A 55,059-nucleotide genomic window follows, 5' to 3' on the forward strand; every position below is an offset into this window, starting at 1 on the left:
TTCGCGGTGGTGGCCGACGAAGTGCGCAAGCTGGCCGACCGCAGCGGCGAGGCCACGCGCCAGATCGCCGCCACCATCCAGGCGATACAGACCGACACCGATTCCGTGGTGGCCAGCATGGGCGAGGTGGGGCCGCGAGTGGACAGCGGCGTGAGCATGGCGCGGCAGGCGGCGGACGCGCTGAGCCGCATCCGCGGCGGCGCTCAGTCCGCGCGCGACAATATCCGCGCGGTGGCCGGCGCGGCGGCGGAGCAGGCCGAGGCCAACCGCGACGTGGCCGGCAATATGGAACAGGTGGCGGGCCTGGCCGGGCAGACCCGGGCCACGGCGCTGGAGGCCGAGGCCGAGGTCAAGGCGCTGGAGACGCTGGCGACCGGGCTGCGTCAGGCCGCGGCCAGCTTCAGGCTCTAGCGCCGCCGCCGGCCGCAGATGGTAAACTGCCGGCCATCGCGACTGAATGAAACAGGATGGATACCTTGTCGGCAAACATTATGGATACCCGCTCCACGGCGCCTCAAGAACCGCTGGATCCCACGCCGGCATTGGCGCGGCTCTTGGCCGCCCATGGCCTGCCTTGCCAGGAGGCCAAGGGCTGGCTGCTGCCGCACGCTCAGCTGCCGGCGATAGGCGCGCACTGGACGCCGGGCGAGAACAATGGCCGGCTGGATGTCCATGTGTTGCTGGACAACGATGTCCGCATGATGGAAAGCTTCGCCGGTCTGGGCGCGGGCCAGCAGGGGCTGGACGACGCGCTGGAGAATTTCAGCGCCAATGTGCTGCACGTGCTGCTGGCGGGCCTGTGGGGCATTGCCGACGAGGCCCAGGTCACCGAGCGGCGCTGGGAAATCGCCGGCCGCGATTATATGGCTTACATCGGCAACTTCGGCCTGCGCGGCGCGGCCGAGCATCTGGAACAGCCCTTGTTCGAAGCCTTGTTCCGCCAGGCCACCGCCGCGCTGCGCGCGGAAAAGCTGGACCAGGACACGCATTGGTCGCGGCTGTTCTTCTGCAATCTGAACGGCGAGTTCGTCACGGAAGCACTGCTGGACAATCAGCGCTGGGAGGCGGGGCTGAGCATGCTGGGCGCCTTGCCGTGGCCGGCGGCGCAGGGTTATTACAGTCTGCGCCATTTCATGCTGCTGCGCGCGGTGTGAGAACCTGTTTACGATCTGCTGCGCGTCGCGAAGCGTTGCACGGTGAGTGCGAGCTCAGTGCTCATGTACCACGGGTACATTCCGCTTTTTCGCTCGTTTTCGCCTTGTCTCGCCCTAGCTCGCGAGCTCGTAAACCGGCTCTTCAGGCGCGGTAGCCGTCCGGGTCTATGCCATGCTTGGCGAACTTGTTGTACAGCGTCTTGCGCGGAATGCCCAGCAGCTCCGCCGCCTGCATTACCTGGCCCTGGGTGCGCAGCAGCGCCTGCTCGATCAATTGCTTCTCGTAAGCGTCCACGCGTGCGTCCAGCGCGCTGGGCGCATAGGCCTCCGGCTCGCCGCCGTCCGGCGCCACGCCCAGCACATAGCGTTCCGCCGCATTGCGCAGCTCGCGCACATTGCCCGGCCAGGTTTGCGCCTGCAAGCGGCCCAATAGCGCCGGTGGCGCGTCCGGTGCCGGGCGGTCGAAACGCGCCGCGGCCTGCTCCACGAACCACTGGAACAGGTCCGGGATATCCTCGCGCCGTTCCCGCAGCGGCGGTAGCCGCAGCGACACCACATTGAGGCGGTAGTACAGATCCTCGCGGAAGCGCCGCTGCTGGCTGGCCTGTGCCAGGTCGTCCTTGGTGGCGGCCACCACCCGGCAATCCACCGGCACCAGGCTGTTGGAACCCAGCCTTTCCACCACCCGCTGTTGCAGCACCCGCAACAGCTTGGCTTGCAAGGCCAGCGGCATGCCTTCGATCTCGTCCAGGAACAAGGTGCCGCCGCTGGCGTATTCGATCTTGCCGATGCGGCGCTTGAGCGCGCCGGTGAAGGCGCCGGCCTCGTGGCCGAAGATTTCGCTCTCGAAAATGGATTCCGGCAGTCCGGCGCAGTTCAGCGGCACGAAATGACGTTCGCGGCGGCGGCTCCAGGCGTGCAGCGCCTGCGCCACCATTTCCTTGCCGGTGCCGGTTTCGCCGTGGATCAGCACGTCGGCGTCGGTGTCGGCGATATTGGCCAACGTTTCGCGCAATGCCTGCATCGCCGGGCTGTGGCCGATCAGCACCGGTCCGTTGCTGCGCGCCAGGCTGGCGCGCAGTTGGCGGTTTTCCAGCGTCAGCCGCCGCTTGTCCAGCGCGCGCAGCACGGTTTCGCTCAGCCGGCCCGGCGCATAGGGTTTCTCGATGAAGTCGTAGGCGCCGGCGCGGGTGGCCGCCACCGCCATCGCGATGTCGCCATGGCCGGTGACCAGGATCACCGGCAGTTCCCGGTCCAGGTTCAGCGCCTGTTCCATCAGCTCCAGGCCGCTGAGGCCGGGCAGGCGCACATCGCTGAGCAGCACCGCGCGCTCGTCGCGCCGCAGCAGGGCGAGCGCGCTTTCGGCGTCGGCGCAGGCTTGCACCGGCAGGCCGGCCAGTTCCAGCGATTGCAGCGTGGCCATGCGGACCGCCGTATCGTCTTCGACATAGATCACGCCGATGCCGGCGCTGGCGGAGGAAGGAGGGGGGCTTGTCATGGCGTGGGCTCGCAGGGCCAGTTGATGATGAAGCAGGCGCCGCCGTCCGGATGGTTGCCGGCCTCGATGCGGCCGCCGGACTGCTCGACGATTTCCTGCACGATGGCCAGGCCCAGGCCCAGACCCTGGCCGCGCGGCTTGGTGCTGTAGAAGGGCTCGAACAGATGCGGCAGATCGGCGTCGGCGATGCCGGGGCCGTGGTCGCGCAGGCGGAATTCCAGCATGCCGGCCTTGTGCAGCAGGCTGATCTCCAGCTGGCCCTGTCCCTGCGGCCGCATCGCGTCTATGGCGTTGCTCAGCAGATTGGTGAACACCTGTTCCAGGCCGATGGCGTCGCAGGCGATGGCCGGGCATTGCTCAGGCAATTGCTGCGTCAGCGTGATGCGCGCCTCGGTCAGCGCCGGCTGCAGCAGGGTCAGCGTGTCGCGCAGCGCGGCGAGCGGGTGGGTCTGGCCCAGCGGGCCGCGGTGGCGGCGGGCGAAGGTTTTCAAATCCCGGGTGATGTGGGCGATGCGTTCCACCAATTGCGAGATCTGGCCCAGATTATCGCTGGCGGCGTCGGCGCGGCCGCGCTGCAGCAGGGTCACCGCGTTGTCGGCGAAGGCGCGCAGCGCCGCCAGCGGCTGGTTGATCTCATGCGCGACCCCGGCCGCCATCTGGCCCAGCGCCGCCAGCTTGCTGGCCTCGGCCAATTGGCCGCGGGTGATGCGCAGGCTGTTTTCGGTCTGGATGCGCTCGCGGATCTCCGCCGACAGCTGGGTATTGCTCAGCGCCAGGTCGCGGGTGCGCTCCGCCACCTTGCGTTCCAGCTGATCGTGCGCCTGCTGCAAGGCCTGCTGCGCCGCCAGCTGCTCGCGCAGCCGGCGCAGGCGCAGCCGCCAGTAATGCCACAGCGTCAGCAAACCCAGGCAACTGACCAGCAGCGTGCTCATGATGGCCAGCAGCGTGAGGTTGCGGCCGTGCATGTCCACCAGCAGCGTCAGCGTCCAGCCGGTTTGCGGCAGTTGCTGCCGGATCTGCAGATAGCGGCCGGCCAGCAGCTTGCGCTCGCTGTCCGGCGCCAGCCAGGCCTGCCGCCGCCAATCGGCATGCGGCTGCAGCAAGGCGAAGGGGTGCAGCTTGGCGCCCAGGTATTGGCGCGTGGCGTCGATCTGGCGGCGCACCTCGGGCGGCAGCGGCTGCCAGGTGGCGAATTTCCAGTCCGGGTTGGCGCTGAGGAAGGCCACGCCGTGGCGGTCGCTGACCAGCACCGGTTCCGCGCCCTTGCGCCAGGCTTCCTCCAGCGGCGCCAGGCTGACCTTGACCACCGCGACGCCGACGATGCGGCGGCCGGACAAGACCGGCCAGGACAGGAAGTAGCCGGGCTCGCGGCTGGTGCTGCCTATGCCGTAGAAGCTGCCGGACAGGCCGGCCAGCGCCTGCTGGAAATATGGGCGGAAAGCGTAGCTGTTGCCGACGAAGCTGTACGGCGACATCCAGTTGCTGGATGCCAGCGCGATGCCGTCCACGTTGACGATGAATAGCGCCGAAGTGCGCGACTGCCGGTTCACCTGTTCCAGATAGCGGTTCAGCGCCTCCACCCGCCGCGGGTTGCGCGGCTCCGCCAGCAGGTTGAGGATGTCCTGGTTCAGCGCCAGCACATAGGGCAGGTAGCGGTATTGCTCCAGCGTGGCGCTCAGGTTGGCGGCGTGCATCTCCGCCCGGTGCCGGCCCTCGCGTTCCGCCTCGGTCACCAGCATGCGGCTGGCCAGAATCCAGCCGCCGCCCAGCACCAGCGCCGGCAACAACAGGTAGGGCAGGCTTTTCAGCAGAAAACGCAATGCGCGGATGAGCATGGCAGCGGGCGGAAATCGGTGATGCCTCAGTCTACCGCAGCTTGCAGCTCCGCGGCCTCGTGGCGTGAATGTTCCTCCATCACCAGCCGGGTCAACTCCCGTTTCAGGTCGTTGAAGCCCGGCGCGCTGGGGTCGCGCGGCCGCGGCAGCTCCACCCGCACGTCGCGCTTGATGGTGCCGGGGCGGTAGGTCATCACCACCACCCGGTCCGCCAGGTAGATGGATTCTTCTATGCTGTGGGTGACGAAGATGATGGTCTTGCCGCTTTCCTGCCAGATGCGCAGCAGTTCGTCCTGCAAGGAGCGCCGCGTCAGCGCGTCCAGCGCGCCGAAGGGCTCGTCCATCAACATCACCGGCGAATCCAGCGCCAGCACCCGCGCGATCGCCACCCGCTGGCGCATGCCGCCGGACAGGTCCTTGGGGAAGCGGTGGCGGAAATCGCGCAGGTGCAGCTTGTCCAGCAGCGGTTCCACCGCGGCGCGGATCTCGGCCGGGGAGCGCTTCTGGATTTCCAGGCCGAAGCCAATGTTTTGCTCCACCGTCATCCATGGAAACAGCGCGTATTCCTGGAACACCATGCCGCGGTCCGGCCCGGGCGCGGCGACGCGCTGGCCGGCCACCAGGATCTGTCCGCCGCTGGGCGGCGCGAAGCCGGCGATGGCGTTGAGCAGGGTGGATTTGCCGCAGCCGGACGGACCCAGCAGGCAGACGAACTCGCCGGCCTGGATGTCCAGCTGGATATCGCGCAGGGCGATCACGTCGCCGCCCGGCGTCTTGAATACTTTTTGCACTTGTTGCACTTCGATTTGAGCGCTCATGCCTCATCCTTCCATGTCGCGCAGCAGTGGGGGCCGCTGTTGCGCGAATTCGTTCTTTGCGCCGCGCCCGTGTCGAGACGGGCCCGGCGGCGCGTTGTGATCAGCGTCTGTTCAATGTTTCGCGAGCTAGGGCGAGACAAGGCGAAAACTGCCGCGAAAGCGGAATGCACGCGTGGTACATGAGCATTTCGAGGCGGCGCTCACCTTGCGACGATCCACAACGCGCAGCAGACATTGAGCGGGTTCTTATTGGTCGATGCCGCGATGCCACTTCAGCAGGCGATTGTTCAGCCCCTGCATCAGCACATCGATCAACAGGCCGAGAATGCCGATGGTGACCATGCCGGCTATGACCTTGTCGGTCCAGAAATACTCGCGCGCCTCCATGATGCGGTAGCCGACGCCGCTGTTCACCGCGATCATTTCCGCCACGATCACCACGATGAAGGCGGTGCCCATGCCCACCCGCGCGCCGGTGAAGATGAAGGGCGTGGCCGCCGGCAGGATCACCCGGCGGAACAGGGTGGCGCGACTGGCGCCCAGGTTGCGCGCGGCGCGGATATAGATGCCATCCACATTGCGCACGCCGGAGATGGTGTTCATCAGAATGGGGAAGAACGCGCCTATGGTGATCAGGAACACCGCCGGCGGATTGCCCAGGCCGAACCACAGGATGGACAGCGGGGTCCAGGCGATAGGCGGAATCGGCCGCAGGAACTGGATCAAGGGATTGAACGCCCGGTACACCGGGTCGCTGACGCCCATGAACAGGCCCAGCAGCAGGCCCAGGCCGCCGCCCAGCGCGAAGCCCAGCACCACGCGCCACAGGCTGGCCGCCACGTCGTGGATCAGCTCGCCGGACAGCAGCCAGGCGAGATAGCCGCCCGCCGCCGGATCGTAGGCTTCCAGCGGCTGCCAGTAGGCCAGCCATTTCTGCAGCACCGCCAGCGGCGAGGGCAGGATTTGCGGATTGATCCAGCCCAGGCTGGAACTGGCCTGCCAGAACAAGAGGATGGCGATGGGCACCGCCAGGCTGGACAACAATGGTCTCAGCCGGGAAAACACAGTCTGCTGCATGAATACGCTCCCGCCGCCGTCAATTAACCTTGAGTTCCTGTTTGGCCTTGCCCAGCAAGTCCAGCTTCACCCAGTCCGCCGCCTTGGGCGGCTTGGCCATCTTGCCGATGCCGTACTGCTGCATCATGTCGGTGGTGGTCTGGATATGGGCCACGCTCAGATCGTAGCTATAGGGGGAGTTGGAGATCGCATCCTGGAAGTCGTCGGCGCTGATCTGATTCTTGAACATATTCTCGCGCACGTATTTTTCCGCCAGCTTGGGGTTCTTGATGAAGGTATTGGTGGCCTCCACGAAGCATTTGATCAAGCGTTCCGCCACGCCGCGGCGCTCCTTGTACATCTTCTCTGTCATCACCAGGGTGCGGATGGGCTCGCCCAGCGGGGTGTCGTAAGGCTTCAGCACTTCCACGCCGAAGCCCTTGTTGATGGCCTGGGACGATTGCGGCTCGGACTGGCTCATCGCGTCTATCTGCTTGCCCATCAGGGCCTGGTTCAAATCGGCGAAGGGCATGTAGATCACCTGCACATCCTTGCCCGGCTTGTCGGACCAAGTGAGCTTGTACTTGGCCAGTTCCGCCGCCAGCAGCAATTCCTGCGCGCCGCCGCGCGCCACGCCCACCTTCTTGCCCTTCAAGTCCTTGACGCTCTTGATGCCGCTGTCCTTGGCGGCGACGATGCGCGCGCCGCCCTTGGCGAAGCCGGCCACCGCGAAGATGGGCGCGCCGCCGGCGCGACCGGCCACCGCCGCGTCCGCCGCGCTGGCAGCGATGTCCACTTCGCCGGCGACGATGGCAGGCATGATGTCTATACCCTTGGCGAACATGCGCTCTTCGATCTTGAGATCGTACTTGGGCGCAATTTCCTTCATATAGCTGATGGCGCCGTAGTGGGCGAACTTGAGATTGCCCAGCCTGACCACGTCGGCGGCCTGGGCGGACAGTGAGATGCCGGCGCTGACGGCGGCGAGACAGAACCAGGTGCGGATGCCTTGCATGATGTTTCTCCTTTGTGAGTAGGGAGCCGGGCTATGCTCGGCAACCTTTTATTTATACGACGTTTGCATTTCAACGGCGCGGCCTTGCGCTGCGGTCTGACTTACTTATGCAAGGCGCGTGCCAGCGCGCCTGGGGCGCAAACGACTGATTTATATGGGTAGAAAGGGAGGCACGTGGCCGGATTCAGCCAGCGTCGCCGCGGACTGTGCCAAAACTGGCGCAGATGCGCGGCGACCTTGGTTATTATTAATTTATTTAATATTTCGCGGTCGTGAACCCATCATCTCGCGCAGCGCTTCCTCCCTGGTATTGACGCGGTCGATGTAGTCGAAGATGTCGATGGGGAAGACCAGCACCTGCTCGATCAAGGCGAAGAAGCCGGCCCAGTAGCCGCGGACCGCGCTTTGATCGCTGAAGTCGATGTCGCCGGCAATGCGCGCCAGCAAGGCATGGCCATGGCCGTTGGGATTGTCTTGCACATACTGGATGTAGTGGCCGGCGAACTCGCGGCCTATGCGGTAGGCCTGGTGGTAATTGTCGGCGGGCGGCACTTGCCAGCAATGCTGGCGCAAGTGGCCGGGCATGATGGCGACGAAGGGCAGCTCCTGGTGCGGCACCGGCTTGGTGCCGGGCCGATAGTGCCGACGGAGTGGGAGTTTGACTGACATGCGCTCTCTCCTGAAACAAGGTTTAGCCGCATCCGGGTCGGAGGGCTGGGCAGACTGGTGTGAAGATATTGGGGCTCGGGACTTGCCCGATGCCCCCCATGGTCTATCCGGTAAGAACCTGTTTACGCTCTGCTGCGCGGCGGCGATACCGCGTTGAAACCGAGCTCAGTGCTCATGTACCACGAGTACATTCCGCTTTTCGCTCGTTTCCGCCTTGTCTCGCCTTAGCTCGCGAGATCGTAAACACGTCCTAAGGAAGGACGGATGGTTCTGGGACGGGGACAAGACGCTGTTGGCGTCCGGTCCGCGGTGGCGAGGCCAGATTGATGATCTGGGCGCCGCGGGTTTGGCGGCACGCTGAAATAGTGCCGAGCGCTCTCGCGGGGGTCAAGGCGGCACGGAGCGGCGCGAGCGGGCGGCGCCGGCGGAGGCCGCAAAATGTATTCATTTCGTATGGCGGGATGTGGATAATGACGCGCTCGCGCTATTGGCTTATCGCTTCCGCGCGGCGGCGCGCCGCCACGCTTGACCAGGATATCTTTAGAATCATGTTGAACGACATCAAGACCCCGCAGCCCTTTCTGCAAGTGTTCCCGGAACCGGAGTCCGTGTTCGCCGAGCCGGTGCGGCAATACGCCAAGCATCTGCTGCCCTGCGTCTCCATAGAACTGGCCGCCGTCGATCCCGCCTGGTCCGGCTGGATTCACCTGGTGGCGCCGGTGGAGCCCTGCGATGGCTATGTCGGCGACGGCAGCGAGGCGTTTCATAATGACTATCTGGCCAGCAACTGGCTGGCTTTCCGCCTGGATGAGGCCAATCGCTACCATTTGCTGGGCGATTTCCGCTATTTCCTGGCGGAGGAGATGCCGGAGCCGCCACCGGCGGACGCGGCAGACGAGCATGGCTGGCTGCGCGAGCACTGCGCCGCGCAACATGCGTCCTACCAGGCGGCGAAAGCGCGTTATCGGCGTCTGGGCGCCTTGCACTACGTCGGCGGCCCTTTCATCAGCGAGGACAGCGATTTCAGCGCCGATGAACCATCCAATCTGATCGATCAGCTGGGCGGCGGCGTCTACGGCGGCAACTGGACCAGCCCCAGCGCCTTGCCGCTGGATGAGGAGGACGAAGAAAACGTGGTGCCGATAGGCCCGGATGGCAAGCGCTTCCGCTTTGTCGCCTGCGTGACCGGATACGATTACGTTGCCAATGGCGCGGACTCCATCCTGCTGTTCTACGAGCCGGACAACAAGGTGGCCTTGTTGACCTTTGACTGGTCTTGAAAGGCCGCAGCGGCCGGAGTGCCTTGGCTCGCGAGCTGATGAGCCAATGCTTGGTCAAGTTTGATCAGGAGGGAGCATGGAAGAACAATCGATGACGTTGCCGATCACGCGCGGTCTGCTGCGACAGGGCATAGACCCCGGTCTGCCCCTGGAGGCGATGTTGCGTATCGTTGAGGCGGTACAGGAGTTGCTGGCCTTGCCGGACAATGACTTCATGTGGACATCGTGGCGCGATGCGGAACAGGCGCTGGCCGAGGTGGTTCCGGAGCTGGCGCGGCTGCGCGCCGGCCAGTTGCCGGAGCGGTCGGCGCTGGTGCGCTGGTTCGCGCCCACCTGCTATTTGCAGGAAGTCAGCATCAGCAGCGGCTGGAGCGATGCCTATATCCAGTTGGCGGCCTGGTTCGACGAATTGGAGCCGCGATTGTGGCCGGCGGCCTAGCGTCCGCCGCTACAGGCATGAATCACCACCGCCGCTTGCGGCGGTTTTTTATTGCCCTTGGCATTGGTTTTTTTGTGTTTTATGCGCAATGAGCGATTTTTGCAATTTCCGGCGGAACCCCGGCTTTACGCTCATGTCCATTAGCAATTCATGTTTCTCTTATTTTTAGCTGGGCTTAGAACGTGTTCACGATCTCGCGAGCTAAGGCGAGACAAGGCGGAAACGAGCGAAAAGCGGAATGTACAGGTGGTACATGAGCACTGAGCTTGGCTTCAACGCGGTATCGCCGACGCGCAGCAAATCGTAAACAGGTTCTAAAACCGGCCTCCGAAAGCCGACCATGCCCACCTCCTGTTGATAATCACTTGGAGTCCGTGATGACCCAAAGCACTACTCGGCGTTCGCGCTGCTTGTGCGGCCTGGCAGCCGCCAGCTTGCTGCTGACGTCGCCGGCGATGGCCGCCAGCTTCGTGCCCGACACCTTGTTGAAGTCGGTGTTGTATTACAAGACCAAGAACCGCAGCCATGCCGATCTCGGCGGCGACAAGATCGCCGGTGAGTTTCTGAAAACCCCCGGCTCGGTCTATTCCGAGCTCAATCTCCAGCCGCCCATCATCAACTCCATAGAGTGGAATAACGCGCTCAGCGATTTCAACCGCTATCACCGCGTCAATCTGACGCTGGACGATTCGGTCAAATTGTTCGCCAGCGAGGCGGGCCTGAACAAGGCCTTGCCGGGCGTGGACGTGGACCTCAAGCGCGGCCGCGCCGGCTACCGCCAGGACGAGGACAAGCTGGTGTTGGCCAATGCCTTCAAGGCCGGGGTGGATGGCGACATCTTCTACAAGAGCCTGGACGTGTTCGGCTATGGCTATAGCACCATAGCCGCCAAGTTCGCGGTGGCGGCGCAGTTGCTGCGCGACGCGACGCAGCAAGTGCCGGCGGCCAAGCAGTTGCAGAACGGCATCCGCAAGGAAGTACTGGACCGTTATCTGAGCGGTGCCACCACCGGCGTGAACAGCCTGTCCGAGTACGACAAGCATTATCTGATGAACCTGCTGCACAACGAGGTGCGGCGCACTCGCTTTAACTCGGCCGGCTTCAAGAACGGCCAGTTCCAACCGGCCGCGCAGTTCCGCGTGGCGCGCCTGGCCGCGGCCTACCAGGACCGCAAGGGTTATCTGTTCGACTTCCCCTGCGCCAAGGATGGCAAGAATCTCTACCCGGAGAGCAGCGGCAAGCTGTGCTACGCCAATATGACCGACCAGAAGCTGAGCGACTGGTATCGCAAGCTTTATCAGCAGCAAATGAAGCCGCATCCGCCGTCCGAGCGGGAAAGCAGCGGTTTCCAGCGCCTGGCCAAGCTATTGCTGCCGATTGCGTTGCTGATGGAGGGCATGGCGGCGATGGAGTTCTTCTCCACCTTGGAAGCGTCCGAGCTGGGGGCCGAGGCGGCCTTGACCGAAGAAGAAGTGGCGGCCAGCGAGTCCGGCTATCTCAGCCGCTTCTGCCGGATTTGAGCTTGGCGATCAAGCGATGCGAACAGGATTGAAATCATGACGATGCATACATTCAAGCAAGCGCGCGCGGCGGCGGCCGCCGTTCTGATGCTGGCGCTGTCCCAGGTGGCGCTGGCCGGGGCGACGGTGGATATCAGCAAGGTGAGCGACAAGAACAGCCTGGTGCCGGGCGAATTGGTCAACGCGATGGAGTACCATGTCAATGGCGTCAGCGGCGCGGCCAAGGCCAACCCGCCGTCCTCGTCCAAGCTGAAGAACCTGGTGGCCAAATGGCGCGGGGCCACCGTGGCCCGCTTCGAGTACAACTATCCGGGCGGCACCCGCGTCTACAACGCGATGTCCGGCCAGGACACCGCCGATTTGCTGTACGAGGCCAATTCCGCCGGCCACAAGGCCTATCCCGGCTATCTGCGGCAGAGCAGCGTGGAAAAGGCCGCCACCAATGTGAACGTGCCCAACGGCAAGCTGTCCGCCACCATAGGCCAGCAGGCGACGGACGCGGAATTGAAGGCCTTGAAAACCTTCGAGAAGGATATTCTGGACGGCGCGGTGCCGCGCGGCGGCAGCATGGTCGGCTATATTTCGCAGGCGCCGTGCGCGTCTTGCGACAATGTGATCCGCCAGCAATTGGCGAATCAGACCGACTATGTGTCCGACATCAAGATATCCTATCTGCCCAAGGCGGCGGAGGAGGCGGAAGGCAGCGCGGCGCGCGAGTTGGCGCACGAGTTCAACGGCCGCCGGCTGCAATCCTTGAAGGATAATGTGATGTCCTTGCGCGGCAATGCGGCGGCCAGGCTGAATGTGGGCGGCGGCACCGCCGGCTGCTTGTAGATCGTCCGGCTTAAGCCCGGTTTGGCGCCTGTCGGCGCCGGCCGGGCTTTTTCGCGTCTGGAAGCGGGCCGTTCATTGCTGCCAGTGGTTGTAAATCGTTTGCAGTTTCCCGCTTTGCTGCAGCCGGGCCAGCGCGGCGTTGAACGCCGCGGCGCGGCTGTCGCCCTTGGCGAAGGCGACGAAGCGCGGCATTTCCACCAGCGGCTTGGGCAGGATGCGCACATGCGGCAGCGCGCGCAGCTGGCGCGCGTAGTAGAGCAGCTGGCCGCGATCGCCGACGATCAGATCGATGCGGCCGGCCAGCAGCATCAGCAATAGTTGCTCGGGATTGGTGGCGCTGGCGTCGCGCTTGAGCGGAGCCTTGTCGTAGGAGGATTCGTAGGCGTAGCCATGAACCTGGCCGACGGTGAAGGGGGCGAGGTCGCCCAGGGTGTTCCAGCTTTGCAGCGAGTGCTGCTTCAGCACCATGAAAACGGTGCGGCCGGTGCGTATCGGGCCAGCCAGCTCGTACTGGTTGCGCCGCTCGGCGGTGCCGGCGAACTGGAAGGCCATGTCCACGTCGCCGTTGCCCAGCATCTGTTTGACCCGCTCCCAGGGATAGAGGTGAAGCTGGTAGGGAATCCGAGTTTCCGCCATTACCGCCTGCACCAGCTCCACGTCCAGGCCCTGTGGCCTGGCATCGGCCTCGCCCTGATAGCTGTAGGGGGCGAACTGGATATCGCCGGCGATGCGCCAAGCTTCCGGCTGGGCCGCCCAGGCCGCCCCGCAAAACAACAGCATGCTCAACACACGCCTCATGGTTGCTCCCGCTGTCGTCGCCCTTCGTCGGTATAGCCGGGAGCGGGCGGGGCGGCAAGGAGGCGGGTGGCGGCGCGGAATGAAAAAGCCCATCCGTAGCCGGATGGGCCGGGCTTGGCGCGGCGGGGCCTAGGCTGTCGCCGCCGCCGTGGGCGCCGGCTTTTTCAGCGCGCGCAGCATCAGGGCGGTGATGGCGGTGCCAGCCAGCAGCGCCAGCAGATAGAAGCCCAGATGGCTGACGGCGTTGGGAATGGGCAGCACGAACACGCCGCCATGCGGCACTTTCAGTTCCACGCCGGCCAGCATGGAAATGGCGCCGGCCACGGCCGAGCCCAGCATCAGCGCCGGGATCACCCGTAGCGGGTCGCGCGCGGCGAAGGGAATGGCGCCTTCGCTGATGAAGGCCAGGCCCAGCACGCCGGCGGCCTTGCCGGCCTCGCGTTCGTCGGCGCTGAAGCGGTCGGCGAACAGCTTGGTGGCCAGCGCGATGCCCAGCGGCGGGGTCATGCCGGCGGCCATGGCCGCGGCCATCGGCGTATATACCTGGCTGGCGATCAGGCCGGTGGAGAAGGCGTAGGCGGCCTTGTTGACCGGGCCGCCCATGTCGAAGGCCATCATCGCGCCGATGATGGCGCCCAGCACCAGCGCGCTGCTGCCCTGCAGGCTTTTCAGCGCCTCGGTCAGCATGCCCAGCAAGGCGGCCACCGGGCCGCCGATCACGTAGATCATCAACAGGCCCACCAGCAGCGAGCCCAGCACCGGCAGGATCAGCACCGGCTTGAGGCCGTCCAGATTGCGGCCCAGCTGGATCTTGCGGTTCAGCCAGTCGGTGCCGTAGCCGGCGATGAAACCGGCGATGATGCCGCCGAGAAAGCCGGAGCCCAGGCTGGCGGCCAGCATGCCGCCCACCATGCCGGGCGCGATGCCCGGGCGGTTGGCGATGGAGTAGGCGATGTAGCCGGCGAGGATGGGCACCATCAGCGCGAAGGCGGATTTGGCGCCGATCTGGAACAGCGCCCAGGCCAGCGTGCCCTTGTGGGCGTCGTCGAAGGCGTAGATGCCGCCCAGCGCGAAGGCCAGCGCGATCATGATGCCGCCGGCGGTGACGAAGGGCAGCATGAAGGACACGCCGGTCATCAAATGCTTGTACGGGCCGCTGCGCTCGCTGGCCGGTTTTTCCGGCGTGGCGGTGGCGGCGTCCAGGTGGGGCGCGGCCTCGGCGAGGGCGCGCCGCAGCAGGCCCTGGCCGTCGCTGATGGCCGGCTTGGTGCCGCTTTGGAATAGGCGCTTGCCGTGGAAGCGGCTGAGCTCCACCTGGGTGTCGGCGGCGATGATCACCAGGTCGGCTTCGGCGATTTCGCCGGCGCTGAGCGTGCTCTGCGCGCCGACCGAGCCCTGGGTTTCCACGCGGATGCGGTGTCCCAGCGCCTGGGCCGCCTGGCTCAGGCCTTCGGCGGCCATGAAAGTGTGGGCGATGCCGGTGGGGCAGGAGGTGATGGCGACGATGAACAGCGGCGCGGCGTCCGCCGCCGGGTTCGGGGCGGCATCGGCGGCTTGGCGCAGCGCGGCGGCGGGATCGGCCAGCGCCAGATCCAGGCTGACGGCGCGGCTGGGCAGCGCGGCCAGCGCCGGGCGGGCGGCGGCGTCCACCAGCAGCAGGCCATGCGCGGCGGCGATGTCGGCGTCGCTCAGCTGCGGCGCGCCGTCCAGTTCCACGCTGAGCTGGTGTCCTTGTTGCAGGGCGGCCTGACGCAGCGCTTCCGCGGCCAGGAGGCCCTGGGTGCTGCGGTCGCCGGAGGCGATGATGGCGAGCAGGTTCATGTTGTCTTCCTCTGGTGTTGTTCGTTGCGGCCGATCGTAAACAGGCTCTCAGTCCAGCTGGAGGAGCTGGGCCTGGGCCGCCAGCGCGCGCACTTGCTCCGCGGGCGGAAGATGCGGGCCGACCCGCGCCAGCTTGGCGGCGGCGAAGGCCACCGCCAGCCGCGCGGCGGCGGGCAGCGCCAGCGCGTCGCGCCAGCCGGCGGCCAGGCCGGCCACCAGCGCGTCGCCGGCGCCCACCGTGCTCAACGGCCGCTGCGCCGGCAGCGTCGCCAGCAGCGCCTGGCCGTTTTCGACGAAGAGCGCGCCTTCGGCGCCCAGCGATATCACCACCCGTTCCACGCCGGCTTGCAGCAGCTCGCGCGCGCAGGCAAGCAGCGCGGCGCTGTCGGGCAGGCTGCGGCCGGCCCATTGCTCCAGTTCTTGGCGGTTGGGCTTGACGCAGTGCGGCGGAGCGGCGCCGTTCAGCGCCAGGCGCAGCGCCTCGCCGCTGCTGTCCAGCAGCAGCCGCGCGCCTAGCGGGCGCAGGCTGCGCAGCAGGCGGGCGTAGCCGTCGGCCGGCAGGCCGGGCGGCAGGCTGCCGCACAGGGCGACGATGTCGCCGGGTCGCAGCGCGGCTTCCAGGTCGGCGCTGACGCGATCCAACTCGGCGGCGTCGGCGGCGATGCCGGGTAGATTGATGTCGGTGGTGTCGCCGCTGGCGAGTTCGGCCAATTTGATATTGATCCGGGTGTCGCCGGGCAGGCGCAGCATGCGGTCGGCGATGCCCTTGGCCTGGAACAGTTGTTCGAAGGCTTCGCCGTTATTGCGGCCCAGCAGGCCGCAGGCGCTGACCGGCGCGCCCCAGTCGGCCAGGCAGCTGGCCACGTTGACGCCCTTGCCACCGGCATTGCTGCTGGCGTTTTGCGCCAGGTTGACCGCGCCGGGCATCAGCCGCTCCAGGGTCACGGTCTGGTCCAGCGCCGGGTTGAGCGTGACGGTATAGACGCGCGCGCTCATGACAGCTCCCGCGCCAGCATGCGCACTTCGTCGGCGCTGTCGCAGGCCAGCGCCTGTTCCGCCAACTCGCGCAGTGTCTGCAGGCTGTTGGCGCACAGCTTGGCCTTGACCGCGGCGGCGTCGCGCGGGCTCATTGATAGCTCGGACACGCCCAGGCCGGTCAGCAGCGCCGCGCCGAACGGGTCGCCGGCGATGCCGCCGCAGACGCCGACCCAGCGCTGGCGGCGGGCGGCGCCGGCCACGGTCTGGCGGATCAGCCGCAGCACCGCCGGGTGCAGGCTGTCGGCCTCGGCGGCCAGTTCCGGGTGCTGGCGGTCTATCGCCAGCGTGTACTGGGTCAGGTCATTGGTGCCGATGGAGAAGAAGTCCACGTAGTCGGCCAGCTGATCGGCCAGCAGGGCCGCGGCCGGCACTTCCACCATGATGCCCAGCGGCACTTCCGGCGCGTCCAGTTCGCGGCGTATGCCTTCGCACCAGCCCTTGAGGCGGGTGATTTCCTTCAGCGAGGTGATCATGGGGAACATGATGGCCAGCGGCTTGCCGCCGCGGGCGGCGCGGTAGAGCGCGCGCAACTGTGGTTCCAGCAGATCGCGGCGGCGCAGCAGCAGGCGCGAGCCGCGCATGCCGAGGAAGGGGTTCTCCTCGGCGGGCAACTGCAGGTAATCCACCTGCTTGTCGCCGCCTATGTCCATCGCGCGCACGATTAGCGGGCGGCCGTCCAGCGCCGCCATCATCGCGCTGTAAGTTTGGAATTGCTCGTCCTCGCTGGGCGCCTGCTCGCGTTCCAGGAACAGGAATTCGGTGCGCATCAGGCCCACGCCCTCGGCGCCGGCGTCCAGCGCGGCCGCCACCTGATCCGGACGGTTGATATTGGCGGCGATTTCCACGCGGTGGCCGTCGGTGGTCTGCGCCGGACGCTGCCTTTGCTCGGCTTGCTGCTGCAAGGTCAGCTGCTGGGCGTCCTGCCAGGCGCGGGCGGAGGCCAGGTCCGCGGCGCCCGGGTTCAGGTAGAGCCTGCCGCCGATGCCGTCCAGGATGGCCGGGGTGCCGTCGGCGATGTCCAGCAGCGCCGGGCCGCCGGCCACCAGCGCCGGCAGGCCCAGGGTGCGCGCCAGGATGGCTGTGTGCGAAGTGGGGCCGCCCTGGGCTGTGGCCAGCGCGCGCACGCGGCTGGTGTCCAGGCTGGCGGTGTCGGACGGGGTGAGGTCGGCGGCCAGCAGAATGCAGTCGTCGCCGTCGATATCGGCCAGGGTGGCGCCGTTCAGCGCCGGGTCCAACTGGCGCAGCACGCGGCGGCCGACGTCGCGCAGATCGGCGGCGCGCGCCGCCAGCAGCGGATTGCCGAGCGCGGCCAGCCGTTCCGCCATGCGTTCCACCGCCTGGTGCCAGGCCCATTCCACGCCATGGCCGGCCACCATCAGTTGGCAGGCCAGGGTGATCAGATCGGTATCGCTCAGCAGCTCGGCCTGGGCGCGGAAAATGCCGGCCTCGGTCTGGCCCAGCTTGGCGGCGGTGGCGGACGAGAGTTCGGTCAGTTCGACGCGGGTGGCGTTCAGCGCCGCGTGCAGGCGGTCGCCGCCCTCGCCCAGCGCCACCGGGCGGTCCGGCACGTTCAGACGGCCGGCCTGCAGCACGCGCACGCGGCCGATGGCGAGGCCGGGGCTGGCGGCGACGCCGGCGATGGATAGCGGGCGGCCGGGCGGGGTCCAGCCCTGCTGCGCCGCCAGCAGCTGCGCTTTTTGCGCGGCCAGCGCGGCGTCGGTCTGTTCCTGGGCCGAGGCGTCGCGCATCGCGGCCAGCAGTCCGGCCAGCGCGGCGGCGGCATCCTGGCCCTGGGCGGACACGGTCACGGTGTCGCCGTGGCGCAGGCCAAGCTGTAGCAGGCTGATCAGGTTCTTGGCGTCGGCGGCGTCCTGGCCGTGGCGCACTTGCAGTTGGGCGGCGTGGCGGCGCGCCGCTTCCACCCATTGCGCGGCCGGGCGCGCGTGCAGGCCGTTGGGGTAATCGACTATCCATTGCGCGCGCTCGGCCAGGTCGGCCACCGCGGCGTCGGCGTCTGGCGCCGGCGCCGGGCTTTCCTCCAGCAGGGCCAGCATCCGGGCCGGGTCCGTGGTGGTGAACAACTGCTCCAGCCGTACCTGGTCTTGCAGCAGCCGGGTCAGCCGGCGCAGCAGGGTGATGTGTTCGTCGGACTGGGCGGCGATGGCGAAGACCAGGCGGGTGCGCTGGCCAGGGTTCCATTCCAGCCCGTCCGGGATCTGCACGATGGCGATGCCGGTGCGGCGGATCAGCTGACGGTCTTCCACCATGCCGTGTGGGATGGCCAGGCCATTGCCCAGGAAGGTGTTGGCCACCGCTTCTCGCCGCAGCAGGCTGTCGATATAGGCCGGTTCTATGCAGCCGGCGTCGGCCAGCAATTGGCCGGCCAGGCGGATGGCGGCTTCCTTGTCTGCGGGCTGGCAAGCCAGCCGGATCAGTTCCGGCTGGATCAGGGAGGAGGGCGATCCGGTGTCGTGCATGGCGGTCTCTATCTATCTGTTCAGGGGGCGATGCGGTTCTGGTCCAGTGTGCGTGATGGCCGCAAACAGGCTCTTAGAACCTGTTCAAAGTCTGCTGCGCTTCGGCGATACGGCGTTGAAAACCGCTTCGAAATGCTCATGTACCGAATGTACACTCCGCTTTCTCAGCCGTTTTCGCCTTGTCTCGCTCTTGCTCGCGAGACTTTGAACAGGCTCTTAGCGGCTCTATAGCGAATTGGCCGGATTCTCGCCATCGTTCTTTGCGGCGGCACGCGTCGGCGCATCAGCTGAGTTGCATTGAAAACGATTACATTTTGACTGTCAATATGGCGCTGTCGCCGCCGGCATGGATTTGCGATACCGCAAGCATCTGTGTTGTAAAATATGACTTTAAGGGTATGCTTGCTGGTATTGAATCCAGCTCATGGCAAAGAGAACGATTCCATATGACGGTCAGCATCAAGGATGTGGCGAGGGCGGCGGGCGTGTCGGTGGCCACGGTGTCGCGGGCCTTGGCCGACGGCCCGGTGAGCGAGGCGCTGAAAGCCAAGGTGGCGGCGGCCATCGCCGCCACCGGTTATCGCCCCAATCTGTCGGCCAGGCGGTTGCGCTCGCAGCATAGCGACACGATAGGCCTGATTGTGTCCGATATCCGCAATCCCTTCTTCACCGCGGTCAGCCGCGCGGTGGAGGATGTGGCCTATCAGGCCGGCATGCGGGTGATTCTGTGCAATACCGATGAGAATCCGGACAAGGAAGCGATGTATCTCCGGCTGATGCAGGAGGAGCGTGTGACCGGGGTGATCTTCGCCGCCACCCGCGCGACGGCGGAAACGCTGGATGCGCAGGCGCTGGGTTTCCCGGTGGTGTTGGTAGACCGCGCCGCGCCCGGCGGGGCTGCCGACGCGGTGGTGCTGGACAATGCCGCCGCCGCCGGTTTGTTGGTGGACCATCTGCGCGAGCAGGGCCATGAGCGCATCGGCGGGCTGTTTGGCAATACCAGCAGCACCGGTGCCGAGCGCCATGCCGGTTTCGCCGCGGCGCTGACGGCGGCCGGGCTGGAGGCGCCGGCGCGTTTCGTCGCGCCCACGGCCGAGGCTGCGCAGCAGGCGGTGTCCGCCTGGCTGGCAGAGGCGGAGGCGCCGCGGGCGCTGGTGATCAGCAACGGCTTGCTGCTCTTGGGGGCGATGCGCGCGGTGCGTGAGCTGAGGCTGGAACTGCCGCGGCAATTGGCGTTGGCCGGTTTCGACAACGACAGCTGGACCGAGCTGGCCGGGCCGGGGCTGACGGTGATAGAGCAGCCGGTGGACGAGATCGGCCGCGCGGCGATGGCGATGTTGCTGGAACGGTTGGAACAGCCGCAGCGGCCCACGCGCAAGGTGGTGTTGAGCGGGCGGCTGGTGGTGCGGGGTTCCAGTCTGGCCGCCGGCTAGCCACCGCGGTAGCGAGTTGATGTGGGGGCAAACACGGCCGGGCGCTTGCGCCCGGCTTTTTCTTGGCGGAGCCACGCTCCAGCGCTTACTCGTCTTCTTTCTTCTTTCTTCTTCACCGCGCCGTCATCGAGATTCCGCATGATTGGGATTTCTGTGCAATCCAGCTGCGTCTCCCGCTCCGAGATGAAGTCCGGGTGACCGCAAGCCGCCACGAACCTAGTGGTCCTAACTTTCGCCATGGGGAGCAAGTTGATAGCCTATTGCGAATCTCTTCCACACATTGTCGCTTAGTCGGAAAGAAAAACCCATGAGTAAGCTTGATCCATGCAATCACAGGCAAGGATGGGAAGCCGCGCTGATTTTAGTCACCGCCTTATGGGGGTGGTCGTTTGTTGCCATTCATGATGCGCTACGCTATCTAAGCGACTCAGCGTTTAATGCCTATCGGTTTCTCATCGCTGCGCTGGTGATGCTGATGGTGGTGTTGCTAAAAGGGGGGCGCTTCTCGCGGCAGGATGTGCTCGGGGGTGTTGCCGCTGGGCTTGCGTTATATTTGGCCTTCTTTTTTCAAACCAAAGGATTGGCTTACACCACCGCTTCCAATGCTAGCTTTATTACTGGATTAGCCGTTGTCTTCACTCCGCTGTTTGCTTATTGGCTGCTAAAGACCCGTCCGGAAAAACGTCAGCTACTCGGCGCAGCCACGGCGACGATTGGGCTTGCCTTGCTGACCTTGAAAAATCTGGCCATGCATTGGGGAGATGTGCTGGTTGTGCTCTGCGCGGCTTCCTTTGCTTTGCATATTGTTATTTTGTCCAAGGCCAGCAAAACAGCGAGGGTATTAAATATCACCTTTGTCCAGGTCGCGGTTGTGGGAGGCTTGTCCTTGCTGCAATCATTGGCATTGAATGAATTTGCGCTTCCCTCTCGAAGCGAGACGATTAATGCGATTCTTATTATCGCCCTATTGGGGACGGCAATCGGTTTTTATGTGCAGACCCAGGCCCAGGTTGCCTCGTCACCCAATCGAATCGCATTGATCATTGTGTTGGAACCGCTTTTTGGTGGTGTTTTTGCTTATTTTCTGGCGGGTGACCGGTTGTCGCCTTTGAATTTGCTGGGGGCAGGGCTGATTGTTCTGGGCATGCTGATCACGGAGTTTAATTTTAAGGCAAGCCGCGCTGAAATTGATTAGAGCGGCTAATATTGTCGGTTTCACGGCAGAGGCAAGTCGGCGCAACGCAGTATCAGGGGTTTGTTAGCCGATATTACCTTCATTGCGCGCCTAGACATCGCCGCACCCCAAGGACCAGGTCGCGCGGCTGTTGACCACGCTGTCGCAGGGTTTTGGAAAGAATGTGAGCGGCGCCCGCTGCTCGTCACCTTGATAAAGGATGAAGACGGCCGGTATGTGGATTTAAGAACCTGTTCAAAGTCTGCCGCGCTTCGTGAAGCGTTGAACGGTGAATACAAGCTCAAAATGCTCATGTACCACTTGTACATTCCGCTTTTTCGCTCGTTTTCGCCTTGTCTCGCTCTTGCTCGCGAGACTTTGAACAGGCTCTAAGGGGCTGTCGTCCGGCGGGCCGCGCGCGGCGGTCTCGACCCGGCGCGCCTCGGGCCTTGACCGCCGCGGACGCGGCGATGGGAGGGGGACTCAGCCTTGTTGGATCAACGCGCGCAGCACGCGCTTGCAGGCGGCCAGGTCCTGCTCGTCCAGCCCGGACTGGATATCTTGCTGCTGTTGTCTGGCGATGCGCCACAGCGTGGCGGCTTGTTCACGGCCGAGCGCCGTCAGTTCATGGCCGGTGTCGCCGCGCGCGAGTAGCCCTTTGCGCAGCAATACCATTTCGGCCAGTTCTATTTCCGTCGCCGGCATCGCCACCTCGCGCTGCAACGCGCAGGCATCCAGGCCGGAATGCTGCTCCAGTACCAGCAACATGCGCGCCTCGCCGCTGCTGAGCCCGGTGGCGAGCTGGCGCGGCTGATAGCTGGCCTGGTAGGCCTGCAGCGCCTGGGTCAGCAGGTAGAGCAGATTGTCGCCCAGCCAACCCGGCAGCGGTTCCGCTGCGGTGGCCGGCCGGCTGCGCGGCAGCGCGGCGGCGTACATGCCCTGGTGGTAGAGCAGCGGCGCGGCGCCGAAGTCGTCGAAGGCTTCGACCAGGCCCAACAGAATCCAGTGATCGCCGCCGTCCAACTGCTGGTGCAGCCGGCAATGGAAGCGGGCGGCGCAGCCGTCCAGCAGCGGCGCGCCGCCGCGCCCGGCCTCCGGTTCCAGGCCGGCGAACTTGTCGGCGGCGGCGCGGGCGAAGCGGTTGGACAGTTCGATCTGGTCGGCGGCCAGCACGTGGACGACGAAGTGGCTGGCCTGCGCGAACACCGGATGGCTGGCCGAGCGCTTGTCCAGGCTCCACAGCACCAGCGGCGGGTCCAGCGAGACGGAGTTGAAGCTGTTGGCGGTGACGCCGGCGCGTTCGCCGTCCGGCGCGGTGGCGGTGACGACGGTGACGCCGGTGGCGAAGTTGCCGAGCGCGCGGCGCAGCGCGCGCGCGTCGTGGGCAGTGGCGGGTGCGTTCATGGCGTGTCCTCGGGGCCGCCCGGCGCAAGGCCGGCGCGGCGCGGGTGGGGAGCGGATAGGACGGTTTGGAGCCTGTTCACGATCTCGCGAGCAAGAGCGAGACAAGGCGAAAACAAGCGAAAAAGCGGAATGTACAGCTGGTACATGAGCATTTTGAGCTTGTACTCACCGTGCGACGCTTCACGAAGCGCAGCAGACTTTGAACAGGTTCTTAGACCATGGCCGGGTCCGGCTCCAATCCCAGCAGCGAACGGCCGAGGATCTGCGCGCAGACGTCGTAGTCGGTATAGGCGTGGGCGCCGGTCATGTGCGCGTCGCGGAACAGCCGCTGCGCCTCGTTCTCCAGCCGCCAGCAGTTGCCGCCCATGGATTCGAACAAGCGGTCCACCGCCTGGATGCACATTTTCACCGCATAGGCCTGGTTGGTGCGCCAGAACGCCAGCGTCTCAGCGTTGGGGTAGCGCTTGGCTACGCCGTGTTCGGCGTGTTCGCGCCAGGTGGCTTCCAGCAAGGCGCGCGCGGCCAGCACCTGGTGGGTGGATTCCGCCAGCCGCATATAGGCGGGCAGGGCGGCGCCGACCTGGACGCCGGTATAGGCGCGGATGCGATTGCGGCTGCGCTCCTTGAATACTTGCAGCATGCGTTCGGCCACGCCCAGGCTGACCGCGGAGAAGCCGCTGGCGAAATAGGGGCGGTAGGGCGCGTAGAAAATCTTGCTGTCCGGGTACAGACCGAAGCCGGCGGAGCGGCCTTCCATCATGTCCTTGGCGGCCTCGATGCGGTGTTCCGGCACGAAGACGTCGCGCACGATCAGGGTCTTGGTGCCGCTGCCCTGCATGCCGGCGGCGTGCCAGTCGTCGCGGATCTGATAATCCGCGCGAGGCACCACCGCGAAGCAGTACTGCGGGCTGCCGTCGGCGGCTGGGCGGCGGAAGCCCAGTATCGCCCATTCGGCGTGATCGCAGCCGCTGCTCCAACCCATTTCGCCGCTGAGCAGCACGCCGCCGTCCGCGGCTTCGGCGCGGCCCAGCGGCGCGATGCTGCTGCTGGCGGTGGCGTCCGGATTGCTGCCCCAGACCTCCTCTTGCAGCTGGGCGGAAAACAGCGCGATCTGGTGGCTGTGGGTGGCCAGCAGGCTGACCGCCCAGGCGGTGCTGGCGCAGGCGCCCGCCAGCGTCGCCACGCAGTCGGCGAACTCGGGCAGGCTGATTTCCAGGCCGCCGTATTGCTTGGGTTGGAAGGCGCGGTGAAAGCCTATGCCTTTCAGCAGGGCGACGTTTTCCGCCGGCACGGTGCGTTCTTCTTCCGCCCGGCGCGCGTTGGCGGCGATGGCGGGCAGGATGGGACTCAGGGTTTCCAGCAGGGGATTGGGATGGCGCATGGTGGTCTCCTTTGTGCTTGATGGCGCTGAAGCGGCCCGCTATCCATGGCGGGCGGCATAATAATGAATACCTTCAGCGAATTTGCATTATGGGTAGCCTTATGGCGCAGTGGAATGCACCTTACGAGCCATTGCTGGTACTTTTCATGAGATTCCGGCGCCACGGATATCGGTGGCCGGCGCGCGCGGCAGCCGTATCGGCGACGCGGCCTGCTCGGCTTCGTGCTCCGGTCCCAGCGGGATGTCGCGGCGGTCGCGCAGCAGCAGCACGGCGGCCAGGCCGATCAGCGTCATGCCGCTGAGGTAGGCGGCCACAGCGGCGGTGGAGCCGGTCTGGGCGATCAGCGCCTTGGCTATCATCGGCGCGAAGGCGCCGCCCAGGATCGCGCCCAGCGCGTAGGAGATGGATACGCCGGAGAAGCGCACCGAGGCGGGAAACAGCTCGGCGTAGAACGCCGATTGCGCGCCATAGGTCAGGCCGGTGCCCACCGACAACAGACATAGCGCCAGCAGCACCGCCGGCAGGCTGGCGCTGTTCACCAACGGGAACAACAGCAGCACGCCGGCCAACTGCACGCCGAAGCCGATGATGTAGACGCGGCGGCGGCCGATGCGATCCGACCAGACGCCGGCCAGCCAGGTGAAGGCCATCCAGCAGGCGGAGGCGAAGGCGACGGCGAGCAACACCGGGGTGCGCTCCAGGCGCAGCGCGCCGGCCGGGTCGGTGGTGTAGTTCTGGATGAAGCCGCCGGTGGTCATGTAACCGACGGCGCTATTGCCGGCGAACACCAGCGCGGCCAGCAGCACCAGCGGCGCGTGATGGCGGAACAGATCCAGCACCGGGGTGCGCGAACCGGCCTTGCGCGCCTTGATTTCCTCGAATACCGGGCTTTCCTCCACCGAGCGGCGCACCCATTGGCCGATGAACAGCAGCACCACGCTGAACAGGAAGGGCACGCGCCAACCCCATTCCAGGAAGGCGTCGCCGGGGGACACCACTCCGCTCATCAGCGCGAACACGCCCGAGGCCAGCAACAGGCCCAGCGGCACGCCTATCTGCGGAAAGGCGCCGTAGCGACCGCGCTGGCCGGGCGGCGCGTGTTCCACCGCCATCAGCACCGCGCCGCCCCATTCGCCGCCGGCGGAGATGCCTTGCAGCACGCGCAACAGGATCAGCGCCAGCGGCGCCAGCAGGCCGGCGCTGTCATAGGTGGGCAGCAGTCCGATCAGAGCGGTGGAGGCGCCCATCAGCACCAGGGTCAGCACCAGCATCGCGCGCCGGCCCAGCCGGTCGCCGTAATGGCCGGCGAGAAAGGCGCCCAGCGGGCGGAACAGAAAGCTGACGCCGACGGAGGCGAAGGCGATCAGAGTGGCGAACTGCTCTCCGGCCGGGGCGAAGAACAGTTTGTTGAACACCAGCCCGGCGGCGCTGGCGTAAATGAAGAAGTCGTACCACTCGATGGCGGTGCCGATCACGGTAGCGTAGGCGACTTTGCGCGCATTGGCGGGCGCGCCGGCGTGGGGGTGCTTCATCTTGCGTTCTCCTCGGGGTGGTGCCGACTGGCGGCGGAGCGCGGCGCCTTGTTATTGTGTGGTCGCCGCGCCGTGGTTCAGTAGCTGGAACCGTCCGGCGGGGCCGCCGCCGGTGTGAAGGCGGCGGCCAGCGCTTCGGCGCGGCGCGCCAGCAGAGTGGTGTCGACGCCGACGGCGACGAAGCGGGCGCCCAGTTCGAGCAGGCGGCGCGCCTGGGCCTCATCGGCCATCAGGATGCCGGCGGCCTTGCCGTGGCGCTGGATGCGGACTATGGCGTCGTCTATCGCCGCGCGCACGTCCGGGTGGTCGGGCCGGCCGGGATGGCCCATGTCGGCGGCCAGGTCGGCCGGGCCGATGAACACGCCGTCCACGCCGTCGGTGGCGGCGATGGCGTCCAGCTCGGCCAGGCCGCGCCGGGTTTCCACCTGGACCAGCACGCAGATTTCGCTGTCGGCCCGCGTCAGGTAGTCCGGCACGCGGTTCCAGCGCGAGGCGCGCGCCAGCGCGCTGCCCACGCCGCGGATGCCACGCGGCGGATAACGGGTGGCCGCCACCGCCTGCGCGGCGTCCGCCGCGCTTTGCACCATGGGCAGCATCAGCGTTTGCGCGCCGATATCCAGCAATTGCTTGATGCGCACCGGGTCGTTGCTGGCGGCGCGCACCACCGGGTGGCTGGGATAGGGAGCGATGGCCTGCAGTTGCAGCAGCACATCGTTCAGCTCATTGGGCGCGTGTTCGCCGTCTATCAGCAGCCAGTCGAAGCCGGCGCCGGCCAGCAGCTCGGCGCTGTAGGGGCTGGCCAGGCCCAGCCACAGGCCGATCTGGCGGCGGCCGTCGCGCAGCGCGGCCTTGAAGGGGTTGGCGGGGAGTTGCATGGCGGTTCCTCGAGCGGGTTCAGACGAAGCGGCAACTGATCGCGCCCAGCGGGCCGTAGTCGACGTGGAAGGTGTCGCCGGCGCGCGCCGGCACCGGCCGGGTGAAGGAGCCGGCCAGGATCACCTGGCCGGCCTTGAGTTCGACGTCGAAGGGCGCGAGCTTGTTGGCCAGCCAGGCCACGCCGTTGGCCGGGTGGTTCAGCACCGCGGCGGCGACGCCGGATTCCTCGATCACGCCGTTGCGGTACATCAATGCGGCCACCCAGCGCAGGTCCAGCTCGCGCGGGCGGATAGGGCGGCCGCCCAGCACCACGCCGGCGTTGGCGGCGTTGTCCGCTATGGTGTCGAACACCTTGCGCGGGCGCTGGCTGTCCGGGTCTATGGACTGGCTGCGCGCGTCTATGATTTCCAGCGCCGGAATCACGTATTCGGCGGCGTCGTAGACGTCGAACAGCGTGGCGCCGGGGCCGGACAGCGGCCGACCCAGGATGAAGGCCAGTTCCACTTCCACCCGCGGCACGATGAAGCGCGACACCGGAATGTCGGCGCCGTCGTGGAAGAACATATCGTCCAGCAGCGCGCCGTAGTCGGGTTCGTCTATCTGCGAGGACATCTGCATCGCGCGCGAGGTCAGGCCTATCTTGTGGCCCTTGAGCTTGCGGCCCTCCGCCAGCTTGAGGTCCACCCAGCAGCGTTGGATGGCGTAGGCGTCCTCGATGGTGATGTCGGGGTGGTCCAGCGAGATCTGGCGGATCTGCCGGCGCTCGCGCTCGGCGTCGTGTAGGCGGCAGGCGATGCCGCGGATCTGGTCTTGGCTCAGCATGCGGGGTCCTCAGGAGGGCTGGCGGAAGCGTTGATGCACATTGTTGTGCTTGAAGTTGAGCGTGGCGGACAGCTCGGTCAGTTCGAAGCTGAGCGCCAGGTAGCGCTGGGCGAACAGCGGCTCGAAGTGGCGCTGGATCAGCGCGAATACCTGTTCGGCGGTGGCGCGGCGCTGCGTCTCGCTGCGGCCGCTGCCGATCTGCAGCCGACAGTGGACGAAGGCGTAGTCGGCTTCGCCGTCGGCCATGCGCCAGGTGTCCAGCCAGTGGGCGCGGCTGCGGATGCCGGCCAGCGGATACAGGCCGCTGGCGGCCAGGCAGTCGTGCACTTGGCGGAACAGGCCGGGCAGGTCGGCCAGCTCGCGCAGATTGTCGGTGCATTCAACGGTGAAGTGCGGCATGGCGCTCTCCTTGCGGCTCCACCGGCAGCACCACATTGATCTGGCCGGTGCCGGAGCTGCCGAAATAGGGGGTGATGATTTCGGCGCGGCCGCGGTAGCCGTCCCAGCCCAGCGCGCCCAGCAGCATCGCGGTGTCGTGCATGAAGCCCTCGCCGTGGCACTTTTCGGCGTACTCCGGCAGCATGCCGCAGAAGGTCTGCCAGTCGCCGCGTCGCCACATTTCCACCACTTCCTGGTCCATGCTTTCCAGGAAGGGGCTCCAGGGCTTGTGCAGGTATTGGTCGGCGGTGCCGTTCTGGGCGAAGCGGTGCGATAGCGAGCCGCTGGCGAAAAAGGCGACGCGGCCGTCGTAGTCGTTCTCCACCGCCGCGCGCATCGCCGCGCCCAGCCGCGCGCTGTCGGCCAGGTCGTGCACCGTGCACAGCGCGGCCACCGACACCACCTTGAAGTGCTGGTCGGCGTTCATATAGCGCATCGGCACCAGGGTGCCGTATTCCAGCGCCAGCGTGGTGGCGTCGTGGGCGCGGGTGTGCACGCCGGCGGCGGTGGCCGCCTCGGCCAGCAGCTTGCCCAGCGCGGGGTTGCCCGGGTAGGCGTAGGGCATGTTCTTGATGAAGTGCGGCAGCTCGTTGCTGGTGTATACGCCTTCGAAAGCCGGCGCGCAGTTGACGTGGTAGCCGGAATTGACCAGCCAGTGGGTGTCGAACACCACGATGGTGTCCACGCCCAGTTCGCGGCAGCGGCGGCTGATCTCCTTGTGGCCGTCTATCGCCGCCTGGCGGCAGCCTTGATGCGGGCCGGGCAGTTCCGACAAATACATGGACGGCACGTGAGTGATCTTGGCCGCCAGGGCTAGGGTTCCCATTGCATTCTCCTCGGTGCGACTGGCCGCGGGCCGGCGCAGTCTCGCTGCTGGGTTTGGTGTCGCGCCGGGCCGGCCGTCTGGGCGGCCTTGGCTCCGGCGCCGCGTCAGGCTTGCTCCGCGCCCCAGCGCGGAATGAAGTGGCCGCCCATGGAGACGCAGACGTTCTTCACCTCGGCAAAGGCCTCGAAGCTGTATTCGCCGCCTTCGCGGCCGACGCCGGAGGCCTTGACGCCGCCGAAGGGCTGGCGCAGATCGCGCACGTTCTGGCTGTTGATGAAGACCATGCCGGCCTCGATGCCGCGCGCCAGCCGGTGCGCCTTGCCGATGTCCTGGGTCCAGACATAGGACGCCAGGCCGTAGTCGATGTCGTTGGCCAGGCGCAGCGCGTCGGCCTCGTCGTCAAAGCGCAGCAGGCAGGCCACCGGGCCGAAGATTTCCTCCTGGGCGATGCGCATGCGGTTGTCGACGTCGGCGAACACGGTGGGGCGGATGAAGTTGCCGGCGGCCAGCGTGTCCGCCAGGCCGGCCGGGCGTTCCAGGCCACCGGCCACCAGCCGCGCGCCTTCTTCCAGGCCCACGCGGATATAGCCGGTGACCTTGTCGTAGTGCTGGCGGGAGATCATGGCGCCCACCTGGGTGTCGGGGTTTTGCGGATCGCCGACTAGCAGCCGCTGGGCGCGGGCGGCGAATTCCGCGACGAAGCGGTCGTAGATGCCGTTCTGCACGAAGATGCGGCTGCCGGCGGTGCAGCGCTCGCCATTGAGGGAGAAGATGGTGAACAGCGCCGCGTCCAGCGCGCGCTCGAAGTCGGCGTCGTCGAACACCAGCACCGGCGATTTGCCGCCCAGCTCCATCGAGTATTTCTTCAGCCCGGCGTTCTGCATGATGCGCTGTCCGGTGGCGGTGCCGCCGGTGAAGGACACCGCGCGCACGTCCGGGTGACGCACCAGCGCCTCGCCGGCATCGGCGCCATAGCCCTGCACCACGTTGAACACGCCGGGCGGAATGCCGGCTTCCAGCGCCAGCCGGCCCAGTTCATTGGCGGTCAGCGGCGACAGTTCGGACATCTTCAGCACCGCGGTATTGCCCAGCGCCAGGCAGGGCGCGGTCTTCCAGGTGGCGGTCATGAAGGGCACGTTCCACGGCGATACCAGCGCGCACACGCCCACCGGCTGGTACAGCGTGTAGTTCAGCATCTGCTCGTCCACCGGATAGCTGTGGCCGTTCATGCGGGTGCAGACTTCGGCGAAGAAGTCGAAATTGTGCGAGGCGCGCGGGATCAGCACATTGCGGGTCTGGTGGATGGGCAGGCCGGTGTCCAGGGTTTCCAGTTCCGCCAGCAGCGGCACTTCGCGCTGGATCAGCTCGCCCAGCTTGCGCATCAGCCGCGCGCGTTCCTTGGCCGGGGTGGCCGCCCACTTGGGAAAGGCGGCCTTGGCGGCGGCCACCGCCAGGTTCACTTCCGCGGCGCCGCCTGCGGCCACTTCGCAAATGGCGGCGCCGGTGGCCGGATTGTAATTGGTGAAGCTGTGCTGACTGGCCACTTCGCGGCCGTCTATCCAGTGCTTGATCATGCGGGCTCCTTGATTGCGGCCTGGCGGGCAAGCCAGTCCGCTTCGCTGACGATGTGATTGAGCAGCCGCCCGACGCCCTCGACTTCCACGACGACTTCGTCGCCGGGGCGCACGTCGGACAGGCCTTGGGGCGTGCCGGTGGCGATCATGTCGCCCGGCTGCAGCGTCATGAAGGCGGACAGGTATTCGATCAGGTGGGGGATGTCGAACACCATGTCGCGGGTATTGCCGCTCTGGACCCGGCGGCCGTTGACATGGGTGGCCAGCTCCAGGCTGTGCGGATCGGGCACCTCGTCGCGGTCCACCAGCCAGGGGCCGATGGGGGTCAGGCCGTCGCGGTTCTTCACCCGCAGATTCGGCCGGTAGTAGTTTTCCAGATAGTCGCGTACCGCGTAGTCGTTGCACACGGTGTAGCCGGCCACATAATCCATCGCCTGGGCGCGGCCCACCTTGCGCGCGGTCTTGCCTATCACCGCCACCAATTCGCACTCGTAGTGCATATATTCAACATTGTCTGGGCGCATCGAATATTGGCGATGACCGGTCAGCGTGGCGGGCGTCTTCAGGAACACCAGCGGCTCGCTGGGCGGCTTGAAGTCCAGTTCTGCGGCGTGATCGGCGTAGTTGAGGCCCAGCGCGAACAGGGTGCCGTGGCAGGGCGGCAGCCATTCCACCTCGGTCTCGCCCAGGCGGCGGCCGTCCGGCAGCAAGAGCGCGCCGTCGGCGTCGGCTTGCGCGCGCCAGATCTGGCCCTGGTAACGGATGCGGGCGTGTTTCATCGCGGCTCCTCCTCGGCGGTGACGATGTTTTCCAGGCGGCCTATGCCGTCTATCTCCACCGCCACGGTGTCGCCGGGACGCAGCCGCGCGCCGCGCGGAGGCGTGGCCACGATCAGCAGATCGCCGGCGTAGAGGGTGAGGAACTGGCTGACGTCGGCGATCAGTTGGGCGACGCCGCGCAGCCAGTCGGCGCTGTCATTGGTTTCCACCAGCGCGCCGTTGACATAGGTGCGCACCTGCACCCGCTGCGGATCGATCACGTCGGGGCCGGCCTCGGGGCCAATCGGGCAGAAGCCGTCGCGGCACTTGGCCTGGATCGCCGGCCGGTAGAAGCTGGTTTCCGCCAGGCTGACCTCGTTGACCACCGCGTAGCCGCCGACATGGGACAGCGCGTCGGCCGCGTTCACACGGCAGGCGTCGCGGGCGATGCGTACCGCCAGCGCGCCGCCGGCATAGACGGCGTCGCTTGCGGGGCAGGGAATGGGCGCGCCGGCGGCGCTGAGGGTGTTGCGCGGCTTGACGAACAATACCGGCGCCCGCGGCGGACCTTGGTAGGGCGGCTGTTCAAAATCCGCCGCCAGCGCCTGTTGCAAGCGCCGGTGGTTAAGCGCCGCGCCATATACGGCGGCGGGGCGTTGCTCCATGGCAAGGCTGGCCAATGGCATGTTTTAACTCCTTGTTATTGAAGTGGAAGCACGCTGATTAAAATATTCATTAATATGTTAAAGTTTATAGCGGCGATGACAGCGGCCTGTCAATGCTTATCGATGTTGCACTGCGGATAACACCCGGACGGAAACCTGGAGCGCGCGGCGCGGTCAAGGGCCAAAGGGCATGCGAGGCCATGCCGCCAGCCCGATTCGGCGCGATTGGCGCCCGCGGCTGGGACTATGGCGAAAAAGTCACAAGGAGACATGAGATGGGCAAAAGCCAGCGCGATGCCGGCGCGCGGATACCGAATATCGACATCGGCAAGGCTTACGACAGCCCGTGCGAATCCGTCGACATCCATTGCGAGTCCTTTGGCCGGCTGGCGGCTTTCTTCGGCCGCAATATGCCGGTGCACCGCCACGATCGCTGCCTCCAGCTGCACTATCTGGCCAGTGGCGATATCCGGCTCTACCTGGAGGAGGAGCACTACCAGGCGGGGGCGCCGCTATTGTTCCTGACGCCGCCGACGGTGCCGCACGCCTTCATCACCGGCGCCGATGCCGACGGCCATGTGCTGACCCTGCGCCAGGAACTGGCACATGACTGGCTGGCGGAGGCGGGGCTGCCGGCGCTGGACGCGCCGTTCTGCGTGGAGCTGGCCGCTGTGCCGGCGGCGGCGGAGATAGGCGGGCGGCTGCCGCAACGGCTGGCCCAGCTGCAACAGGAGGGCGTGGCGCGGCGTCCGGGCGGTGGGCTGGCGCAGCGGGCGCTGGCGCAATTGATCCTGATTGATGTGCAGAGGCTGGCTCAGCAGCCGCGGCCGGACGGCGGACGCCGCCGCGCGCCGCGCGGCGATTTGCAGCTGTATCACCGTTTCAATGCCTTGATCGACGCGCGTTACCGCGAGCACTGGGGGCTGGAGCGCTACGCGGCGGAGCTGGGCGTCGGCGCGGCGCGACTGAACGATATCTGCCGCCGGCTGGCGGACCTGTCATCCAAGCAGCTGGTCTATGAGCGGCTGCTGCGGGAGGCCAAGCGCCTGCTGATCTTCTCCAATGCCTCGGTGCATGCGATCGCCTACGAACTGGGCTTCAAGGACCCGGCGTATTTCTCGCGTTTCTTCCTGCGGCAGACCGGGCAGACGCCCAGTGGCTACCGGACCGGCCATGCGTGAGCGGCGCGCGGCGCCGCCTGGTGGGCCTGGCCGCGTTCCAGCGTATGGGAGGGCAATTCGCCGAACAGCTTGCGATAGTCACTGGCGAAATGGCCCAGATGGTAAAAGCCGCAGTTGCCGGCCGCTTCGCGCACGCTGCGGCCGGGACCGGCCTGCAGCAATTGGCGGCGCACCGCGTTGAGGCGGATCGAGCGCAGATAATCCACCGGCGTGGTGGCGGCCACCCGCTGGAAGCTGTTTTGCAGCGTGCGGCGGCTGACGCGCAGGCGGCTGCACAGCTCCAGCACCGTCACCGGCTCGTCCGGCTTGGCCAGCGCCAGCGCCTGGCTGCGCCGCACGATGTCGCAATGCGTGGCGTAAGTGAGGTCGTCGCGGCGCTCGCGCAGCCCGCCGTCGGCCAGCGCCTCTTGCAGCAGGCCCAGCAACTGGTGTCGGATCACTTTCTGATTGCCGGCGAAGTCCAGCAATTCCGGCCGCCGCCGCGCTTGCTCGAACAGGCCGGTCAATAGCGCGCGCAGGGCCTGCAGCGCATCCGGGCGCGCGGTGAACACCGGCGTCTTGCCGCGCGCCTCGCGCACGACGGCGCACAATTCCGGCGTCAGCTCGGCCAAATCCTCATAAGGCAGGGATACCTGGATGGAGTCCGCGCCGGGCGGCAGGTGGAACACGAAGTCCTCGCCGCCGCGCAGCACCATCAGCGCGTCGCTGGGCACGGCCACGCCTTGCAGGCTCAGCGGCGACGGCGCTTGTATCGGTATCGCGAAATGCGCCATGCCGCCGGGCGCGCGCCCCTGCTGCACCACGCGCTGGTTGAAGCTTTCGCGGAACACGTCCAGGCGCGCCGCGCATAGGCGGCTCAGCGCGCTCTGGAAGCGGCCGCCGCTGATCTGGCTGTACAGCTGCTGCCAGCCGGGCAGGGCCTCGGCGTGCAGGTGGGCGTCGTCGAAACAACTGGCTGCGGCAATCATCTGTCTTCTCCGGTGGGTGAGACGGTTTTTGCTGTGGCGGCGGAATGGCCGCCGCTGGTTCCGTCTGTCGATTATCAGATGATTAATATGTTATTGAAATCGAAATGTCCAGTTGAGAATGGGTGCTTAATCATTGTTTTTGCTTGGTGTTTCCCATGCGCGACATGCTGCGCCGCAATGCGCGGAGCGGGCTTTGCGCTTTGCCGATTTGGGATCAGGCGCCGCCGCGGCCATGCGTATATTGGGCCATCGCCGTCCGGGATTGAGCGGCGGCAGGCTGGGTAAACCAAACGGAGACGAGCATGGATCAGCAACTGGTGCCGGTGCTGGCGGCGGTGCAGGACTTTCTGCAGCGCGAGCACGGCTTGTGGATTGACGGCGGGTCGCGGCCGGCGCTGTCGGGACGGCGCAGCGAGGTGCGCAACCCGGCCAGCGGCGCGGTGATCGCCAGCGTTGCGGCCGGCGACGCCGCCGACGCGGACGCGGCGGTGCAGAGCGCGCAGCGCGCTTTTGCCAGCGGCGCCTGGTCCGGGCTGCGGCCGGCCGAGCGCGAACGCATCCTGCTGCGGCTGGCGGACTTGCTGGAAGCACACGCCGAGGAACTGGCGCAGTTGGAAACCCTGAATCAGGGCAAGTCCATCCAGCTGGCGCGGGCGATCGAGGTCGGCGGTTCCATCGAGTTCGTCCGCTACATGGCCGGCTGGGCCACCAAGATCACCGGCGAAACCATGGAGGTGTCGATTCCGGCGCCGCCGGGCGCGCGCTTCACCGCGTATACCCGGCGTGAGCCGATAGGCGTGGCCGTCGGCATCGTGCCGTGGAATTTCCCTTTGATGATCGCGGTTTGGAAGCTGGTGCCGGCCTTGGCCGCTGGTTGCTCTGTGGTGCTGAAACCGGCCAGCGAAACGCCGTTGACCGCGCTGCGGCTGGCGGAGCTGGCGCAGCAGGCCGGGGTGCCGCCGGGGGTGGTGAATGTGGTGACCGGGCCTGGAGCCAGCGTCGGCCAGGCGCTGGCCGGTCATCCGCTGGTGGGCAAGGTCAGCTTCACCGGCTCCACCGAGGTGGGCAAGACCGTCGGCCACGCCGCGCTGGACAATATGACGCGCTTGGGGCTGGAGCTGGGCGGCAAGAATCCGATGCTGGTATTGGCCGACGCCGATATTGAGCGCGCGGCGGAGGGCGCCTTGCTCGGCGCCTTCCTGAATCAGGGCCAGGTATGCGCGGCCGCCTCGCGCTTGTATGTGCATCGCAGCAAGTTCCAGGCGCTGACCGAGGCGCTGGCGGAGGCCATCGCCGGCATGCGGCTGGGGCCGGGACTGGATTTGAACGCCCGCGTCAATCCGCTGGTGTCGCAGCGCCAGCAACAGGCGGTGTGCCGGCTGCTGGAGCGCAGCCGCGCCCAGGGCGCGAGGGCCTTGACCGGCGGCGGCGCGGCGGCGCTGCCCGGCTACTTCGTGCAGCCCACGCTGCTGGTGGATGTGGCGCCGGACAATGTGGCGGCGCGCGAGGAGATCTTCGGCCCGGTATTGGCGGCGGTGCCTTTCGACAGCGTGGACGAGGCGGTGGCGCTGGCCAATGACACGCGTTATGGACTGACCGCCAGCCTGTGGACCCAGGACCTGAGCGCGGCGCTGAACATCGTGCCGCGCATCCAGGCCGGCACGGTCTGGGTCAACAGCCACATCCCGCTGGACCCCGGCCTGCCTTTCGGCGGCTACAAGGAGTCCGGCATCGGCCGCGAGTTCGGCAAGGGCGCGGTGGAGAGCTTCACCGAGATCAAGTCGGTCTGCATCGCCCATTGAGCGCGGACGCGCTTCCACTTTCATTCAGGAGAAAGACATGTCTTACGACACTGCCCGTTTCTGGCACCCGATGCTGCACCCCAACGCGATGAAGCAGCGCCAGCCCATCCGCATCGTGCGCGGCGACGGCTGCCATGTGTACGACGATCAGGGCCGCCAACTGGTGGATGGCGTGGCCGGCTTGTGGAACGTCAATGTCGGCCACAACCGCGCCGAGATCAAGCAGGCCATCGTCCGCCAACTGGACGAGTTGGAGTATTTCCAGCTTTTCGATGGCATTTCCCACCCGCGCGCCGAGGAATTGTCCGCGCAATTGATGGAGATGCTGCGGCCGGAGGGCATGGCGCGGGTGGTGTTCGGCAGCGGCGGATCGGACGCGGTGGAAACCGCGCTGAAACTGGCGCGCCAGTATTGGCGCGTCAAGGGCCAGCCGGATCGAGTCAAATTCATCGCGCTGAAGCAGGGTTATCACGGCACTCACTTCGGTGGCGCCTCGGTCAACGGCAACACGGTGTTCCGCCGCAATTACGAGCCGCTGTTGCCCGGCTGCTTCCATGTGGAAACGCCGTGGCCCTATCGCAATCCCTTCACCGAGGACCCGGAGGAACTGGCGGAGATCTGCGCGCGGATGCTGGAGCGCGAAATCCTGTTCCAGAGCCCGGACACCGTGGCCGCCTTCATCGCCGAGCCCATCCAGGGCGCCGGCGGCGTCATCGTGCCGCCGGCCAGCTATTGGCCGCGGGTGCGCGAGGTGTGCGACAAATACGGCGTGCTGCTGATCGCCGACGAGATCGTCACCGGCTTCGGTCGCAGCGGTTCGATGTTCGGCAGCCGGCTGTGGGGGGTGAAGCCGGACCTGATGTGCCTGGCCAAGGGCATTTCCTCCGGCTATGTGCCGCTGGGCGCCACCGTGGTCAACCAGCGCGTGGCCGATGCCTTCGCCGCCAACCAGGACTTCGGCGGCGCCATCATGCACGGCTACACCTATTCCGGCCATCCGGTGGCCTGCGCCGCCGCCATCGCCAATCTGCGCATCGTGGAGCAAGAGAATCTGCCGGCCCGGGCGGCGGAAATGGGCGACTACCTGCTGGCCAGGCTGCTGCCGCTGGCGGAGCGTTATCCGGCGGTGGGCGAGGTGCGCGGCAAGGGACTGATGCTGGCGCTGGACCTGGTCAAGGACAAGGCCAGCCGCGAGCCGATAGACCCGCAAAGCGGCTATGCCGACAAGGTGGCCGAGATCGCGCGCCAGGCCGGGGTGCTGGTGCGGCCGGTGGGCAGCAAGATCATCTTGTCGCCGCCGCTGGTGTTGCAGCGCGAACACGCCGACGCCATCGCGCTGGCCTTGGAGGCCGGACTGGCCGAGGCCTGAGCCGGCAGGCCCGAACGGGGACGAGTTGACCGCGCCGGCACAGCGCCGGAGTCAGGGCCTGTTCAAAGCCTGGCGCGCAAGGTTTTACTGAGCGCGGTGGGTATTGAACAGGCTCTCGGAGAGCGAAGGCCGGAGCGGTGACAAGAGAGAGGGAGGAGACGCAATGTCGATGCAAGAATGCTTGAGCCGCTGCCTGAGCCGCGGCGTGGTGGGTTTCCCGGTGGCCTTGGCCAGCGCGGTGGGCGTGGTGATGGCCAGCCCGGTGATTCTGACCGCCACCAGCGGCTTCGGCATGGCCGGCGGCACGTTCGCGCTGGCGCTGCTGATCGCCTATCTGATGATGCTGGCCCAGACCACCACCTTCGCCGAGGCGGCGGCGATGCTGCCGACTTCCGGCGCGGTTTACGACTATATCAGCGCCGGCCTGGGCCGCGGCCTGGCCATTGCCGGCACCTTGTCCGCCTATCTGCTGGTGCATGTGTTCGCCGGCACCGCCGAGACCATTCTGTCCGGCATCATGGCGCTGGTGAATTTCGACCATCTGAACACCATGCTGGAAAAAAGCGGCAGCGCCTGGATGGTGGGCGTGGGCCTGGTGATCGCCTTCGGCGCGCTGAATGCCTTGGGCGTGACCGTGTTCGGCAAGGCCGAAGTGGTGTTGACCTTCGGCATGTGGGCGACGCTGACCGCCTTCGGCGTGGCCGGCCTGCTGCGCGCGCCGGCGGTGGACCTGGGCGGCTGGTTCGGCGCGCCGCTGCAATGGGGCGATCCCGGTCTGCTGCTCAGCCTGGTGGGCATGGCGATGTTCATGTTCGTCGGCGCCGAGCTGGTGACGCCGCTGGCGCCGGAGCTGCGCGATTCCGGCCGCGCCATTCCGCGGGCCTTGACGCTGGGGCTCAGCGGCGTGGCCGTCGCCATGCTGCTGTTCGGCGCGGCGATGACGCGGCAGGTGGCCAATCTGCCGCTGGACCCGGCCCAGCCGGCGGGCCCCAGGCTGCTGGACACGCCGATGGCGCTGCCGGCCTTCGCCGAGCGGGTGATGGGGCCGTTCGGCAAGATCTGGCTGGGCATAGGCCTGCTGCTGGCCGGCGCGGCGACGATCAACACCCTGATGGCGGCGCTGCCGCGCATTCTGTATGGCATGGCGCAGGACGGCGCGCTGCCGCGCTGCTTCGCCTATCTGCATCCGCGCTTCAAGACGCCGTGGTGCGGCATTGGGCTGGCGGTGCTGATTCCCTGCGTTCACGCCTGGCTGATCCGCGGCGATCTGGAGCGCATCATGCCCTTGGTGCTGGCCGCGGTCTGCTCCTGGGGCGTCGCCTACCTATTGGTGACGCTGTCCATCGTGCGGCTGCGGCTGACGCGGCCGGATTTCCCGCGCGCCTACCGCTCGCCATGGTTCCCGCTGCCGCAGATCGGTTCGGCGCTGGGCATCGTGCTGGCGATCTGCTTCATCACGCCGCCGGGCATGCAGGCGCGCGACATTTACGCGCCCTTCGGCCTGATGCTGGGGCTGACCCTGTTGTACGCGCTGCTCTGGACCGTGCTGGTGCAGAAGGTCAACCCTTTCCGGCCGGTGCCGCTGGAACAGATACTGCGCGCGGAACTGAGCGAGCCGGAGGACGAAGCGCTGCGCCGGGAGCTGGAACGTGTGGCGGCGGCTGGCTGAGGCCTGGTCGCGGCCGCGCGGCTACCGTCCCGGCGCGACGCTGGCGCGGCTGCGCAGCGACTGGCCCGGCTTGGAAGGCGAGGCGGCGTCCGCGGCGGAGCAAAGCTTCGCGTTTCCGCACGGCGTCTGGTCCTTCCTGGTGCGGGAGCGGGTGGAGGCCGGCTGGATGGCGCATCTGGTGGCTTGCGAGTTCTGCCTGAGCCTGCCGGTTTCCGATCCGGTTCCCGCGCGCATCCGCCTGCGCCATCGCGGCGCCTGGCGGCGGCAGGGCGTCGCCGTGGATTTGCTGGCCGGCGACGCGGTACGGCTGGCGCCGCTATTGCAGGCCTTGCGCGCCGACGCCGATGTGTGTGCCGCGCTGATGCCGCTGGATTTCCGCCGCTGCGAGCTGCGGGGCGGGGTCGATGGCTGGTCCTTGCTGATCGAGCCCTTCGGCGCCAGCGAAGTGGTGTGCCTGTTGCCGCCCTTGCGGCGTTATATCCGGCTGGGACCTATCCAGCGCCTGGCGTTGCTGGCCAGCATGGCGGCTTGCCGACGGGTGTTGCTGGCGTTGAATTGAGGTTCTAAGAACCTGTTTACGATCTGCTGCGCGTCGTAAAACGTGACGCGGTGAGCACGCCTTCGAAATGCTCATGTGCCACGTGTACATGCCGCTTTCTCAGCGGTGTTCTCCTTGCCTCAAGCGCTGAATATCCGGTTGCGGCGCGGGCAGCGGCAGGCGCTCAAGTTGCTCCAGCAGGCTGAGCAGCAAGTGCAGCTTGTCGGCGCTGAAATGGTTTTCGATCTGCTGGTAGCAGGCGTGGGTCAAGGGCAGGATGCGTTCGGTCAGCGTTCTGCCCATGCTGGTGGGCGTGACGATCAGACGGCGGTTGTCGTTGCAATCGCGGGCGCGATGTACCAGCTGAGCCTTTTCCATGCGCACCAGAATGCCGGTCAGGCTGGGCGCGTGGATGCAGGCGCGCAGGGCGATGACGCCGGCTTCCATCTCGCCGTTCTCGGCCAACAGCCGCAAGATCCGCCATTGTTGCTCGGTCAGGCCGAAGTGTTTGAGCACTGGGCGGAAATAGGACATCACCGCTTCGCGCGCCAGCAACAGGCGCTGCGGCAATTGCGGATGTTGGCTGTTCTGCGGACTTGGCATGGGCTGGCGTTCGGCAAAGTTAATAAGTTAACATTGTATAGCTTAATCAAAGCGGAGGCGACAGTGTCCGCCACGCATGAGATCAGGAGGGAATGCGATGTCCTTGCACAATAAAGTGATCGTGATTACCGGGGCGGGTTCCGGCATAGGCGCGGCTTGCGCGCGCGCGTTCGCCAGCCAGGGCGCCAGGGTGGCGCTGATCGGCCGGCGCGAGCCGCCGCTGCAGGCGCTGGCGCTGGAAACCGGCGGCCTGGCGCTGGCCGGGGACGCCGCCGACGGCGCGCACTGGACGGACGCGTTGGCGCGCATCCACGCGCGCTGGGGGCGAGTGGACGGGCTGTTGGCTTGCGCCGGCGGCCTGGGCATGGGCTCGGCGCTAGCGACCGACGACACGGCCTGGCGCGCGGCGCTGAGCGTAAATCTGGACACTGCCTTTGTGTCGGCGCGCGCCTGCCTGCCGGACCTGATCGCCCAGCGCGGCAGCATGGTGCTGATGGCCTCCATCGCGAGCCTGGCGGCCGTGCCGGAGGCCTGCGGCTATGTGACGGCCAAGCATGCGCTGCTGGGCTTGACCCGCTCGCTGGCCAAGGATTTCGGCCCGGCCGGCGTGCGCGTCAACGCGGTCTGTCCCGGCTGGGTGCGCACGCCGATGGCGGATCTGGAAATGCAGCCGCTAATGGCAGCGTATGGTGAGGACCTGAAGGCAGCTTACCGGCGCGTGAGCGCCGATGTGCCGCTGCGGCGGCCGGCGGAGCCGGAGGAGGTGGCCGCGGTGTGCCGGTTCTTGCTGTCCGATGAGGCCGCCATCGTGCATGGGGCTTGGCTGGCGGCGGACGGCGGCGCCACCGCGGTGGATGTGCCGACGCTGGCTTATTCGCGGCTGGCGGCGGAGACCGCGGGCTGAGCCGGGACGACATTGACGACGCTGGCCCGCGCGCCCACGCGGAAGCTGCGGCTGGCGCCGAAGTCCCGCCCCTGGTAGCCGAAGATCTTGCCATCGGTTTGCATCCGCTCCAGGTCGATCAGCAGCACGCCCAGCGTGGGAATGATTTTTTCGCGCCAGACAAACAGGTAAAGCCCTTGCGCCAGTTGGAAGCCGTGGCAGCGATCGACGTCGGCCAGCCCTTGCTCCACGCCTTCCAGGCAGTGCCAGGCGTAGAAATGGTCGTTCAGGTAAATATGCTCGTAGCACTCGGTGGGGCTGTAGCGGTAGCGGTTGCGCATGCCCACCAGTTCGCCGCAGCCTGGCGGCGGCGCTTCCGTCGCCGGACGGTTGATCGCGCCGTGGGCGAAGCTCACGGCGACGCCGCTTTGTTCCAGCTCGCGCTCGGCGCGTTCAAAGGCGGATAGCCTGACATCGGCGGCGTCGGGCAGGCTGCCGCTCACCAGGGTGCAGCGCTGCCGTCCGAGGTCCAGCGCCAGGCTGAGCGAGAGCCGGGCGTCGCCACCGTGGCGGAAGTCGATGAAGAAGACGCCGGGGCGCAGCGAATTGGACGCGTGATAACCGTCGACCTCGGCCAGCGCCGAGGCCAGGCCAGGGCGCACGATGTCGACGTGGGCGCGGCCCTCGCTGTCGAAGCGGCAGTCGGCGGCGCTGTTGTCGTCGAAGCACAGCAGCAGATTATTGCCGTCCAGTTCCTTGCTATGCGGCGGCGCCAGGCTGTCCGGCGCGAAGCCGTCGGCCAGCTCGCCGACCTGAATGAAGCTGGGGAGGATGTCTTGCATTGGGTGGCTCCTTTGGTTGGCGGATAATAGGCGCGGGGGTCTTGATGCCCGCGGCTTAAAGGCCGTGGCGTTCGGCCTGCGCCTGCAACTGCCGCGTTTGCAGGTCGCGCATTGCCGCGCCCGGCTGTTGCGCGACGACCAGCTCCAGTAGCGGATCCTCCACCGGGGTGCGGACGCCGGACAGCGCTTCCAGCGCGGCCAGGCCGCAGAAGGGCACATAGGCTTCGGAATAACCGCCCTCGTGCAGCATGGCCAGGCGGCCGCCGGCTGCGGCATCGGCGTATTCGACCAACTGCGTGGTCAGCGCGCGGAAGGTGTCGCTATGCGCCTGCATCCGCGCCAATGGATCCAGCGCATTGGCGTCATAGCCGCAGGCGACGATGATCAGCTCCGGCTGAAAGCGGCGCAGCGCCGGCAGGACCAATAGCCGCATCGCGTCCAGATAGGCCTGGTGGCCGCCTCCGGGCAGCAGCGGGATGTTGAGGTTGGCGCCCAGGCCTTCGCCCTCGCCGCGGTCGTCGGCGCCGCCATAGCCGGGTGGGTAACAGCCATCCTGATGCAGGGAGATGGTCAGCACATCGCCGCGGCGATAGAAAATGGATTGGCTGCCATTGCCGTGATGCACATCCCAGTCGACGATGGCGACGCGGCGCAGGCCGTGGCGGGCGATGGCCAATTCGGCGGCGAGGGCGGCGTTGGCCAGAAAGCAGAAACCCATTGCAGCGTCCGCCAGGCAATGGTGGCCGGGCGGACGCGACAAGGCATAGCTCTTGTCCGCCTCGCCGCTGAGCAGGGCGTCCACCGCCGCCCAACACAGGCCGGCGGACAGCTTGGCGATTTCATAACTGCCAGGGCCAATCGGCGCTTGCTGGCCCAGGATGCCGCCGCCGGCGTCGCTGAGCGCCTGGAAGCGTTGTAGATAGGCGGGTGTGTGCACGCGCAGCAGATCATCCTCATCCAGCGTCGGCGCGCTGCGCACTTGCAGCCGGGCGCTGAGACCGGACACGTCCATCAGACTTTTCAAGCGGCGCTTGCTGTCCGGCGATTCTGCGTGGCCGCCGCCGGAAGGCGGCTGCACCCAGCCGCCCACCGGCAGGATTTGCGCGTGTTGCCCGGCGCTGTGCCACAGGCAGAGTTCGTCGAAGAAAAAGGCGGTGCGCGGCGGCATGGCGGGCTCCGGTGAAGTGGCGGCGGTTTTGGTGTGCACGCGCTGGCCGCGCGAGGTCTTGGAGCAGGCTGGCAGCAGCCAGGGGGCGCGGCAAGCGCCGGCCTCGGGCTTTGCCGATTTGGGATAGGCCCGGCGCAACACCGCCGGCTTCAGCGCTTGAGTCGGCGCAGCGCGTCCTGCAGCGCCTTGCGGTAGTCGGGCGTTTCCCGGGTCTGGGCGATGGCGTCCCACAGCTGGCGCGTCAGTTGAGGCCTGCTGTCGGCGAAAGCATGGGAAAAAATCAGGTAATAAGGTTTGGAGACCAGGTCCGGGCCGACTTTCTCTATCTGGTCCCGGTAGGCATGGTTGCCAGCCAGCAGGCTGTCGCCAGCCAGGGTCGGCAAGGCCACGCCGCTGAGACGGCGCGCCAGCAGCTTGTTCAGGTTCTGCACGGGGTCGCGGGAGCTGTCGTCGACTTGCGCGCCCAGCGCCAGGAGCTGGGCAATCACCGAGAAGCCGGTTTGGGCGCCGATGGCAGCGTCGACATTGCTGAGGCGCTGGCCATCCCAGCCCAGTTTCGAACCTTTTAGCCGGTACAGGCTATAGCCGTCGGTATGCATGCGCAGCGCCGGGTCGGCGGCGTCGCCCTTCATCGGAAAGACGCCGATGACGAGCCGCTCCGGCTTGAAGCTGATTTCGAACAGCCCGTCGAGCTGATTGTTCTGCACCTCGCTCAGGCAGCGGGTCCAGGCCATCTGCTGGATTTCCAGTTTGACCTTGGCGGTGCGGGCCACGGCTTTGAGCATCAGCAGGCTCAGGCTGGGGCCATTCAGCCGCCGCCACGGCGGGGACTCCATGTCCTCGGTGCACAGGCGGACACTGTCCGGCGACGGCGCGGCGGCGGCAAAGGCGCAAAACAGCGCAAGCAAGAGGCAAAGACGAAAACGCGGCATGGTGGCGGGGCTTGAGGGTGGCGGCTCTTCAAGTTTTTTGCGGCGCGGGGGAAAAAGCAAGCAAGGAAAGGACAGGGATGAACGCAAAAAAGCCGATTCGCGTAGAATCGGCTGGTTTCGCCGCCAGTTGCATGGTCTGGCGCAATCGTGATTCGCAGTTTTTTGGTGGAGGTAAGCGGGATCGAACCGCTGACCTCTTGCATGCCATGCAAGCGCTCTCCCAACTGAGCTATACCCCCGCACCGGCTGCGTTTCACAGTGCTGCGCAGTATATGGCAGGCTCCGATTCTTGTAAATAGCCGGCGCCATTTTTTTTGGATAATTTTCCGGGGGCGGCGCAGCCGGCGGCATAGGAGCCCGCCGGGGGCTCGGTTATAATCATCAGTTCGCCAGCCATTCAACAGGAAGCAAGCCGATGTCGGTAGGGCATTACGAAAACTTTCCGGTGGGCTCCATTCTGCTGCCGCGCCGGATGCGCCGCGCGGTGCATGCGATCTACCGCTTCGCGCGCTATGCCGACGATGTGGCGGACGAGGGCGACAACACGCCGCAGCAGCGCCTGGCGGAGCTGGACTTCCTGGGCGCGGAACTGGCGCGCATAGGCGCCGGCCAGCCGCCGGAAATGCCGATGATGCGCGAGCTGGCGGCGGCGGTGGCCGAGCATGGCCTGGATTTGCAGCCGTTTCATGATCTGCTGTCGGCTTTCCGTCAGGACGTGGTCACCACCCGCTATCGCGATTTCGGCGAACTCGCCGATTATTGCCGCCGTTCGGCCAATCCGGTGGGGCGGCTGATGCTGGCCTTGTACGGCGAGGGCGATCGCCGCTCGCTGGCGATGTCGGACGGCATCTGCACGGCCTTGCAATTGATCAACTTTCTGCAGGATGTGGAGCTGGACTGGCGCAAGGGCCGGGTCTATCTGCCGGAGCAGGATTTGCAGCGCTTCGGCGTGAGCGAGGCGCAGATCGCCGCGCGCGACGCCGGCGGCTTGTGGCAGCCGATGATGCGCGCCCAGATCGAGCGCGCGCGCAAGATGTTGCAGGCCGGCGCGCCGCTGGGCAAAGTGCTGAAGGGCAGGATGGGGCTGGAACTGCGACTGATCATCCTGGGCGGCGAGCGCATCCTGAAGAAGCTGCACGACTCCGGCGGCGATGTGTTCCGCCGGCGCCCGGTGCTGAACTGGCGCGACTGGATCTATATGTCGTGGCGCGCGCTGCGCGCGAAATGAGCGCCGCGGCGCGATGATGAAGAATATTGACGGATGGCGGTCCGCCGGGACCGCCGCCGCTTGGACAGGAGTGGCGCGTGACGCCTGATCAGTATTGCGAAGACAAGGCCGCGGCCAGCGGTTCCAGCTTCTACTATAGCTTCCGCTTCCTGCCGGAGCCGCGACGCCGCGCGATTACCGCGCTGTACGCCTTCTGCCGCGAGGTGGACGACGTGGTGGACGAATGCCACGATCCCGGCGTGGCCCGCGCCAAGCTGGCCTGGTGGCGCGGCGAGGTGGCCAAGCTCTACCAGGGCGGGTCGGAACACCCGGTGATGCAGGCGCTGCAGCCGCATGTGCGGGCTTTTGGCCTGCCGCAGCGCGAGTTGGAGGAGATCATAGACGGCATGGAGATGGACCTGAGCATGGTGCGCTACCAGCGCTTCCAGGACTTGCTGCGCTATTGCCACCACGTTGCCGGCGTGGTGGGCCAGCTGGCGGCGCGCATCTTCGGCCACAGCGACGAGAAAACGCTGGAATACGCGCATGAGCTGGGCATCGCCTTCCAATTGACCAATATCATCCGCGACGTGGGCGAGGACGCGCGCCGCGACCGCATCTATCTGCCGATGGAGGAGCTGCAGCGCTTCAACTGCCCGGCGATGGACATCCTGCATTACGAAGAGAGCGCGGCGTTCAAGGCGCTGATGGAGTTCCAGATCGAGCGCGCGCAGCAATACTATCGCCAGGCCTGGGAGCTGCTGCCGGCGGCGGACCGCAAGGCGCAGCGCCCCGGCCTGCTGATGGCGGCGATCTACCGCGCGACGCTGGAGGAAATCAAGTTGGACGGGCCGGCCAAGGTACTTAATCAGCGCCTGTCGCTGACCCCCATCCGCAAGTTGTGGCTGGCATGGAAAACCTGGACCTTCGGCTACCGGCCGTGAGCCGCGCATGAGCGGGCCGCGCATCGCCGTGATCGGCGCCGGCTGGGCCGGCCTCGCCGCCGCGGTGGAACTGGCCGGACGGGCGCAGCTGACGGTGTTCGAGGCCGGCCGCGAGCCGGGCGGTCGCGCGCGCCGCATCGGCGTGCCCGGCAGCCGGCTGGACAACGGCCAGCACATCCTGATCGGCGCTTATCGTGAATGCCTGCGGCTGATGGCCGCGGTGGGCGTGGATGAGCGCCAGGCCTTGCTACGCCTGCCGATGCGCTGGCAACGCCAGGGCGGCATCAGCCTGAGCTGCCCGCGCTTGCCGGCGCCGCTGCATCTGGCAGTCGGTCTGTTGACGGCACGCGGCATAGGCTGGCGCGACAAGGGCCGGCTGGCGCTGGCCTTGCAGCGTTTGAAACGGCAAGCCTGGCGGGTGGAGCCGGATTGCGCGGTGGCGCAATGGCTGGCGGAGCAGGGGCAGTCGGAGACGCTGATCCGCGAGTTCTGGCGGCCGCTGGTGCTGTCCGGGCTGAATACGCCGCTGGAACTGGCATCGATGCGAGTGCTGGCCGCGGTGCTGCGCGACAGCCTGGGCGCGGACCGCGCCGCCAGCGACCTGTTGCTGCCGCGAGTGGACCTGTCGGCCTTGTTTCCCGATCCGGCCTGGCAATGGCTGGCGGCGCGCGGCGCGGATTTGCGCGCCGGTCGGCGCGTGCGCGGCGTCACGGCGGATTCAGCGGGGGTGAGCGTGGACGGCGAGCGTTTCGATGCCGCCATCCTGGCGGTGGCGCCGTATCACGCGGCGGAACTGACGGCGGAGCCAGCGCTGCGCCAGCTGACCGAGGCTTATCGTTACTGGCCTATCTATACCGTATACCTGCAGTTTGACGGACCGCTGCGCTTGCCGGCGCCGATGTGCGCCTGCAGCGGCGGGGTCGGCGACTGGCTGTTCGACCGCGGCGCGCTGATGGGCGAGACCGGCTGGGTGGCCGCGGTGATGAGCGCGCCGCAGCATCTGGACGCGCTTGCGCAGGAGGAACTGGCTGCTCTGGTGGAGGCCGAGGTGCGCCGGCTGGACCCGCGGGCCGGCCCAATGCTTGGTTTCCGGGTACTGACGGAGAAACGGGCCACTTTTGCCAGTTTGGTCGATATGAGGCGACCGCCGCAGCCAAGCCCGGTACAATCGCTTTATTTGGCGGGAGATTGGACGCATGCTGAATATCCTGCCACTTTGGAGGGGGCCGTGCGGAGCGGCGTGGCTGCCGCCCGCGCGGTGATTGCAAGACTGTGAACCGGCCGCGCCGCGTGAGCGCCGCCGCCGAGCCTGATTACAAGATAGCGAAAAAAATGACGACAGATATCGCCTCTAACGCATTCAAGGACCGTGTGGTGCTGGTCACCGGCGCCACTCAGGGCATAGGCCGCGAGGCCGCGCTGACGTTGGCGCGCCATGGCGCCACCGTGGTATTGCTGGCGCGCAGCGTCAAAGGCCTGGAGAAGGTCTACGATGAAATAGCGGCCGCCGGTGGGCCGGAGCCGGCGGCGGTGCCGCTGGACCTGCTGAAGGCGGCGGAGGGAGATTTCAACAATCTGGCGATGATGATCAAGCGCGAACTGGGGCGCCTGGACGGCATCCTGCACTGCGCTTCGCATTTTTACGCGCTGTCGCCGCTGTCCAATCAGACGGTGGAAGAGTGGATGGACCAGTACCGGATCAATACCGTGGCACCGTTCGCGCTGAGCCGCGCCTGCCTGCCGCTGTTGAAGGAATCTCCGGACGCCGCGGTCTTGTTCGTCGGCGAAACCCACGCGCTGCACCCGGCGCCGTACTGGGGCGGTTTCGGCGCGTCCAAGGCCGGGCTCAATTATCTGACCCAGGTGGCGGCCAATGAATGGGATGTTTATCCGCAGCTGCGCGTCAACCAGCTGATTCCGGGGCCGGTGAATTCGCCGCAGCGCAACCGCACCCATCCGGGCGAGGACAAGTCCGAGCGCGGCGCCTTGGCGGACCTGATGCCGCACCTGCTGTACTGGCTGGGGCCGGCCAGCCAGGGGCGCAGCGGCGAGATCGTGGAATTGGATCTGCGCGCCCGGCGCGCTTGAAGGGAAGGGGTAGGCATGAGCATACGGCGATGGCTGTGGTTGCCGTTGCTGCTGGCGCTGGCCGGCTGCAACTGGGTGGGCAACGTCACCGGTTTGACCAAGGACGCCAACAAGGCGATAGGCGCGGCCTGTCGCCAGACCGGGCGTTCGCTGGAAGAGTGCTATCTGCGCAACCCTGAAGCCGACAAGGCGGCGATCTATTCCGGCTGGCGCGAGATGAACGAATACATGGCCAAGAACAAGCTGGACACCATGGAGCCGCCACGGGAGGCCTCGTCGCCGGCAGGAATGCCGGCGCCCACCGCCAGCGGCCACGGCGCCGCGTCCGCGCCGATGGAAAAATCCAGCGCCAACGCCGTGCCCTCCGGCCCCAAGCCCTTGAGCAACGAAGAGGCTGAACGCGCGGCGCGCACCGATCCACAAGTGGAGGCGGTGCTGGCGGCGATACGCAACAAGCCGGCCGGCGAGGGCGGCGGAAAGTCCAAGTCGGCCTCCGGCGCCGAGCCGGAGCAAAAACGGCTGCTCAACATCATCAATGAACTCAACAAGAACAGCGGCGCGCCTGGTTCGCACAGCTGATTCCCCTTCCCGTTTTTCCTGATGGCAAAAATCAAAACCGTTTTCAGTTGTGCCGAGTGTGGCGGCCAAACGCCGAAATGGCAGGGCCAGTGCCCGCATTGCAATGCCTGGAACACGTTGACCGAGGCGGTGCAAGCCGCGCCGGCGGCGAACGCGCGCTTTCAGTCCTGGAGTGACAGCGCCACCCAGGTGCAGAAGCTGTCCGATGTGCAGGCCGAGGAAGTGCCGCGCGATCCGTCCGGCATCGAGGAGCTGGACCGGGTGCTGGGCGGCGGCGTGGTGCGCGGCGCGGTGATCCTGATCGGCGGCGACCCCGGCATCGGCAAATCCACGCTGCTGCTGCAGGCGCTGTCCGAGATCGGCGCGCGCCGCAAGGTGCTGTATGTGTCCGGCGAGGAATCGCCGCAGCAGATCGCGCTGCGCGCGACCCGGCTGTCGGTGGTTACCGACCGGGTGGACCTGCTGGCGGAAATCCGCCTGGAGGCCATCCTGGAAACGCTGAAGCGCGAGCAGCCGGAAGTGGCGGTGATCGATTCGATCCAGACCTTGTACACCGATCAGGTCACCTCGGCGCCCGGCTCGGTGTCCCAGGTGCGCGAATGCGCGGCGCAGCTGACGCGCATGGCCAAGCAGACCGGCATCACCATTCTGCTGGTGGGCCACGTCACCAAGGAAGGCTCGCTGGCCGGCCCGCGCGTGCTGGAGCACATGGTGGACACCGTGCTGTATTTCGAGGGCGATTCCCACTCCAACTACCGGATGATACGCGCGATCAAGAACCGCTTCGGCGCGGTCAACGAGCTGGGCGTGTTCGTGATGACCGATCGCGGCCTCAAGGGCGTGTCCAATCCCTCGGCCATCTTCCTGTCGTCCTATCGCGACGATGTGGCAGGCTCCTGCGTGCTGGTTACCCAGGAGGGCAGCCGACCGCTGCTGGTGGAGATCCAGGCGCTGGTGGATGACTGCCACGGTTTCCAGCCCAAGCGGCTGACCGTGGGCCTGGAGCAGAACCGGCTGGCCATGCTGCTGGCGGTGTTGCATCGTCACGGCGGCGTCGCCTGCTTCGATCAGGATGTGTTCCTCAACGCGGTGGGCGGGGTCAAGATCAACGAGCCGGCGGCCGACCTGGCCATCATCCTGGCCATGGTGTCCTCGCTACGCAACAAGGCCTTGCCGGAAAAACTGGTGGTGTTCGGCGAAGTGGGCCTGGCCGGTGAGGTGCGCCCGGTGGCGCGCGGCCAGGAGCGTCTGAAAGAGGCAGCCAAGCTGGGTTTCACCCGCGCCATCGTGCCGCAGGCCAACCGGCCGCGCCAGCCGATAGACGGACTGCAGGTGATCGCGGTGGAGCGCCTGGATCAGGCGGTGGACTTCTGTCGCGAATGAGCGGTAAGAGCCTGTTTACGATCTGCTGCGTGTCGTGGAGCGTTACACGGTGAGTACAACTTCGAAATGCTCATGTACCGTGTGTACACTCCGCTTTCTCAGCTGTTTTCGCCTTGTCTCGCTTTAGCTCGCGAGATCGTAAACAGACTCTAAGAAAGTGGATAGCGAATGATAGAAGACCGAGACATAGAAGCGGAACGGCCGTATCTGTTCCGCTACGCGCTGGCGCAGCTGCGCGAAAGGGACGCCGCCGACGAGGCGGTGCAGGAGACGCTGCTGGCGGCGCTGGAATCGCGCGCCTCCTTCAGCGGCAAATCCACGCTGCGCACCTGGCTGACTTCCATCCTGCGCTTCAAGCTGATCGACGCCTTGCGCCGCAAGGGCAAGGAGAAGCTGTTCGAATCGCTGGAGGACGAGGCGGACGATGGCGACTTCGACGGCCTGTTCAGCCGCGACGGCCACTGGCGCGAACCGGTCAAGGCCTGGAGCGGCCCGGAGCAATCGCTGGTGTCGCGTCAGTTCTGGGAGGTGTTCGAGCAATGCTCGGAAGTGATGCCGCGCCGCACCGCGATGGTATTCGTGATGCGCGAGGTGATGGGCATGGAGATCGCGGAGATCTGTAATAATCTGGAGATCACCGCGACCAACTGTTCTGTGCTGTTGTATCGCGCCCGCATGAGCTTGCGGGAATGTTTTTCAATTCGCTGGAGCCGGGAGGCTAGCGTATGAAGTTGAGTTGTCGTCAGGCCAGCCGCCTGATTTCGGCCTCGCAGGACCGTTCCTTGAGCCAATGGGAATACGTGCGCCTGCGCGTGCACCTGTTCATGTGCGGCAATTGCCGCAATTTCTCGCAACAGCTCAAGTTGCTGGGAGAGGCCGCGCGTCGGGCCGGCCGCGGCGAATAAGCCGGGCAAGGGCGCGCAAACCGGCCACGGCCGGTTTTTTCTTGGCTCCTGGTGAGTCATTTGTCATTATTTGGCGTGACCCATTGAGCCGAGGAGCCTATCTATGTCCGCCAGTGCCCTGTTGCAAACCCTGATCCGCGAACATGACAACGATGCGCATGCCGCCGCCGCGAGCCTGCGCCAGCTGGCCGCGACAGCGGCGGAGCTGGACGCCGAGCAATTGGCCAGCCTGAGCTGGCTGATCAACCACGTGCTGGGCGAGACGCTTGGCGATTGGCTCGCCGCCTGGGGCTTGCAGCGCCAGCTGCCGTCCGCGGCGCCATCGGCCAAGCAATTGCGCAATCAGGCGGTGGCGGCCGGCGAGGCCGGCGCGGATCAGGAGGCGCGGGAACTGGGCCGATGCTTGGCCGTAGCGTTGGCGGTGCCGCCGCCCGCCGCCGAATTGGCGATAGCGTTGGCCGCCTTGCAGCATCTGGCGCCGTCGTTGGCATCGGGCGCGGCCTATCAGCGCTTGCGGGTTCTGCTGCCGATGACTGCGGCCACGGAGGCGGGCGCCGCCGACGCGATGTTGGCGGCCGCCTTGAGCAATGTGTTGTCCGGCTTGCTGGAGCGTGATTTGTCGGTGTTGGCCGCGGACGAAGCCGACGCGCTGCGCGAGGGCGCGGCGCTGGCCCGTCAGCTGTGGGCGCGCGCCGGCGGCTGGCTGCAGCAAGAGCGGGCCTGTTATCTGCAAGCGCTGGTGGCCAATGGCCTGAGGGAATGGGAGGCTGCGCGGATTTGGGCGTGGCAGGGCTTGGATCTGATCACCACGCATGGCGAAGAAGCGGTGGATCAGGCCTTCCTGTTGCTGGAGCAGGTCAAGGCTTGCGGTCGGTTGGAGCAACACGAGGCTGCGGAGCAAGCATGGGCGCAAGCGCGGCGGCTGGCGGCCGCGTTCGAGGATGCCGAGTTGAAAGCCTGGTTCGAGCAACGCGCGGCCGCGCTGGCGCCGGCATAGCGCTTGCCGGTTCGCGGCCAAAAAGAAGCCGGCGTGAGCCGGCTTGAATTTTCAAGGGTGCGAAGAAAACTGGGTGTGGCTCAGCGCTTGCGCTTGCCGTTGTTGCTGACCTTGGCCGCCGCGCACTGATGCGGGCAGGTGGCGCACTGGCTGTCGCTGAGGCCGGCGCCGGTGAGCGATTGCTTGAGCGCACAGACCGAGCGGCGGCAAGCGATGAAGCGGATCTGGTTTTCCGAGGCCAGCTCGCGGAAATGGCGCATCACGTTGTGGCCCAGAAAATCGGTGAACAGGATCAAGAGGTCGGTGCCGGCGGGCAGGCGGTCCACCTTGCGCTGGTGCGAACTGTTACGGCCGCTGACATGACGATGGATGTTGATGCCGAAGTCGCGCAACACATCCGGAATATTGCCGAGGGTATCGGCTCCCACAAGCATGGCATTCATTGGACATCCCTTCCTGGTTAATTTTCCGAAATGATAATCGTTATCATTTAAGCGGTCAATCGCAAACTTTGAAATTGGCAATCAGGACAGGGTGGAACTGTGGCGTTTTGTTGGCTGCGTCCGCCCGGCAAGGCTCATGGGCCGGGATGTGGCATGAGCGCCATGCATGCCTTGACCCGTGGAGGGCACTCGGCCCGGTCTTTTGGGCAGGGGACGCTGGGTGGCGATGTTAGCCATCGGTGTCGCAGTTGGAGAGTGCTGTTTGCATAATTCATGGCTGCCATCAGGTTTACGCATGTAACAGTGGCTAATAGCTGGAAATAAGAAGTATTTACAGTCCTCGATTTTTAACGCGATTGCAAAAAAGCAACATGATTTCGGCATGGTTTCATGCCCCTCTTTTGTAGTGACTGCTCTAAATATGCGATAGGAATTTTTGGATATTGGATTCCGTGTTCCGGTTAGACGCTTGTTTAATAACGGTTTTGAGGTGTTAAGAAGTATTGCTTCAAACATAGTGCCCACTCGCTCTGAAGATTGAGAAGGGAGGCGTGGGAAAAGTTTATTGACGCTAATCATGATTAATTCGCACACTCGAATCGCCTTCGGTTCAGATCAAAAAATGAGCACATGAATGCTCTCGAAGAGCCATAAACCCGACGAGGTCAGTGGCCGGATGAACTCACAAAGGGATTGGAGAATCATGAACTATCGCAAGAAGAGAATCGCGCTGGCGCTCGCCATGCTCGGCGCCGGAGCCATGCCTCTGGCCCATGCGGACGACAATAGCGGCACCCTGGACCGAGTGGAAATCACCGGTTCCAACATCAAGCGCTCCATCAAGCAGGAGCAGGCGATCCCGATGACCATCATCAAGACCGATGACCTGATCAAACAGGGCATGACCTCGGTCGAGCAAGTGGTCAACAGCCTGGCCGCCAACCAGTCCACCCAGGGCGCCAACGCCGCGGTGGGCGCTTCCACCGGCGGCGCGTCCTACGCCAGCCTGCGCGGCCTGGGCCACCAGTACACCCTGATCCTGCTGGACGGCCGCCGCATCGTGAACCAGCCGATGGACGGCACCTCGGTCGACCTCAACGCCATTCCGCTGACGGTGATAGACCGCATCGAAGTGGTGCGCGACGGCGCCTCCGCCATCTACGGCACCGACGCCATCGGCGGCGTGATCAACTTCATCACCAAGAAAACCATGCAGGGCCTGTCCATTGGCGGCGAGTTCCTGTCCCCGCAGCGTTCCGGCGGCCAGGAGCGCAGCGTCAACCTGTCCTACGGCTATGGCGACCTGGGCAAGGACGGTTTCAATATCTACGGTGCTTACGAGTATCACAAGACCAACAAGATCATGGCCACCCAGCGCGATTTCGCGTCCCAGATCACCAGCAGCACCAAGCGCAGCGTCAACAGCTTCCCGCCCAACTACCTATTGCCCAGCGGCGATCTGATAACCGGTTCGCCCAATTGCGCGCCGCCGTATTCGACGCCGGACGGCAGCGGCGCTTGTTCGCAGCTGTATTCGCTGTTCCCGTCGATCCAGCCCGAGGTCGAGCAGCAGACCGGCGTGCTCAAGGGCACCACCCGCATCGGCGACCACGAGCTGTCGCTGCAATACCTGGTGACCGAGACCAAGAACACCACCTGGGTGGCGCCGACGCCGTTCTCCGGCGACGTGACTTCGCCGACCGCGCCGGGCCAGAACCCGGCGGACGGCCCGTTCCCGGTCTATGGCCGTTCGGTGCCGGCCGGAGCGCGCGTGGACAGCACCACCGCCACCACCCAGCGCCTGCAGATGAACCTGGAAGGCCTGATCGCCGGCTGGGACTACCGCGCCGGCCTCGGCCACTCGGAAAGCAAGGTCACCCACGATCTGGAAGGCGGCTACCTGAGCCAGAGCAAGCTGCAGAACGCGCTGAACAACGGTTTTGATCCGGGCTCCTCCGATCCGGCCGCCTGGAAGCCGTTCTCGTCCAGCGGCCGCATCGAGCAGGCCAAGTCCAAGCTCGATCTCGCCGACTTCAAGGTCAGCAAGGAAGTGCTGCAACTGCCGGCCGGCATGCTGGCGGTGGCCATCGGCGCCGAGGCGCGCCGTGAAACCATCGAGCACACCTATAACCATGCGCTGTCCACCGACACCCTGAGCACCGGCCTGACCAAGACCAACGACGGCAGCGGCCAGCGCAATGCCCAGGCCTTGTACGGCGAACTGGACATCCCGGTGATCAAGCACCTGGACGCCAACCTGGCGGTGCGCTACGACCACTACAGCGATTCCGGCAGCTCGGTGAACCCCAAGGTCTCGCTGAAGTACCAGCCGGTGCCGCAAGTGCTGCTGCGCACCTCGGCCAGCACCGGTTTCCGCGCGCCCTCGCTGTACGACATCAACCAGCCCAACCAGCAGCAGCTGACCGCCAAGAACTACACCGACCCGGTATTGTGCCCGGGCGGCGTGCCCCAGCCCGGCGCCGGTTCCTCCTCTTGCGTCAAGACTCAGCAAAACCTGATGACTGGCGGCAACAAGAGCCTGCAGCCGGAAAAATCCTCGTCGATCTCGGTGGGCATGGTGCTGGAACCGGTCAAGGACCTGACCACCAGCGTGGACTTCTGGTGGACCAATATCCAGAACACCATAGGCTCGCTGAACGAGCAGACCATCTTCGCCAACCCGGGCAAGTACGCCAACCTCTTTGTCCGGGATTCGAAGAACAATCTGCTGTACGTGACCGATCTCACCGACAACCAGGGCAATACCAGCGCCGCCGGCGTCGATCTGGGCTTCTCCTACCGTCTGCCGCGCACCTCCATCGGCGACTTCACGGTGAACCTGGACGGCACCTATATCAGCAAGCACAGCTTCCAGTATGAAAAGGGCGGCGCTTACTTCAGCGACCTGGGCGCCTACGTCAACGGCGGCCCCACCTTCCGCTGGCAGCACAATCTGGCGCTGAACTGGATGCACGGCGCGTGGAGCGGCATCCTGGCCCAGGACTACAAATCGGGTTACACCGATTCCGACCCCAGCCACATGGTCAAGCCTTACTCCACCTGGAACCTGTCCGGCTCCTACGCGCTGGACAAAAAGCTGACCATCACCGCCGGCATCAAGAACCTGTTCGACCAACTGCCGCCGTGGAGCAATCAGGGCGAAACCACGCCCCAGGGCTATGACCCGCGCTTCACCGACGCGGTGGGCCGCGCCTACTTCGTGAAGGCCAGCTACAAGATGTAACTCCGCCACCGGGACGGCGCCAGCCGTCCCGGATGGAGGGAGGACGCAGGAACCGGCCTTCGCGAGAGGGCCGGAGTGGCAGATGGCGGCCGCGTCGGCCCCAGCCCGCTCACAAGGCGGGGAGGGCGCCGGTCAAGCCGCAGCAATTGTGGGTATAAACATGACGAGCATCACAGCC

At 66.2% G+C, this 55,059-nt stretch carries 51 protein-coding genes and 1 tRNA gene; 25 read left to right on the forward strand and 27 right to left on the reverse strand.

Going from position 1 to position 55,059, the window contains the following annotated elements:
• On the forward strand, positions 1-411 hold a 411-nt coding region (locus tag VI26_RS10640; RefSeq protein WP_048409727.1), incomplete at its 5' end, for a methyl-accepting chemotaxis protein.
• A 65-nt stretch (positions 412-476) separates the two neighbouring features.
• Positions 477-1,154 carry a DUF6348 family protein gene (locus VI26_RS10645; RefSeq protein WP_156183837.1) on the forward strand — a complete coding sequence of 226 codons (678 nt, stop codon included), beginning with the start codon at positions 477-479 and terminating at the stop codon, positions 1,152-1,154.
• 142 nt (positions 1,155-1,296) lie between these two features.
• Here VI26_RS10645 and VI26_RS10650 read toward each other — a convergent pair whose 3' ends face one another.
• The 6 genes from VI26_RS10650 to VI26_RS10675 form a co-directional block, all read right to left on the reverse strand.
• A complete protein-coding gene (locus VI26_RS10650; protein ID WP_048409728.1) occupies positions 1,297-2,652 on the reverse strand; it encodes a sigma-54 dependent transcriptional regulator in 1,356 nt (451 codons plus the stop codon).
• On the reverse strand, positions 2,649-4,487 hold the full coding sequence (locus VI26_RS10655; RefSeq protein ID WP_048409729.1) for an ATP-binding protein: 1,839 nt from the start codon (positions 4,485-4,487) through the stop codon (positions 2,649-2,651). The genes VI26_RS10650 and VI26_RS10655 overlap by 4 nt, the downstream gene beginning before the upstream one ends.
• A 26-nt stretch (positions 4,488-4,513) precedes the next feature.
• Positions 4,514-5,305 carry an ABC transporter ATP-binding protein gene (locus VI26_RS10660; protein ID WP_048409730.1) on the reverse strand — a complete coding sequence of 264 codons (792 nt, stop codon included), beginning with the start codon at positions 5,303-5,305 and terminating at the stop codon, positions 4,514-4,516.
• Positions 5,306-5,551: 246 nt separating this feature from the next.
• Positions 5,552-6,382 (reverse strand): ABC transporter permease, encoded by an 831-nt coding sequence (locus VI26_RS10665; protein WP_048409731.1) that lies wholly within the window; start codon positions 6,380-6,382, stop codon positions 5,552-5,554.
• Positions 6,383-6,401: 19 nt separating this feature from the next.
• Entirely contained in the window at positions 6,402-7,376 is a 975-nt protein-coding gene (locus VI26_RS10670) for an ABC transporter substrate-binding protein (RefSeq protein WP_048409732.1), read from the reverse strand.
• Between the two features lie 252 nt (positions 7,377-7,628).
• A complete protein-coding gene (locus VI26_RS10675; protein ID WP_048409733.1) occupies positions 7,629-8,045 on the reverse strand; it encodes a hypothetical protein in 417 nt (138 codons plus the stop codon).
• A 548-nt stretch (positions 8,046-8,593) separates the two neighbouring features.
• Between VI26_RS10675 and VI26_RS10680 the strand changes: the two genes are divergently transcribed.
• The 4 genes from VI26_RS10680 to VI26_RS10695 all read left to right on the forward strand — a co-directional run bounded on the left by VI26_RS10680 (position 8,594) and on the right by VI26_RS10695 (position 12,118).
• On the forward strand, positions 8,594-9,325 hold the full coding sequence (locus VI26_RS10680; RefSeq protein ID WP_053074361.1) for a hypothetical protein: 732 nt from the start codon (positions 8,594-8,596) through the stop codon (positions 9,323-9,325).
• Between the two features lie 76 nt (positions 9,326-9,401).
• Positions 9,402-9,764, forward strand: a complete 363-nt coding sequence (locus VI26_RS10685; RefSeq protein ID WP_053074362.1) for a hypothetical protein — start codon at positions 9,402-9,404, stop codon at positions 9,762-9,764.
• 377 nt (positions 9,765-10,141) lie between these two features.
• A complete protein-coding gene (locus tag VI26_RS10690) occupies positions 10,142-11,284 on the forward strand; it encodes a hypothetical protein (protein WP_048409734.1) in 1,143 nt (380 codons plus the stop codon).
• Between the two features lie 36 nt (positions 11,285-11,320).
• Positions 11,321-12,118 carry a hypothetical protein gene (locus VI26_RS10695; protein ID WP_156183838.1) on the forward strand — a complete coding sequence of 266 codons (798 nt, stop codon included), beginning with the start codon at positions 11,321-11,323 and terminating at the stop codon, positions 12,116-12,118.
• A 72-nt stretch (positions 12,119-12,190) separates the two neighbouring features.
• Here the strand turns inward: VI26_RS10695 and VI26_RS10700 are convergent, their stop codons facing one another.
• From VI26_RS10700 to ptsP, 4 genes are all read right to left on the reverse strand, one after another.
• Positions 12,191-12,916, reverse strand: coding sequence for an ABC transporter substrate-binding protein (locus tag VI26_RS10700; protein WP_048409736.1), 726 nt, complete (start codon positions 12,914-12,916; stop codon positions 12,191-12,193).
• A gap of 129 nt (positions 12,917-13,045) precedes the next feature.
• Positions 13,046-14,737 carry a PTS fructose transporter subunit IIC gene (locus VI26_RS10705; protein WP_048409737.1) on the reverse strand — a complete coding sequence of 564 codons (1,692 nt, stop codon included), beginning with the start codon at positions 14,735-14,737 and terminating at the stop codon, positions 13,046-13,048.
• Positions 14,738-14,785: 48 nt separating this feature from the next.
• Positions 14,786-15,733 carry a 1-phosphofructokinase gene (gene pfkB / locus VI26_RS10710; protein ID WP_048409738.1) on the reverse strand — a complete coding sequence of 316 codons (948 nt, stop codon included), beginning with the start codon at positions 15,731-15,733 and terminating at the stop codon, positions 14,786-14,788.
• Positions 15,730-18,252 (reverse strand): phosphoenolpyruvate--protein phosphotransferase, encoded by a 2,523-nt coding sequence (gene ptsP / locus VI26_RS10715; RefSeq protein ID WP_048409739.1) that lies wholly within the window; start codon positions 18,250-18,252, stop codon positions 15,730-15,732. Before ptsP ends, pfkB begins: the two co-directional genes overlap by 4 nt.
• A 446-nt stretch (positions 18,253-18,698) precedes the next feature.
• On the opposite strand from ptsP, the gene VI26_RS10720 reads away from it, so the two are divergent.
• Both VI26_RS10720 and VI26_RS10725 read left to right on the forward strand, forming a co-directional pair.
• Entirely contained in the window at positions 18,699-19,685 is a 987-nt protein-coding gene (locus VI26_RS10720; protein WP_048409740.1) for a LacI family DNA-binding transcriptional regulator, read from the forward strand.
• Between the two features lie 307 nt (positions 19,686-19,992).
• Positions 19,993-20,880 carry a DMT family transporter gene (locus VI26_RS10725; protein ID WP_048409741.1) on the forward strand — a complete coding sequence of 296 codons (888 nt, stop codon included), beginning with the start codon at positions 19,993-19,995 and terminating at the stop codon, positions 20,878-20,880.
• 462 nt (positions 20,881-21,342) lie between these two features.
• Here VI26_RS10725 and VI26_RS10730 read toward each other — a convergent pair whose 3' ends face one another.
• The 10 genes from VI26_RS10730 to VI26_RS10775 all read right to left on the reverse strand — a co-directional run bounded on the left by VI26_RS10730 (position 21,343) and on the right by VI26_RS10775 (position 31,157).
• Complete coding sequence (locus VI26_RS10730) at positions 21,343-22,263, reverse strand: p-hydroxyphenylacetate 3-hydroxylase reductase component (protein WP_048409742.1); 921 nt, start codon at positions 22,261-22,263, stop codon at positions 21,343-21,345.
• 211 nt (positions 22,264-22,474) lie between these two features.
• Positions 22,475-23,644, reverse strand: coding sequence for a p-hydroxyphenylacetate 3-hydroxylase oxygenase component (locus VI26_RS10735; RefSeq protein WP_048409743.1), 1,170 nt, complete (start codon positions 23,642-23,644; stop codon positions 22,475-22,477).
• Positions 23,645-23,788: 144 nt separating this feature from the next.
• Positions 23,789-25,177: an MFS transporter gene (locus tag VI26_RS10740; protein ID WP_048409744.1), complete on the reverse strand. Its 1,389-nt coding sequence runs from the start codon at positions 25,175-25,177 to the stop codon at positions 23,789-23,791.
• Between the two features lie 77 nt (positions 25,178-25,254).
• Positions 25,255-26,052 (reverse strand): 4-hydroxy-2-oxoheptanedioate aldolase, encoded by a 798-nt coding sequence (hpaI, locus tag VI26_RS10745; RefSeq protein WP_048409745.1) that lies wholly within the window; start codon positions 26,050-26,052, stop codon positions 25,255-25,257.
• Between the two features lie 19 nt (positions 26,053-26,071).
• Complete coding sequence (hpaH, locus tag VI26_RS10750; RefSeq protein WP_048409746.1) at positions 26,072-26,875, reverse strand: 2-oxo-hept-4-ene-1,7-dioate hydratase; 804 nt, start codon at positions 26,873-26,875, stop codon at positions 26,072-26,074.
• A 9-nt stretch (positions 26,876-26,884) separates the two neighbouring features.
• Positions 26,885-27,274 (reverse strand): 5-carboxymethyl-2-hydroxymuconate Delta-isomerase, encoded by a 390-nt coding sequence (locus VI26_RS10755; protein WP_048409747.1) that lies wholly within the window; start codon positions 27,272-27,274, stop codon positions 26,885-26,887.
• Positions 27,255-28,139 (reverse strand): 3,4-dihydroxyphenylacetate 2,3-dioxygenase, encoded by an 885-nt coding sequence (hpaD, locus tag VI26_RS10760; RefSeq protein ID WP_048409748.1) that lies wholly within the window; start codon positions 28,137-28,139, stop codon positions 27,255-27,257. Before hpaD ends, VI26_RS10755 begins: the two co-directional genes overlap by 20 nt.
• Positions 28,140-28,243: 104 nt before the next feature.
• Positions 28,244-29,713: a 5-carboxymethyl-2-hydroxymuconate semialdehyde dehydrogenase gene (hpaE, locus tag VI26_RS10765; protein WP_048409749.1), complete on the reverse strand. Its 1,470-nt coding sequence runs from the start codon at positions 29,711-29,713 to the stop codon at positions 28,244-28,246.
• Positions 29,710-30,492, reverse strand: coding sequence for a fumarylacetoacetate hydrolase family protein (locus VI26_RS10770; RefSeq protein WP_048409750.1), 783 nt, complete (start codon positions 30,490-30,492; stop codon positions 29,710-29,712). Before VI26_RS10770 ends, hpaE begins: the two co-directional genes overlap by 4 nt.
• Positions 30,489-31,157, reverse strand: coding sequence for a fumarylacetoacetate hydrolase family protein (locus tag VI26_RS10775; RefSeq protein WP_156183839.1), 669 nt, complete (start codon positions 31,155-31,157; stop codon positions 30,489-30,491). Before VI26_RS10775 ends, VI26_RS10770 begins: the two co-directional genes overlap by 4 nt.
• A gap of 254 nt (positions 31,158-31,411) precedes the next feature.
• Here VI26_RS10775 and hpaA point away from each other — a divergent pair, with 254 nt between their 5' ends.
• Positions 31,412-32,317, forward strand: a complete 906-nt coding sequence (gene hpaA / locus VI26_RS10780; protein ID WP_048409751.1) for a 4-hydroxyphenylacetate catabolism regulatory protein HpaA — start codon at positions 31,412-31,414, stop codon at positions 32,315-32,317.
• Here the strand turns inward: hpaA and VI26_RS10785 are convergent.
• Positions 32,296-33,285, reverse strand: a complete 990-nt coding sequence (locus tag VI26_RS10785) for a helix-turn-helix domain-containing protein (protein WP_048409752.1) — start codon at positions 33,283-33,285, stop codon at positions 32,296-32,298. The two genes, hpaA and VI26_RS10785, sit on opposite strands and share 22 nt — an antisense overlap.
• Before the next feature lie 302 nt (positions 33,286-33,587).
• Between VI26_RS10785 and VI26_RS10790 the strand changes: the two genes are divergently transcribed.
• The 4 genes from VI26_RS10790 (at position 33,588) to VI26_RS10805 (ending at position 38,684) form a co-directional block, all read left to right on the forward strand.
• A complete protein-coding gene (locus tag VI26_RS10790) occupies positions 33,588-35,087 on the forward strand; it encodes an aldehyde dehydrogenase family protein (protein WP_048409753.1) in 1,500 nt (499 codons plus the stop codon).
• Positions 35,088-35,124: 37 nt separating this feature from the next.
• Positions 35,125-36,456: an aspartate aminotransferase family protein gene (locus tag VI26_RS10795; RefSeq protein ID WP_048409754.1), complete on the forward strand. Its 1,332-nt coding sequence runs from the start codon at positions 35,125-35,127 to the stop codon at positions 36,454-36,456.
• A gap of 163 nt (positions 36,457-36,619) precedes the next feature.
• Entirely contained in the window at positions 36,620-38,125 is a 1,506-nt protein-coding gene (locus VI26_RS10800; protein WP_048409755.1) for an APC family permease, read from the forward strand.
• Positions 38,106-38,684, forward strand: a complete 579-nt coding sequence (locus VI26_RS10805; protein ID WP_048409756.1) for a DUF3156 family protein — start codon at positions 38,106-38,108, stop codon at positions 38,682-38,684. Before VI26_RS10800 ends, VI26_RS10805 begins: the two co-directional genes overlap by 20 nt.
• A gap of 99 nt (positions 38,685-38,783) precedes the next feature.
• Here the strand turns inward: VI26_RS10805 and hpaR are convergent, their stop codons facing one another.
• Positions 38,784-39,266 carry a homoprotocatechuate degradation operon regulator HpaR gene (gene hpaR / locus VI26_RS10810; RefSeq protein WP_048409757.1) on the reverse strand — a complete coding sequence of 161 codons (483 nt, stop codon included), beginning with the start codon at positions 39,264-39,266 and terminating at the stop codon, positions 38,784-38,786.
• A 97-nt stretch (positions 39,267-39,363) separates the two neighbouring features.
• On the opposite strand from hpaR, the gene VI26_RS10815 reads away from it, so the two are divergent.
• Positions 39,364-40,170, forward strand: a complete 807-nt coding sequence (locus VI26_RS10815; protein ID WP_048409758.1) for an SDR family NAD(P)-dependent oxidoreductase — start codon at positions 39,364-39,366, stop codon at positions 40,168-40,170.
• Here VI26_RS10815 and VI26_RS10820 read toward each other — a convergent pair.
• The 3 genes from VI26_RS10820 to VI26_RS10830 form a co-directional block, all read right to left on the reverse strand.
• Positions 40,137-40,991, reverse strand: coding sequence for a MoaF C-terminal domain-containing protein (locus tag VI26_RS10820; RefSeq protein WP_048409759.1), 855 nt, complete (start codon positions 40,989-40,991; stop codon positions 40,137-40,139). The genes VI26_RS10815 and VI26_RS10820 overlap by 34 nt on opposite strands.
• A gap of 55 nt (positions 40,992-41,046) precedes the next feature.
• Positions 41,047-42,159 (reverse strand): class II histone deacetylase, encoded by a 1,113-nt coding sequence (locus VI26_RS10825; RefSeq protein ID WP_048409772.1) that lies wholly within the window; start codon positions 42,157-42,159, stop codon positions 41,047-41,049.
• 149 nt (positions 42,160-42,308) lie between these two features.
• Positions 42,309-42,995, reverse strand: coding sequence for an ABC transporter substrate-binding protein (locus tag VI26_RS10830; protein ID WP_156183840.1), 687 nt, complete (start codon positions 42,993-42,995; stop codon positions 42,309-42,311).
• On the opposite strand from VI26_RS10830, the gene VI26_RS24510 reads away from it, so the two are divergent.
• Positions 42,994-43,242, forward strand: a complete 249-nt coding sequence (locus VI26_RS24510) for a hypothetical protein (protein WP_156183841.1) — start codon at positions 42,994-42,996, stop codon at positions 43,240-43,242. The two genes, VI26_RS10830 and VI26_RS24510, sit on opposite strands and share 2 nt — an antisense overlap.
• Before the next feature lie 12 nt (positions 43,243-43,254).
• Here the strand turns inward: VI26_RS24510 and VI26_RS10835 are convergent.
• Positions 43,255-43,330 (reverse strand) — tRNA-Ala (locus tag VI26_RS10835).
• Between the two features lie 176 nt (positions 43,331-43,506).
• On the opposite strand from VI26_RS10835, the gene hpnC reads away from it, so the two are divergent.
• The 9 genes from hpnC to VI26_RS10880 all read left to right on the forward strand — a co-directional run bounded on the left by hpnC (position 43,507) and on the right by VI26_RS10880 (position 51,194).
• Positions 43,507-44,319, forward strand: a complete 813-nt coding sequence (hpnC, locus tag VI26_RS10840; RefSeq protein WP_048409760.1) for a squalene synthase HpnC — start codon at positions 43,507-43,509, stop codon at positions 44,317-44,319.
• Between the two features lie 77 nt (positions 44,320-44,396).
• Positions 44,397-45,242 (forward strand): presqualene diphosphate synthase HpnD, encoded by an 846-nt coding sequence (hpnD, locus tag VI26_RS10845; RefSeq protein WP_048409761.1) that lies wholly within the window; start codon positions 44,397-44,399, stop codon positions 45,240-45,242.
• Positions 45,243-45,249: 7 nt separating this feature from the next.
• Positions 45,250-46,518 (forward strand): hydroxysqualene dehydroxylase HpnE, encoded by a 1,269-nt coding sequence (gene hpnE, locus VI26_RS10850; RefSeq protein WP_048409762.1) that lies wholly within the window; start codon positions 45,250-45,252, stop codon positions 46,516-46,518.
• Between the two features lie 56 nt (positions 46,519-46,574).
• Positions 46,575-47,330, forward strand: a complete 756-nt coding sequence (locus VI26_RS10855; RefSeq protein WP_048409774.1) for an SDR family oxidoreductase — start codon at positions 46,575-46,577, stop codon at positions 47,328-47,330.
• Positions 47,331-47,345: 15 nt separating this feature from the next.
• Positions 47,346-47,909 (forward strand): hypothetical protein, encoded by a 564-nt coding sequence (locus VI26_RS10860; protein ID WP_231581000.1) that lies wholly within the window; start codon positions 47,346-47,348, stop codon positions 47,907-47,909.
• 21 nt (positions 47,910-47,930) lie between these two features.
• On the forward strand, positions 47,931-49,292 hold the full coding sequence (gene radA, locus VI26_RS10865; RefSeq protein ID WP_048409763.1) for a DNA repair protein RadA: 1,362 nt from the start codon (positions 47,931-47,933) through the stop codon (positions 49,290-49,292).
• Between the two features lie 168 nt (positions 49,293-49,460).
• The gene (locus VI26_RS10870; RefSeq protein ID WP_048409764.1) at positions 49,461-50,021 is read left to right on the forward strand and encodes a sigma-70 family RNA polymerase sigma factor; all 561 of its coding nucleotides are present in this window, start codon (positions 49,461-49,463) and stop codon (positions 50,019-50,021) included.
• Complete coding sequence (locus tag VI26_RS10875) at positions 50,018-50,197, forward strand: zf-HC2 domain-containing protein (RefSeq protein ID WP_048409765.1); 180 nt, start codon at positions 50,018-50,020, stop codon at positions 50,195-50,197. Before VI26_RS10870 ends, VI26_RS10875 begins: the two co-directional genes overlap by 4 nt.
• A gap of 103 nt (positions 50,198-50,300) precedes the next feature.
• Positions 50,301-51,194 (forward strand): hypothetical protein, encoded by an 894-nt coding sequence (locus VI26_RS10880; RefSeq protein ID WP_048409766.1) that lies wholly within the window; start codon positions 50,301-50,303, stop codon positions 51,192-51,194.
• An 80-nt stretch (positions 51,195-51,274) separates the two neighbouring features.
• Here VI26_RS10880 and VI26_RS10885 read toward each other — a convergent pair whose 3' ends face one another.
• Entirely contained in the window at positions 51,275-51,637 is a 363-nt protein-coding gene (locus VI26_RS10885) for a DUF2325 domain-containing protein (protein ID WP_048409767.1), read from the reverse strand.
• Positions 51,638-52,340: 703 nt separating this feature from the next.
• On the opposite strand from VI26_RS10885, the gene VI26_RS10890 reads away from it, so the two are divergent.
• The gene (locus tag VI26_RS10890) at positions 52,341-54,881 is read left to right on the forward strand and encodes a TonB-dependent receptor (protein WP_053074364.1); all 2,541 of its coding nucleotides are present in this window, start codon (positions 52,341-52,343) and stop codon (positions 54,879-54,881) included.
• Positions 54,882-55,059: the final 178 nt, after the last annotated feature.

The organism is Chromobacterium sp. LK1 (assembly GCF_001043555.1).
Classification (GTDB): domain Bacteria; phylum Pseudomonadota; class Gammaproteobacteria; order Burkholderiales; family Chromobacteriaceae; genus Chromobacterium; species Chromobacterium aquaticum.

Excerpts from the sequence above, each read along its gene's own strand:
- VI26_RS10650 (WP_048409728.1), bottom strand. The coding sequence starts at position 2,652 with ATGACAAGCCCCCCTCCTTCCTCCGCCAGCGCCGGCATCGGCGTGATC.
- VI26_RS10655 (WP_048409729.1), bottom strand. The coding sequence starts at position 4,487 with ATGCTCATCCGCGCATTGCGTTTTCTGCTGAAAAGCCTGCCCTACCTG.
- VI26_RS10660 (WP_048409730.1), bottom strand. The coding sequence starts at position 5,305 with ATGAGCGCTCAAATCGAAGTGCAACAAGTGCAAAAAGTATTCAAGACG.
- VI26_RS10665 (WP_048409731.1), bottom strand. The coding sequence starts at position 6,382 with ATGCAGCAGACTGTGTTTTCCCGGCTGAGACCATTGTTGTCCAGCCTG.
- VI26_RS10670 (WP_048409732.1), bottom strand. The coding sequence starts at position 7,376 with ATGCAAGGCATCCGCACCTGGTTCTGTCTCGCCGCCGTCAGCGCCGGC.
- VI26_RS10675 (WP_048409733.1), bottom strand. The coding sequence starts at position 8,045 with ATGTCAGTCAAACTCCCACTCCGTCGGCACTATCGGCCCGGCACCAAG.
- VI26_RS10680 (WP_053074361.1), top strand. The coding sequence starts at position 8,594 with ATGTTGAACGACATCAAGACCCCGCAGCCCTTTCTGCAAGTGTTCCCG.
- VI26_RS10685 (WP_053074362.1), top strand. The coding sequence starts at position 9,402 with ATGGAAGAACAATCGATGACGTTGCCGATCACGCGCGGTCTGCTGCGA.
- VI26_RS10690 (WP_048409734.1), top strand. The coding sequence starts at position 10,142 with ATGACCCAAAGCACTACTCGGCGTTCGCGCTGCTTGTGCGGCCTGGCA.
- VI26_RS10695 (WP_156183838.1), top strand. The coding sequence starts at position 11,321 with ATGACGATGCATACATTCAAGCAAGCGCGCGCGGCGGCGGCCGCCGTT.
- VI26_RS10700 (WP_048409736.1), bottom strand. The coding sequence starts at position 12,916 with ATGAGGCGTGTGTTGAGCATGCTGTTGTTTTGCGGGGCGGCCTGGGCG.
- VI26_RS10705 (WP_048409737.1), bottom strand. The coding sequence starts at position 14,737 with ATGAACCTGCTCGCCATCATCGCCTCCGGCGACCGCAGCACCCAGGGC.
- pfkB (WP_048409738.1), bottom strand. The coding sequence starts at position 15,733 with ATGAGCGCGCGCGTCTATACCGTCACGCTCAACCCGGCGCTGGACCAG.
- ptsP (WP_048409739.1), bottom strand. The coding sequence starts at position 18,252 with ATGCACGACACCGGATCGCCCTCCTCCCTGATCCAGCCGGAACTGATC.
- VI26_RS10720 (WP_048409740.1), top strand. The coding sequence starts at position 18,699 with ATGACGGTCAGCATCAAGGATGTGGCGAGGGCGGCGGGCGTGTCGGTG.
- VI26_RS10725 (WP_048409741.1), top strand. The coding sequence starts at position 19,993 with ATGAGTAAGCTTGATCCATGCAATCACAGGCAAGGATGGGAAGCCGCG.
- VI26_RS10730 (WP_048409742.1), bottom strand. The coding sequence starts at position 22,263 with ATGAACGCACCCGCCACTGCCCACGACGCGCGCGCGCTGCGCCGCGCG.
- VI26_RS10735 (WP_048409743.1), bottom strand. The coding sequence starts at position 23,644 with ATGCGCCATCCCAATCCCCTGCTGGAAACCCTGAGTCCCATCCTGCCC.
- VI26_RS10740 (WP_048409744.1), bottom strand. The coding sequence starts at position 25,177 with ATGAAGCACCCCCACGCCGGCGCGCCCGCCAATGCGCGCAAAGTCGCC.
- hpaI (WP_048409745.1), bottom strand. The coding sequence starts at position 26,052 with ATGCAACTCCCCGCCAACCCCTTCAAGGCCGCGCTGCGCGACGGCCGC.
- hpaH (WP_048409746.1), bottom strand. The coding sequence starts at position 26,875 with ATGCTGAGCCAAGACCAGATCCGCGGCATCGCCTGCCGCCTACACGAC.
- VI26_RS10755 (WP_048409747.1), bottom strand. The coding sequence starts at position 27,274 with ATGCCGCACTTCACCGTTGAATGCACCGACAATCTGCGCGAGCTGGCC.
- hpaD (WP_048409748.1), bottom strand. The coding sequence starts at position 28,139 with ATGGGAACCCTAGCCCTGGCGGCCAAGATCACTCACGTGCCGTCCATG.
- hpaE (WP_048409749.1), bottom strand. The coding sequence starts at position 29,713 with ATGATCAAGCACTGGATAGACGGCCGCGAAGTGGCCAGTCAGCACAGC.
- VI26_RS10770 (WP_048409750.1), bottom strand. The coding sequence starts at position 30,492 with ATGAAACACGCCCGCATCCGTTACCAGGGCCAGATCTGGCGCGCGCAA.
- VI26_RS10775 (WP_156183839.1), bottom strand. The coding sequence starts at position 31,157 with ATGCCATTGGCCAGCCTTGCCATGGAGCAACGCCCCGCCGCCGTATAT.
- hpaA (WP_048409751.1), top strand. The coding sequence starts at position 31,412 with ATGGGCAAAAGCCAGCGCGATGCCGGCGCGCGGATACCGAATATCGAC.
- VI26_RS10785 (WP_048409752.1), bottom strand. The coding sequence starts at position 33,285 with ATGATTGCCGCAGCCAGTTGTTTCGACGACGCCCACCTGCACGCCGAG.
- VI26_RS10790 (WP_048409753.1), top strand. The coding sequence starts at position 33,588 with ATGGATCAGCAACTGGTGCCGGTGCTGGCGGCGGTGCAGGACTTTCTG.
- VI26_RS10795 (WP_048409754.1), top strand. The coding sequence starts at position 35,125 with ATGTCTTACGACACTGCCCGTTTCTGGCACCCGATGCTGCACCCCAAC.
- VI26_RS10800 (WP_048409755.1), top strand. The coding sequence starts at position 36,620 with ATGTCGATGCAAGAATGCTTGAGCCGCTGCCTGAGCCGCGGCGTGGTG.
- hpaR (WP_048409757.1), bottom strand. The coding sequence starts at position 39,266 with ATGCCAAGTCCGCAGAACAGCCAACATCCGCAATTGCCGCAGCGCCTG.
- VI26_RS10815 (WP_048409758.1), top strand. The coding sequence starts at position 39,364 with ATGTCCTTGCACAATAAAGTGATCGTGATTACCGGGGCGGGTTCCGGC.
- VI26_RS10820 (WP_048409759.1), bottom strand. The coding sequence starts at position 40,991 with ATGCAAGACATCCTCCCCAGCTTCATTCAGGTCGGCGAGCTGGCCGAC.
- VI26_RS10825 (WP_048409772.1), bottom strand. The coding sequence starts at position 42,159 with ATGCCGCCGCGCACCGCCTTTTTCTTCGACGAACTCTGCCTGTGGCAC.
- VI26_RS24510 (WP_156183841.1), top strand. The coding sequence starts at position 42,994 with ATGTCCTCGGTGCACAGGCGGACACTGTCCGGCGACGGCGCGGCGGCG.
- VI26_RS10830 (WP_156183840.1), bottom strand. The coding sequence starts at position 42,995 with ATGGAGTCCCCGCCGTGGCGGCGGCTGAATGGCCCCAGCCTGAGCCTG.
- hpnC (WP_048409760.1), top strand. The coding sequence starts at position 43,507 with ATGTCGGTAGGGCATTACGAAAACTTTCCGGTGGGCTCCATTCTGCTG.
- hpnE (WP_048409762.1), top strand. The coding sequence starts at position 45,250 with ATGAGCGGGCCGCGCATCGCCGTGATCGGCGCCGGCTGGGCCGGCCTC.
- VI26_RS10855 (WP_048409774.1), top strand. The coding sequence starts at position 46,575 with ATGACGACAGATATCGCCTCTAACGCATTCAAGGACCGTGTGGTGCTG.
- VI26_RS10860 (WP_231581000.1), top strand. The coding sequence starts at position 47,346 with ATGAGCATACGGCGATGGCTGTGGTTGCCGTTGCTGCTGGCGCTGGCC.
- radA (WP_048409763.1), top strand. The coding sequence starts at position 47,931 with ATGGCAAAAATCAAAACCGTTTTCAGTTGTGCCGAGTGTGGCGGCCAA.
- VI26_RS10870 (WP_048409764.1), top strand. The coding sequence starts at position 49,461 with ATGATAGAAGACCGAGACATAGAAGCGGAACGGCCGTATCTGTTCCGC.
- VI26_RS10875 (WP_048409765.1), top strand. The coding sequence starts at position 50,018 with ATGAAGTTGAGTTGTCGTCAGGCCAGCCGCCTGATTTCGGCCTCGCAG.
- VI26_RS10880 (WP_048409766.1), top strand. The coding sequence starts at position 50,301 with ATGTCCGCCAGTGCCCTGTTGCAAACCCTGATCCGCGAACATGACAAC.
- VI26_RS10885 (WP_048409767.1), bottom strand. The coding sequence starts at position 51,637 with ATGAATGCCATGCTTGTGGGAGCCGATACCCTCGGCAATATTCCGGAT.
- VI26_RS10890 (WP_053074364.1), top strand. The coding sequence starts at position 52,341 with ATGAACTATCGCAAGAAGAGAATCGCGCTGGCGCTCGCCATGCTCGGC.